Origin of the sequence: Streptomyces sp. YGL11-2 (genome assembly GCF_050054615.1) — a bacterium.
Classification (GTDB): domain Bacteria; phylum Actinomycetota; class Actinomycetes; order Streptomycetales; family Streptomycetaceae; genus Streptomyces.
Genome location: NZ_JBNHIN010000009.1, coordinates 139,380 through 184,033 on the forward strand (window position 1 = coordinate 139,380; position 44,654 = coordinate 184,033).

36 protein-coding genes, 2 tRNA genes and 1 pseudogene are annotated in these 44,654 nt (G+C 71.2%); 30 read left to right on the top strand and 9 right to left on the bottom strand.

The window, feature by feature from the left end; genetic code table 11:
- Positions 1-24: 24 nt before the first annotated feature.
- On the bottom strand, positions 25-1,530 hold the full coding sequence (locus ACO1BR_RS13120) for an amino acid permease (protein WP_426795238.1): 1,506 nt from the start codon (positions 1,528-1,530) through the stop codon (positions 25-27).
- Between the two features lie 217 nt (positions 1,531-1,747).
- On the opposite strand from ACO1BR_RS13120, the gene ACO1BR_RS13125 reads away from it, so the two are divergent.
- Positions 1,748-2,236, top strand: coding sequence for a ribose-5-phosphate isomerase (locus ACO1BR_RS13125; protein ID WP_426795239.1), 489 nt, complete (start codon positions 1,748-1,750; stop codon positions 2,234-2,236).
- A gap of 150 nt (positions 2,237-2,386) precedes the next feature.
- The gene (locus tag ACO1BR_RS13130; RefSeq protein WP_426795240.1) at positions 2,387-3,211 is read left to right on the top strand and encodes an Fpg/Nei family DNA glycosylase; all 825 of its coding nucleotides are present in this window, start codon (positions 2,387-2,389) and stop codon (positions 3,209-3,211) included.
- A gap of 34 nt (positions 3,212-3,245) precedes the next feature.
- Here the strand turns inward: ACO1BR_RS13130 and ACO1BR_RS13135 are convergent, their stop codons facing one another.
- The gene (locus ACO1BR_RS13135; protein ID WP_426795241.1) at positions 3,246-4,475 is read right to left on the bottom strand and encodes a GNAT family N-acetyltransferase; all 1,230 of its coding nucleotides are present in this window, start codon (positions 4,473-4,475) and stop codon (positions 3,246-3,248) included.
- A 127-nt stretch (positions 4,476-4,602) separates the two neighbouring features.
- Here ACO1BR_RS13135 and ACO1BR_RS13140 point away from each other — a divergent pair, with 127 nt between their 5' ends.
- Positions 4,603-5,748, top strand: a complete 1,146-nt coding sequence (locus ACO1BR_RS13140; protein WP_426795242.1) for a PP2C family protein-serine/threonine phosphatase — start codon at positions 4,603-4,605, stop codon at positions 5,746-5,748.
- Here the strand turns inward: ACO1BR_RS13140 and ACO1BR_RS13145 are convergent.
- Positions 5,705-6,922, bottom strand: a complete 1,218-nt coding sequence (locus tag ACO1BR_RS13145; RefSeq protein ID WP_426795243.1) for a cation:proton antiporter — start codon at positions 6,920-6,922, stop codon at positions 5,705-5,707. The two genes, ACO1BR_RS13140 and ACO1BR_RS13145, sit on opposite strands and share 44 nt — an antisense overlap.
- A gap of 366 nt (positions 6,923-7,288) precedes the next feature.
- Between ACO1BR_RS13145 and ACO1BR_RS13150 the strand changes: the two are divergent.
- Together ACO1BR_RS13150 and ACO1BR_RS13155 are read left to right on the top strand one after the other, a co-directional pair.
- Positions 7,289-8,157: pseudogene (locus ACO1BR_RS13150) on the top strand (ABC transporter ATP-binding protein).
- 134 nt (positions 8,158-8,291) lie between these two features.
- Positions 8,292-8,486, top strand: a complete 195-nt coding sequence (locus tag ACO1BR_RS13155; protein WP_159503757.1) for a hypothetical protein — start codon at positions 8,292-8,294, stop codon at positions 8,484-8,486.
- A gap of 50 nt (positions 8,487-8,536) precedes the next feature.
- Here ACO1BR_RS13155 and ACO1BR_RS13160 read toward each other — a convergent pair whose 3' ends face one another.
- Positions 8,537-8,917 (bottom strand): arsenate reductase family protein, encoded by a 381-nt coding sequence (locus ACO1BR_RS13160; RefSeq protein ID WP_426795244.1) that lies wholly within the window; start codon positions 8,915-8,917, stop codon positions 8,537-8,539.
- Between the two features lie 622 nt (positions 8,918-9,539).
- Positions 9,540-9,610, bottom strand: a tRNA-Gly gene (locus tag ACO1BR_RS13165).
- 135 nt (positions 9,611-9,745) lie between these two features.
- Here ACO1BR_RS13165 and ACO1BR_RS13170 point away from each other — a divergent pair.
- The 5 genes from ACO1BR_RS13170 to clpX all read left to right on the top strand — a co-directional run bounded on the left by ACO1BR_RS13170 (position 9,746) and on the right by clpX (position 14,509).
- Positions 9,746-9,822: transfer RNA gene (locus ACO1BR_RS13170), tRNA-Pro, on the top strand.
- 200 nt (positions 9,823-10,022) lie between these two features.
- Positions 10,023-11,420, top strand: coding sequence for a trigger factor (gene tig / locus ACO1BR_RS13175; protein WP_426795245.1), 1,398 nt, complete (start codon positions 10,023-10,025; stop codon positions 11,418-11,420).
- A 301-nt stretch (positions 11,421-11,721) separates the two neighbouring features.
- Positions 11,722-12,324, top strand: coding sequence for an ATP-dependent Clp protease proteolytic subunit (locus ACO1BR_RS13180; protein ID WP_426795311.1), 603 nt, complete (start codon positions 11,722-11,724; stop codon positions 12,322-12,324).
- A gap of 65 nt (positions 12,325-12,389) precedes the next feature.
- The gene (locus tag ACO1BR_RS13185) at positions 12,390-13,064 is read left to right on the top strand and encodes an ATP-dependent Clp protease proteolytic subunit (protein WP_426795246.1); all 675 of its coding nucleotides are present in this window, start codon (positions 12,390-12,392) and stop codon (positions 13,062-13,064) included.
- Positions 13,065-13,225: 161 nt separating this feature from the next.
- A complete protein-coding gene (clpX, locus tag ACO1BR_RS13190) occupies positions 13,226-14,509 on the top strand; it encodes an ATP-dependent Clp protease ATP-binding subunit ClpX (protein ID WP_189298781.1) in 1,284 nt (427 codons plus the stop codon).
- Positions 14,510-14,586: 77 nt separating this feature from the next.
- Here the strand turns inward: clpX and ACO1BR_RS13195 are convergent, their stop codons facing one another.
- On the bottom strand, positions 14,587-15,564 hold the full coding sequence (locus tag ACO1BR_RS13195) for a hypothetical protein (protein ID WP_426795247.1): 978 nt from the start codon (positions 15,562-15,564) through the stop codon (positions 14,587-14,589).
- Between the two features lie 152 nt (positions 15,565-15,716).
- On the opposite strand from ACO1BR_RS13195, the gene ACO1BR_RS13200 reads away from it, so the two are divergent.
- Positions 15,717-18,338, top strand: coding sequence for a valine--tRNA ligase (locus ACO1BR_RS13200; RefSeq protein ID WP_426795248.1), 2,622 nt, complete (start codon positions 15,717-15,719; stop codon positions 18,336-18,338).
- On the opposite strand, the gene ACO1BR_RS13205 is transcribed toward ACO1BR_RS13200, so the two are convergent.
- Positions 18,304-19,575: a hypothetical protein gene (locus ACO1BR_RS13205; protein WP_426795312.1), complete on the bottom strand. Its 1,272-nt coding sequence runs from the start codon at positions 19,573-19,575 to the stop codon at positions 18,304-18,306. The two genes, ACO1BR_RS13200 and ACO1BR_RS13205, sit on opposite strands and share 35 nt — an antisense overlap.
- 253 nt (positions 19,576-19,828) lie before the next feature.
- Between ACO1BR_RS13205 and ACO1BR_RS13210 the strand changes: the two genes are divergently transcribed.
- The 9 genes from ACO1BR_RS13210 to ACO1BR_RS13250 all read left to right on the top strand — a co-directional run bounded on the left by ACO1BR_RS13210 (position 19,829) and on the right by ACO1BR_RS13250 (position 30,364).
- The gene (locus ACO1BR_RS13210) at positions 19,829-21,277 is read left to right on the top strand and encodes a peptidoglycan D,D-transpeptidase FtsI family protein (RefSeq protein ID WP_426795249.1); all 1,449 of its coding nucleotides are present in this window, start codon (positions 19,829-19,831) and stop codon (positions 21,275-21,277) included.
- A 91-nt stretch (positions 21,278-21,368) separates the two neighbouring features.
- Positions 21,369-22,883 (top strand): bifunctional tetrahydrofolate synthase/dihydrofolate synthase, encoded by a 1,515-nt coding sequence (gene folC, locus ACO1BR_RS13215; protein WP_426795250.1) that lies wholly within the window; start codon positions 21,369-21,371, stop codon positions 22,881-22,883.
- Between the two features lie 2 nt (positions 22,884-22,885).
- Positions 22,886-23,230: a DUF4233 domain-containing protein gene (locus tag ACO1BR_RS13220; RefSeq protein ID WP_426795251.1), complete on the top strand. Its 345-nt coding sequence runs from the start codon at positions 22,886-22,888 to the stop codon at positions 23,228-23,230.
- Positions 23,231-23,337: 107 nt separating this feature from the next.
- On the top strand, positions 23,338-23,751 hold the full coding sequence (ndk, locus tag ACO1BR_RS13225) for a nucleoside-diphosphate kinase (RefSeq protein ID WP_426795252.1): 414 nt from the start codon (positions 23,338-23,340) through the stop codon (positions 23,749-23,751).
- A gap of 298 nt (positions 23,752-24,049) precedes the next feature.
- Positions 24,050-25,069: a rod shape-determining protein gene (locus ACO1BR_RS13230; RefSeq protein ID WP_003985182.1), complete on the top strand. Its 1,020-nt coding sequence runs from the start codon at positions 24,050-24,052 to the stop codon at positions 25,067-25,069.
- 243 nt (positions 25,070-25,312) lie between these two features.
- Entirely contained in the window at positions 25,313-26,242 is a 930-nt protein-coding gene (gene mreC / locus ACO1BR_RS13235; protein WP_159503768.1) for a rod shape-determining protein MreC, read from the top strand.
- A gap of 3 nt (positions 26,243-26,245) precedes the next feature.
- Positions 26,246-26,959 (top strand): rod shape-determining protein MreD, encoded by a 714-nt coding sequence (mreD, locus tag ACO1BR_RS13240; RefSeq protein ID WP_426795253.1) that lies wholly within the window; start codon positions 26,246-26,248, stop codon positions 26,957-26,959.
- Between the two features lie 49 nt (positions 26,960-27,008).
- Complete coding sequence (gene mrdA / locus ACO1BR_RS13245) at positions 27,009-29,153, top strand: penicillin-binding protein 2 (protein WP_426795254.1); 2,145 nt, start codon at positions 27,009-27,011, stop codon at positions 29,151-29,153.
- A complete protein-coding gene (locus tag ACO1BR_RS13250; RefSeq protein WP_426795255.1) occupies positions 29,150-30,364 on the top strand; it encodes an FtsW/RodA/SpoVE family cell cycle protein in 1,215 nt (404 codons plus the stop codon). Before mrdA ends, ACO1BR_RS13250 begins: the two co-directional genes overlap by 4 nt.
- A gap of 54 nt (positions 30,365-30,418) precedes the next feature.
- On the opposite strand, the gene ACO1BR_RS13255 is transcribed toward ACO1BR_RS13250, so the two are convergent.
- The gene (locus ACO1BR_RS13255) at positions 30,419-30,913 is read right to left on the bottom strand and encodes an ATP-binding protein (RefSeq protein WP_426795256.1); all 495 of its coding nucleotides are present in this window, start codon (positions 30,911-30,913) and stop codon (positions 30,419-30,421) included.
- Between the two features lie 167 nt (positions 30,914-31,080).
- Here ACO1BR_RS13255 and ACO1BR_RS13260 point away from each other — a divergent pair, with 167 nt between their 5' ends.
- The 4 genes from ACO1BR_RS13260 (at position 31,081) to ACO1BR_RS13275 (ending at position 35,941) form a co-directional block, all read left to right on the top strand.
- A complete protein-coding gene (locus ACO1BR_RS13260) occupies positions 31,081-32,670 on the top strand; it encodes a CHAD domain-containing protein (protein ID WP_426795257.1) in 1,590 nt (529 codons plus the stop codon).
- Between the two features lie 108 nt (positions 32,671-32,778).
- On the top strand, positions 32,779-34,725 hold the full coding sequence (locus ACO1BR_RS13265; protein WP_426795258.1) for a TIGR03960 family B12-binding radical SAM protein: 1,947 nt from the start codon (positions 32,779-32,781) through the stop codon (positions 34,723-34,725).
- 322 nt (positions 34,726-35,047) lie between these two features.
- Positions 35,048-35,440, top strand: a complete 393-nt coding sequence (locus ACO1BR_RS13270) for an AraC family transcriptional regulator (protein ID WP_352292760.1) — start codon at positions 35,048-35,050, stop codon at positions 35,438-35,440.
- Positions 35,441-35,530: 90 nt separating this feature from the next.
- Positions 35,531-35,941: a VOC family protein gene (locus tag ACO1BR_RS13275; protein WP_426795259.1), complete on the top strand. Its 411-nt coding sequence runs from the start codon at positions 35,531-35,533 to the stop codon at positions 35,939-35,941.
- A 449-nt stretch (positions 35,942-36,390) separates the two neighbouring features.
- On the opposite strand, the gene ACO1BR_RS13280 is transcribed toward ACO1BR_RS13275, so the two are convergent.
- On the bottom strand, positions 36,391-36,663 hold the full coding sequence (locus ACO1BR_RS13280; RefSeq protein WP_426795260.1) for a hypothetical protein: 273 nt from the start codon (positions 36,661-36,663) through the stop codon (positions 36,391-36,393).
- A 160-nt stretch (positions 36,664-36,823) separates the two neighbouring features.
- Between ACO1BR_RS13280 and ACO1BR_RS13285 the strand changes: the two genes are divergently transcribed.
- The 6 genes from ACO1BR_RS13285 (at position 36,824) to obgE (ending at position 44,628) form a co-directional block, all read left to right on the top strand.
- Entirely contained in the window at positions 36,824-37,372 is a 549-nt protein-coding gene (locus ACO1BR_RS13285) for a GNAT family N-acetyltransferase (RefSeq protein WP_426795261.1), read from the top strand.
- 245 nt (positions 37,373-37,617) lie between these two features.
- Complete coding sequence (locus ACO1BR_RS13290; RefSeq protein WP_426795262.1) at positions 37,618-38,421, top strand: TIGR03936 family radical SAM-associated protein; 804 nt, start codon at positions 37,618-37,620, stop codon at positions 38,419-38,421.
- Positions 38,422-38,640: 219 nt separating this feature from the next.
- Positions 38,641-42,210, top strand: coding sequence for an Rne/Rng family ribonuclease (locus tag ACO1BR_RS13295; protein ID WP_426795263.1), 3,570 nt, complete (start codon positions 38,641-38,643; stop codon positions 42,208-42,210).
- 230 nt (positions 42,211-42,440) lie between these two features.
- Positions 42,441-42,761 (top strand): 50S ribosomal protein L21, encoded by a 321-nt coding sequence (gene rplU / locus ACO1BR_RS13300; protein ID WP_046928040.1) that lies wholly within the window; start codon positions 42,441-42,443, stop codon positions 42,759-42,761.
- Between the two features lie 14 nt (positions 42,762-42,775).
- On the top strand, positions 42,776-43,033 hold the full coding sequence (gene rpmA / locus ACO1BR_RS13305) for a 50S ribosomal protein L27 (protein WP_066931927.1): 258 nt from the start codon (positions 42,776-42,778) through the stop codon (positions 43,031-43,033).
- A 158-nt stretch (positions 43,034-43,191) separates the two neighbouring features.
- Positions 43,192-44,628, top strand: a complete 1,437-nt coding sequence (gene obgE / locus ACO1BR_RS13310; RefSeq protein WP_426795264.1) for a GTPase ObgE — start codon at positions 43,192-43,194, stop codon at positions 44,626-44,628.
- Positions 44,629-44,654 lie beyond the last annotated feature (26 nt).

Sequence of the window (44,654 nt, forward strand, 5' to 3'; positions counted from 1 at the left end):
CCCCGCCGTCGTTCCGAGGAGCGGTCAGGCTCCCTCGGCCGCCTCCGCCGCCTCGGCCGTCGTCTCCGCCTCGTGCGCACGTGGCCGCCGCCGCTCCAGGGTCAGCCCGACCGCCAGCACCACCACGGCCGCCACCACCGACAGCACCATCTGCTCCCGGCCGTCCTTGTCGTAGAACATGTAGCCCACGACGAAGACGATCAGCGCGATCGTGGCGTAGGTCAGCCACGGGTACAGCCACATCCGCACCGACAGCCGCTCCGGCGCCTCCCGTTCGAGCGTCCGGCGCATCCGCAGCTGCGAGAAGCAGATGACCAGCCAGACGAACAGCGCCACCGCGCCGGACGAGTTGAGCAGGAACTGGAAGACGGTGTCCTTCGACGTGTAGCTGAAGATCGTCGCGATGAAGCCGAAGGCCACCGACGCCCAGATCGCCACCGCCGGCACGCCGCCCTTGTTGACTGTCGCGAACGCCTTGGGCGCGTCCCCGCGCGCACCGAGCGAGTACGCCATCCGGGACGCCGTGTAGAGCCCGGAGTTCAGGCAGGACAGCACCGCGGTCAGCACGACCACGTCCATCACCACGTCCACGTACGGGATGTTCAGCGACTTCAGCACCGCCACGTACGGGCTCTTGGCCACCTCCGGGTCGTCCCACGGCAGCAGCGTCACGATCACCGTGATCGAGCCGATGTAGAACAGCGCGATCCGCCAGATGACGCTGTTGACGGCCTTGCGGACGGCCACCACCGGGTTCGGCGACTCGCTCGCCGCCAGCGTCACGATCTCGCTGCCCATGAAGGAGAAGACCACCAGCAGCATGCCGGAGAGGATCGCGCCCGGCCCCTTCGGCAGGAAGCCGCCGTGCCCGGTCAGGTTGGCCGTGCCCACCGCGTGGTGACCCGGCGGCAGCCCGAAGATCGCCAGCGCGCCGACCACGATGAAGATCACGATCGCCACGACCTTGATCCCGGCGAACCAGAACTCGAACTCGCCGAACGAGCTGACCGACACCAGGTTCGTGCCCGTCAGCACGATCATCACCAGCAGCGCCCAGGCCCACTGCGGGACGGCCGGGACCCAGCCGGTCAGGATCGACGCCGCCGCTGTCGCCTCCACGGCCAGCACCACCGACCAGAAGAACCAGTACAGCCAGCCGATCGTGAAGCCCGCCCAGCGCCCCAGCGCCCGGTCCGCGTACGCCGAGAACGACCCGGACGTCGGCGAGGCCGCGGCCATCTCGCCCAGCATCCGCATCACCAGCACGACCAGCAGGCCGGTCAGTGCGTAGGAGAGGAGGATGCCGGGACCTGCGGCTCTGATCCCGGCGCCGGATCCGACGAACAGACCCGCGCCGATGACCCCGCCGATGGCGATCATCGACAGATGGCGGTTCTTCAGCCCTGCCTGGAGTCCGTCCTGCGACTGGCCCCCGCCGGCTCCGCCGCCGGGTTCACCGGCGGCGGGGACCGCTTTCGCCAGGGGGATGCCCCCTGCTCCTTCGGAGCTCGGGGGAGGGTGCGCGCCCATGTGCACCGTCCTTCTGTGGTTCTGTGTGGGGAACTATGGTTCTGCGTGGAGAACTGTGGTTCTGCGTGGGGAACCCAGGAATTAGACCGTTGTGAACGGCCGTTGGGAAGAGCCGAACCCGGATCGTTGTGGTTACCGCCGAGTTGTGCGGAGTCGCCGGCGGCGGCACAAAGCCCCGGTGACGTCTACCCCCGCAGCGTCGTGCCACACTCGTGCCATGCGCGTGTACATCGGCTCCGATCATGCAGGTTTCGACCTCAAGAACCACCTCGTCGACTGGCTCACGGCCCACGGCCACGAACCCGTCGACTGCGGCCCGCACATCTACGACGCCCAGGACGACTACCCCCCGTTCTGCCTGCGCGCCGCGGAGCGCACCGCCGCCGACCCGGAGAGCCTCGGCATCGTGATCGGCGGCTCCGGCAACGGCGAGCAGATCGCCGCCAACAAGGTCAAGGGCGTACGCGCCGCGCTCGCCTGGAGCGAGCAGACCGCCGCGCTCGGCCGGGAGCACAACAACGCCAACGTCATCTCGGTCGGTGGCCGGATGCACACCGAAGAGGAGGCGACCCGGTTCATCGAGGTCTTCCTCGCCACGCCGTACTCCGACGAGGAGCGGCACACCCGCCGGATCGAGATGCTCGCCGCCTACGAGACCACCGGCGAACTCCCCCCGATCCCGGCCCACCACCCGCAGCAGGACTGACCGCCGCACCCCGCCGCCCTCCGGTGCGGGCACCCCTCCCCGAGCTTCCCGCCTCCGCGTGAGCGGGGGAGGCCCCGCACCGGAGCGGCGGGCGCCGCGCCGCCCGCCGCCCACCGGGGCGGGCGGGCGTGCCCACTGGAGGACCACCCGATGCCCGAGGGGCACACCATCCACCGCCTCGCGCTGGACCACCGGGACCGCTTCGAGGGCGGAGCGGTCCGGGCGAGCAGCCCGCAGGGCAAGTTCGCGGACGGCGCGGCGCTCGTCGACGGCCAGGTCATGGACACCGCCGAGGCGCACGGCAAACACCTCTTCCTCGACTTCGGCCCGGACCGCTGGGTCCACGTCCACCTCGGCCTCTTCGGCAAGCTCGGCTTCGGCGGCACCCCGGCCCCGCCGCCCACCGACACCGTCCGGCTGCGGCTGGTCGGCGCCCGCCACTACGCCGATCTGCGCGGCCCCACCACCTGCGCCCTGATCACCGACGCCGAGAAGCAGGCGATACACGCCCGGCTCGGCCCCGACCCGCTGCGCCCCGGCGACGACGGTGCCCGCGCCTGGCAGCGGATCGCCCGCAGCCGCACCACCATCGCGGCGCTGCTCCTGGACCAGAAGGTGATCGCCGGAGTCGGCAACGTCTACCGCGCCGAGGTCCTCTTCCGGCACGGCATCGACCCCTACCTCCCGGGCCGCGACCTCACCCGCGCCCAGTGGGACGCGATCTGGGCCGACCTGGTGTCCCTGATGCGCGAGGGCGTCCGGCACAACCGGATCGACACCGTCCGCCCCGAGCACCTGCCCGAGGCCATGGGCCGCCCGCCGCGCGTCGACGACCACGGCGGCGAGGTGTACGTCTACCGCCGGGCCGCCGGCCACTGCCACATCTGCGGCGGCGAGATCCGCACCGCCGACCTCGCCGCCCGCAACCTCTTCTGGTGCCCGGGCTGCCAACCGGCCACGGCCCGGCGGGCGTAGGGCCTGTCCGATGCGCGCGGCCGGGGTCGTACGGCTAGAACCCGTGCGGCAGCCAGGGCGCCACGTCCGACCCGAAGGCGGGGGCGGCCGCCGCCAGCGCCCCCGGCCGCAGCTCCCGCACCCGGCCCGCCCCCGCCAGCGTCGCCAGCGAGAAGCCGCCCAGGTAGGCGGAGCCCAACTCCCGTACGGACAGGGCGAGATCGGCCGGGTCGGCGGTCCGCTCGCAGACCGCGCCCTTCTCGTCGCCGGACAGCCGCCAGCGCCCCGCGTTCCACGGGCAGAAGTCGTCCGCGACGTCCAGCACCACCTCCACCGGTGTCCGGTACGTGCGTGCCGCCAGCGCGGCCCCCACGTCCACCGGCCGGATGAACAGCGCCTCCTGCAACCCCAGTTGGCAGCGCCGCTGGTCCGCCACCAGATGAGGCAGCGGGTCGTCGACCGGCCGGCCCCGCACCGCCACCGACGCGGTCAGGTCGATCCCGAACAGATAGCGCCACAGCGCCGCGTAGACCACCGGGTCCAGCGCCTCGATCTGCCGCACGGTCACCTGCCCGCACGGCCCGGAGCGTTCCCACTCCGGCTTGACGGCATACCGGGCGTACCCCCGCACCTCGCCGTCCACCTCGGCCAGCACGCACTGGAGCGTTCCGGCCCCGTTCCGCTCGCTCTCCGGGTCGAGCACCCCCTGCCGCTCCCAGCCGGGCCGCCGGGCGAGCATCCCCGGCCGCTCCGGGACCAGTCGGGCGTAGACCCGCTCGCAGTCCGGCACCGCGGCCACCGGGTCCGCCAGCCGCAGCCGCACACCGTCCACCCCGGGCAGATCCGGGGCAGCCAGCCGCACCGTGTCCACCGTCATCCCCATCCCCTGGGTGGCCACGCCGTAGCCGAAGCGCCCGTAGATCGCCGGCTCCGAGGCGGTCAGCACCGCCAGCGCCTCACCGCGCTCATGAATGTCGGTCAGCTGATGCCGCATCATCGAGCGCAGCACCCCGCGGCGGCGGTGCGTCGGCAGCACACCGACCGCCGTGACCCCGGCGACGGGCAACTCCGCGCCACCCGGCACCGTTAGTCCGAACGAGAAGGCGCCACCCGTGGCGACGGTGTCCGCGCCGTCCCGGACCGCCAGCATCCGGTCGATCTCGGTGACCTCCCGCCACCAGGCACGCCGTTCCGGAGCGTCCGCGACCCCGCCGAAGGCCACGTCCAACGTGTCGAACCAGGCATCCCACTCGGCCCACCGCAACGGCTGCAACTCTGTTGTCATGCGCCATGCCTAGCAGCACGCTCTCCGGCCGCGCGACCGCATTTCGAACGCGATTTCCCGGCAATTCCCCTGGGTGACGTGCGGCGAATCGACGCACCGCCGAACGGGTGGATAAGGTCCCAGAGCAATGACACGCGGCCCGGGAGCGGAACCCCTGACGGCCCGGATGCGCAGAGGTCTGCACCGGGCCCGCATCGGCCTGCGCAAGGCCGGAGTCGACTACTTCCGCGGCGACGGCTCCGACTGGCTCGCCCTGGCCGCCCTGCTCGCCGCCATACCCGCCATCGCCGCCGGCACCCTCTGGCACTCCGAGTGGTTCGCGCCCACCGCGCTGGTCCTCCCGATCATCGCCGGCGGTCTGCTGCTGCGGCCGGCCAACCTCCTTGTCCTGTACGCCGCTTCCGCCACCGCCCTGATTGTCGAGGCCGCGCTGTTCGGCCCGTACGACGAGGGGCCCGACCGGATCAGCCCCGGCACGGTCCTGGTCGTCGCCGCGGTCGGGCTCTTCGGGCTGCTGATCGCGCAGTTCCGCAGCCGGGTCGGGGTGCCCTGGCGGCGCGGCGGCACCATGCTCTTCGACCTGCGCGAGCGGATCCGGGTCCAGAGCGCACTTCCCAAACTGCCCCAGCGCTGGCACCAGGAGATGGCGCTCCGCCCGGCCGGCGGGCAGTCCTTCTCCGGCGACTTCGTGGTGGCCTCCCGCACCCAGGGCGGCAACATCCTCGAAGTCGTGCTCACCGACGTCTCCGGCAAGGGCATGGACGCCGCGTCCCGCGCGCTGCTCCTCTCCGGCGCCTTCGGCGGGCTGCTCGGCTCCCTCCCGCCGCACGGCTTCCTGCCCGCCGCCAACGGCTACCTCCTGCGGCAGGACTGGGACGAGGGGTTCGCCACCTCCATCCACCTCGTCCTCGACCTGGAGTCCGGGGACTACGAACTCCTCTCCGCGGGCCACCTTCCCGCCCTACAGCTCAGTGCGGGCACCGGCCGCTGGGAGGAGAAAGCGGGGGAGGGGCCGTTGCTCGGGGTCTACGACGGCGCCCAGTTCGACCCGGTCAAGGGCACGCTGCGGCCCGGCGACGTGCTGATGATGTTCACCGACGGCCTGGTGGAGGCCGCCGACCGCGATATCGCCGAGGGCATCGACCGGCTGACCGGCGAGGCCGAGCGCTATGTGCACGGCGGTTTCGCCGGCGCCGCCTGGCATCTCATCGAGGCCGTCGCCAAGGACGTCAACGACGACCGGGCGCTGCTGCTGATCTGCCGGGACGCGTAGCCGCCCGCCCCGCCTCCGGTTCCGTACGGCTGCCCGCGCGCCCGCCCGGCAGGGCGCGGGCCAGCAGCCCGGAACGGCCGGCGGCCAGCGGACCGAGGACGGCCAGGATCAGGACGTACCCGGCGATGAACGGGGACAGCCGCTCGTCGAGCCCGGCGCCCGCGGCCATCGTCGCCAGGATGAGCGCGAACTCGCCGCGGGCCAGCAGCGCGGTGGCGATGTTCGCGGCCGGACCGGACCCGAAGCCGTGGATCCGTGCGGCGACCAGCCCCGCCAGCACGTTCATCAGCAGTGTCAGTGCCACCGCGACCAGCACCGGCCCCAGCACGCGGGGCAGGTCACCGGGGTCGACGGAGAGCCCGAAGGCGAAGAAGAAGATCGCCCCGAACGCGTCCCGCAGCGGATGCACCAGCTCCCGGATCCGCGGGCCGGAGCGGGTACTGCCCAGCATCAGGCCCACCATGAACGCGCCGATGGCGTCCGCGACCCCGAACCACTCGGAGACCCCGGCGACCAGCACGGCGGCGCCCAGGAAGGAGATCACCAGCAGTTCGTCGTCCTTGGTGGCGATCAGCCGGCCGACGACCCGGGTCCCCCAGCGGGCGGCCGCCGCGAGCAGCAGCAGGAAGCCGAACGCCTTGCCGGCGTCCAGGGCGGCCGACCCGAGCGAGTCGGCACCGGACAGCACCGGTTGCAGCGCGGCCAGATAGAGCGCCAGGAAGATGTCCTCGACGACGATGATGCCGAGGATCGGCTTGGTCTCCGGGTTGCCCAGCCGCCCGGCGTCGACCAGCACCTTGGTGACGATGGCCGACGAGGAGATGCCCAGCACCCCGGCGAGCACCAGCGCCTCGGCGGTGCCCCAGCCGAGCGCGAAGCCGAAGCCGAGCCCGGCGCCGACGTTCAGCGCCAGGTAGGCGCCGCCGGCCAGCGCCATCCTGCGCCCGCCCGCCTTCAGGTCGTCCACATGGAATTCCAGGCCCAGGTAGAAGAGCAGCAGCACCAGGCCGAGGAGGGAGAGCATCTCCAGGTCGTGCGGGTCGGCGACCAGCACGATGCCGGGGGTGTGCGGGCCGAGCAGGATTCCGGCCAGGATGAACAGGGGGATGGTGGGGAGTCCGATCCGGCCGCCGAGGCGGGCGAGGACGCCGGCGGCGAGAAAGGCGCCGCCCATGGCGATCAGGGTGTCTGCGTGTCCGATGGGCCCGTTCCTCCTGGTCGTCGGGTGCTCCGGCCGGTTGGCGCGTGCGCCGGCGGCCCGGGTCGAGAACGCGAATAGGTCAAGGATGCGTCAAGAGATCGTCAATACTTAGATTACCAAACGATTGGCTCTGTGGGTGCGGACGCGGGTACGGGTGCGGGCGTCGGTGCCCGAGCCCGGTCCGCGATGCCCGCCCCCTCCACACCCCTCGGGGGTGGGGTTTTCCCCGGCGTGACCGGCGGCCCTCCTCATGGCCGGACCAGGCGCCCGATCCCTACGGTGAACGCGGTGACCGGCCGTCGTGGGAGGCCGGTCGACCACACGGAACGGGAGTGCCCGATGAGCGGTGGACACGCCGTGGAACTACGCGGGGTGTGCCGCCGGTACGGTCGCGGCGCCGGCGCCGTACACGCCCTGCGTGACAGGGAACTCGCCCTGCCGAACGGCTCGTTCACCGCCGTCATGGGCCCCTCGGGCTCGGGGAAGTCCACCTTCCTCCAGTGCGCGGCCGGCCTCGGCCGCCCCACCGCCGGCTCCGTCCGCCTGGCCGGCACGGAGATCACCCGGCTCCGCGAGGGCCGTCTGGCCGCGCTGCGCCGCAGCCGGCCGGGCTTCGTCTTCCAGGCGTTCAACCTGCTGCCCGCGCTCACCGTCGAGCAGAACGTCCTGCTGCCGCTGCGGTTGGCCGGTGAGCGCCCGGACCGCGGGCAGGCGGTCGACGTGCTGGCCCGGGTCGGCCTGCGCGATCACGCCCGGCGTCGCCCCGGTCAGCTGTCCGGGGGCCGGCAGGTGGGAGTACCCCCGGTCGAACGAAGGTGAGACCGGGGGAGGGTGGCGATCGCCCGGGCCCTGGTCACCGCGCCGGACGTGATCTTCGCCGACGAGCCGGCCGGCGCCTGGACGCCGCGACCGCGGCCGAGATCCTGGCCGTCCTGCGGCACACCGTCGACGCCCTCGGCGCCACGGACGTCATGGTCACCCACGCCCCGGTCGCCGCCGCCTGGGCCGCGACCAGGTCCTCCTCCTCACCGACGGGGCTCCGGCGGACCGGCTGGAGGGCGCTCCCGCCGACCGGATCGCCGCCCCGGATGGCGGTGCTCACGGACCGCAGTCGCGCCGCGTCCGGCCGGCCGCGCGTCACCTCTTCCGCACCGCCCGGACATCACCCCACAACCCCCCACTCGCCCCACTTCACGCCAACCCCATGAATCGGGCAAAGCGTTGGCCGAAGATTCGTCACCCGCCTGCGATGGGCAAAGAGTTGATGGCACGATGGGTGCCGGGGGTGTGCGCGGCATGCCCCAGGGCCGGTGAGGCGTTCCGACCGAGGGTGTGATCAGTTGTGGCTCTTTCGCTGTCAGTTGTCGTGATGCTGGGGATCATCCTCGTCGTGCTGATCAGACAGAAGTCGATCAAGGCGGGCCCGGCGCTCGTCGCCATACTCTTCGGCTTCTTCCTCGCCTCCACGGGGATGGCGCCGTCGATCAACCGGTTCCTGACCTCCATCGCGCAGACCATCAACCACATCACGTTCTAGGGTCCGACCTGTCGGACAGACCCCAGGCCGGTCCGCGGCGCGGACCGGGCTCAGGGGGCGTCGCCACCCCCGGTCCGCCCCAGCGCGTCCCGTACGGCGTCCTCGCTGCGTCCCACCAGTGCCGATCCGTCGTCGGCGGTGATGATCGGGCGCTGGATCAACCGGGGGTGCGCCGCCAACGCCTCGATCCACCGCTCGCGGTCCTCCGCCGTGCGGCCCCAGTCCTTCAGGCCGAGTTCCTTCGCGTCGGCCTCCTGGGTGCGGGTGATGTCCCACGGCTCCAGCGCCAGCCGCTCCAGCACCTCCCGCAACTCCTGGGCGCTCGGCGGCTCTTCGAGATACCGCCGCACGGTGTACTCCGCCCCCTCCGCGTCGAGGAGCTGCACGGCGGAACGGCACTTGGAACAGGCAGGGTTGATCCAGATCTCCATACGTGCACCCTAGCCAACCGCCCCATCGGCACGAGTGCCCTACCGGCGACGGGGGAAAGCGGATGTCCGGCCGGCCGACGCATTCCGACAGCGGATATCCGCTATCCGCTATCCGCGAGTTGCGGTCCGCGCCGGCGCGTTTTCGCCTCGGTTCCGCCGCGGTTCTGTCCCAGTTTCGCGGAGCGATGAACCATCCGGTCCGCGGTTGCGCGGAAACGCCCGGCTAATGCCGCCGTCCGCCTTCCGGCCCCCGTACGGACCGGAATTCCCGGGGCGTACGGGCGTAGACCCAGGCGTAGACCGGGCGTAGACCCGGGCGTGGACCATCGCCCCGGAGTCCGCCTAGGAGGCCACCATGGCGCGTAGCGGGGTGCCGTGGCGCACGTTCTTCTCCGGGTACGCGGAGATACCGGACACGGGCTCGGCGGCGATCACGCGGATATCGGCCGGCCGGGCAACGTTTTCCGGGAGGGGCGCGCCGCGGCGAATCCGGAATTCCGCCGGTGGGGAATTCGGCGGGGGAAGTGACGGACATCCCGGCGGTCGGCGACGCAAACGGCCCGGGGCCGGATCGGGAAAGTCCACTCGGGAAAGTCCACGATCCGGCCCCGGGCCGTTTCGGAGCGGGCGACGGGAATCGAACCCGCGTAGCCAGTTTGGAAGACTGGGGCTCTACCATTGAGCTACGCCCGCGAGCGCCGACGGTCGCAGGACCTCGGCACGCAGTGCATCGTAGCGGGTGACGGCGGTCCGCCGCACACCGCACCGCGCTCCCGAATAACTGGCAGCCGCAGAGTCCGCGGCCATGTACCCTACGTGTCGCACCGACGGGGTGTGGCGCAGCTTGGTAGCGCGTCCGCTTTGGGAGCGGAAGGTCGTCGGTTCGAATCCGGCCACCCCGACCAGTTGGTACCCGCCCGATGCCGCGGATGCGGCATCAGTGGCCGTTCGAGATCGCGTTGTGGGTGCCCTCGTCCTTGCGGTTACTATGCAAGCTGCGTGCCTGTGTGTCTTTTGTACCGGGCGCGATCGGCCGGGCCGGGATCTGCCGGAACCGGAAGATCTCAGGCATAACCCCAGAAGTCAGCCCCAAGGAGACCGAACCGTGAAGAGCGCCGTGGAGACCCTGAACCCGACTCGGGTTCGGCTCACTGTCGAGGTGCCCTTCGAGGAGCTCAAGGCCAGCCTCGACGCGGCGTACAAGAAGATCAACCAGCAGGTCACGGTGAAGGGCTTCCGTCGGGGCAAGATCCCGGCCCGCGTCATCGACCAGCGGTTCGGTCGCGGCGCCGTGCTGGAAGAGGCCGTCAACGACGCGCTCCCGAAGTTCTACACCGAAGCGGTCAACGAGGCGGAGCTGAACGTCCTCGGCCAGCCCGAGGTCGACATCACCGAGCTCAAGGACAACGAGCTGCTGGCCTTCACCGCCGAGGTCGACATCCGCCCCGCCCTGGAGATCCCGGACTACTCCGGCATCGAGGTCGAGGTCGACGCCGTCGAGGTGTCGGACGAGGACGTCGACAAGTCCGTCGAGCAGCTGCGTGAGCGCTTCGCCACGACCACCCCGGCCGAGCGCGCCGCCCAGGAGGGCGACGTGCTGACCGTCGACCTGGAGGCCAAGGTCGACGGCGAGGTCCTGGAGGACGGCGTCGCCAACGGCGTCACGTACACCGTCGGCTCCGGCGAGCTCCTCGACGGCATCGACGAGGCCGTCAAGGGCCTGGAGGCCGGCGGCAGCGCCACCTTCACCTCCGAGCTCAAGGGCGGCTCCGCCCAGGGCAAGGAGGCCGAGGTCAAGGTCGACGTCACCGAGGTCAAGTCCCGCGAACTGCCCGCGCTGGACGACGACTTCGCGCAGCTGGCCAGCGAGTTCGACACCCTTGAGGAGCTGCGCGCGGACAGCCGCAAGCGCCTTGAGCAGATGAAGAAGTACGACCAGGCCACCCAGGCGCAGGAGAAGGTCCTGGACGAGCTGCTCAAGCTCGTCGAGGTGCCGATGCCGGAGAAGCTGCTCGCGGACGAGATCCAGACCCGCAAGCACAACCTGGAGCACCACCAGCTCGGCCAGATGGGCCTCGACCTCGCGAAGTACCTGGAGATCCAGGGCAAGACCGAGGAGGAGTTCGACGCCGAGACCAAGGAGCAGGCCGAGAAGGGCATCAAGACCCAGTTCATCCTGGACGAGCTGGTCAACAAGGAGAAGCTGAACGTCAGCCAGGAGGAGCTCACCGAGCACCTCATGCGCCGCGCCCAGTCCTCCGGCATGAGCCCCGACCAGTTCGCCCAGGCGGTCGTCGAGGGCGGCCAGGTCCCGATGCTGGTCGGCGAGGTCGCCCGCGGCAAGGCCCTCGCGGTGGTCGTCGAGGCCGCCACGGTCAAGGACTCCAACGGCCAGGTCGTCGACCTGGAGGACGAGGACGAGGTCGAGGTCGCCGAGGCCGTCGTCGCCGAGGCCGAGGGCACCGACGAGAAGGCCGAGGAGGCCGCGAAGACCGAGGGCTGAGCCCCGGCCGTCCGGGGCCTCCCCGGGCACTTCGAGCGCTGAGTACGGGCCCGAACACGCACGTGTGCGTGTTCGGGCCCGTACGTCATACCGGTCGGTGAGCCTGCGCTCACAGCGAACAGTTCTCGCTGCGGGATGGCGTTGTCCGACCTGCGCGTTAGGGTCCGTAGATACGAGGGCAGGGGAGTTTCTGAACGCGCGCCGGGCGCACCACACGGCGCCGGTCCCCGCGCCCCAGAAGACGACGCTGAGACGGTCGCGAGCCGTCCGACAACGAGCAGGTGGACACGTGACGATCCCGATGCCTTCCGCCGCCGCTGAGCCGACCTCCGGTGGCCTCGGCGACCAGGTCTACAACCGGCTGCTCGGCGAGCGGATCATCTTCCTCGGCCAGCCGGTCGACGACGACATCGCCAACAAGATCACGGCGCAGCTGCTGCTCCTCGCCGCTGATCCGGACAAGGACATCTTCCTCTACATCAACTCCCCCGGTGGTTCGGTCACGGCCGGCATGGCGATCTACGACACCATGCAGTACATCAAGAACGACGTGGTCACCATCGCCATGGGCCTCGCCGCTTCGATGGGCCAGTTCCTGCTGAGCGCCGGCACCCCGGGCAAGCGATTCGCGCTGCCGAACGCCGAGATCCTCATCCACCAGCCCTCCGCGGGCCTGGCGGGCTCGGCCTCGGACATCAAGATCCACGCCGAGCAGCTGCTCCGCACGAAGAAGCGCCTGGGCGAGCTCTCCGCCATGCACACCGGCCAGACGCTGGAGCAGTGGACCAAGGACGCCGACCGCGACCGCTGGTTCACCGCCGAGGAGGCCAAGGCGTACGGCCTCATCGACGACGTCATGCCCTCCGCCTCCGGCGTTCCGGGCGGGGGCGGCACCGGGGCCTGAGCCCCGGACACCCGCCGCGCAGTCGACTCCAGCTCCCTTTCGCCACCAGGACGGTGAACCTCCAGATGAACAGCTACCCCGGAAGCGGCCTCTACGAGCGCGCTCAGGCCGAGTTCTCCGGCATGCCCGCCGAGTCCCGCTATATCGTCCCGCGCTTCGTCGAGCGCACCTCGCAGGGCGTCCGTGAGTACGACCCCTACGCCAAGCTCTTCGAGGAGCGGGTGATCTTCCTCGGTGTGCAGATCGACGACGCCTCCGCCAACGACGTCATGGCGCAGCTGCTGTGCCTGGAGTCGATGGACCCGGACCGCGACATCTCGGTCTACATCAACAGCCCCGGCGGCTCCTTCACGGCGCTCACCGCGATCTACGACACGATGCAGTTCGTGAAGCCGGACATCCAGACGGTGTGCATGGGCCAGGCGGCCTCCGCCGCGGCCGTGCTGCTGGCGGCAGGTACCCCGGGCAAGCGCATGGCGCTGCCCAACGCCCGGGTGCTGATCCACCAGCCCTTCAGCGAGACCGGCCGCGGCCAGGTCTCCGACCTGGAGATCGCCGCCCGCGAGATCCAGCGGATGCGTCAGCAGCTGGAGGAGATGCTGGCCAAGCACTCGTCCACGCCGATCGAGAAGATCCGCGAGGACATCGAGCGCGACAAGATCCTGACCGCCGAGGAGTCCCTGGCGTACGGTCTGGTCGACCAGATCGTCTCGACGCGGAAGACCTCCGTCTCGGTCTGATCGCGATCTTCGCGAAATGCGCCGGAGTGTTGCCCCCTTGGACCGAGTGAACCGAGTCGGTCCAAGGGGGGCCCGTACGGGGGGCCCGGCAAGGTACCGTCGATAGGCAAGCACCCGGGTCCGCGGAGCAATGCGGATCCCAGGCGAAGGGGATTCACCTCGTGGCACGCATCGGTGACGGCGGCGACCTGCTCAAGTGCTCGTTCTGCGGAAAGAGCCAGAAGCAGGTGAAGAAGCTCATCGCGGGGCCTGGTGTGTACATCTGCGACGAGTGCATCGACCTCTGCAACGAGATCATCGAGGAGGAGCTCGCCGAGACCTCCGAGGTGCGCTGGGAGGAACTCCCCAAGCCCCGCGAGATCTACGAGTTCCTCAACGGCTACGTCGTCGGCCAGGAGCCTGCCAAGAAGGCGCTCTCGGTGGCCGTCTACAACCACTACAAGCGGGTGCAGGCGGGCGAGAACGGCCCGGGCCGCGGCGACGAGGGCATCGAGCTCGCCAAGTCCAACATCCTGCTGCTCGGCCCCACCGGCTCCGGCAAGACGCTGCTCGCGCAGACCCTGGCCCGGATGCTCAACGTCCCCTTCGCGTTCGCCGACGCGACCGCGCTGACCGAGGCCGGCTATGTCGGCGAGGACGTCGAGAACATCCTCCTCAAGCTGATCCAGGCCGCGGACTTCGACATCAAGAAGGCCGAGACCGGCATCATCTACATCGACGAGATCGACAAGGTCGCCCGGAAGAGCGAAAACCCGTCGATCACCCGCGATGTCTCCGGCGAGGGCGTCCAGCAGGCCCTGCTGAAGATCCTGGAGGGCACCACCGCCTCGGTCCCGCCGCAGGGCGGCCGCAAGCACCCCCACCAGGAATTCATCCAGATCGACACCACCAACGTCCTCTTCATCGTCGGCGGCGCCTTCGCCGGCCTGGAGAAGATCATCGAGGCCCGGTCCGGCGCCAAGGGCATCGGCTTCGGCGCGACGATCCGCTCCAAGCGGGAGATCGAGTCCAAGGACCGGCTCCAGGAGGTCATGCCGGAGGACCTGGTGAAGTTCGGAATGATCCCCGAGTTCATCGGCCGCCTCCCGGTCCTGACCTCGGTCCACAACCTCGACCGCGAGGCGCTCCTGCAGATCCTGGTGGAGCCGCGCAACGCCCTGGTCAAGCAGTACCAGCGGCTCTTCGAACTCGACGGTGTGGAGCTGGACTTCGACCGCCCGGCCCTGGAGGCCATCGCCGACCAGGCCATCCTCCGCGGCACCGGCGCCCGCGGTCTGCGCGCCATCATGGAGGAGGTCCTCCAGGCGGTGATGTACGAGATCCCGTCCCGCAAGGACGTCGCCCGCGTCGTCATCACCGAGGACGTGGTGCACTCCAACGTCAACCCGACCCTGGTCCCGCGCACCCGCGGCGAGTCGGGCGAGCCCCAGGAGAAGAGCGCGTAGCGCCCGGCCCCCCCCCGCGTACAACAGAACCGCCCGGCAGCGGAGTTGCTGCCGGGCGGTCGTCGTGTGTGGACCCGCTACTTGTCCTTGCGGACCTCGTTGCGGAGCTTCGCGGTCTTGTCCGAGAGGTCCTTGGCGCTCGGGGTGGTGGCGGAGCCGGCGCCGCTGGGGTCCGGCATGGCGATCATCTGGACCACGCCCAGGGCGCTGCTGTCGCCCCAGATGCAGGTGGAGGCGTTGAAGGACAGGCTCACGCCGCCCATCGAGGAGCTGAGCTTCTGCGTCCGGCACTTCATGACCGCGCCGTCGAAGCCGCTCGGCGAGAACGCGGTGATGGGCGTGACGTCCTCGACCTTGCCGTGCCGGCGGTCGGTGTCCTGCTTCACGTTCTCGTCGACCTTGGCGAACATCTTGGTCACGGCGCCCTGCGGGTCGGCGATGTTGCCGTAGATGCCGACCACGCTCATCACCAGCCCGCTGCCGTCCTTGTACTGACCGGTGACGCCCTTGCTGTTGGTGATGCCGAGCGCCTGGGCGTCCTTGTTGTTGGTGAAGTCCTGGGCGCCGGCGTCGTTCGTCGGCTGCTTGTGGAACTGCCCGCTCAGCAGGCTGTCGCCCAGCGAGATCGTGTACGGCTTGACATTGCCGCCCGAGCCGAAGACGAAGTACACGCCCACACCGATCGCCGCGACGGCGGCGACGGCGCCGACGATGATGCCGATCTTCTTGCCGTTGCCGCCGCCGGTCTCCGGGGTGTCGGGGATCATCCCGTAGGGGGTCTGCTGGCCGCCGTACGGGGGCTGCTGGCCGAAGTTCGGCTGCTGCGGCGGGGCGTACTGCTGCTGAGGGGCCTGCTGGGGGTAGCCGTAACCCTGCGCCGGAGGGACCTGGCCGCCCTGCTGGGGGTAGCCGTGGCCCTGCTGCGGTGGGACCTGGCCGCCCTGCTGCGGATAGCCGTAGCCGGGCTGCGGGGCGGGCGGCTGCGGCTGGCCGTAGGGGCCCGGCTGCTGGGGCTGCTGGCCGTACGGGCCGGGAGGCGGCTGGTTGAAGCTCATGGAGCGGTTCCCCTCGTGACTGCTGATGCCCCGGAAATTCCGTGCATGGTGGTGATGCGCTGCCGACATCCTGTAGTACGCCGCTGACAACCGGTGCCCCGGGGGCGAAACCGATTCGAAGCCGCTACATTCCCGCCCGTACACTGTCCGTCGTGACCGAGAACACTCAGCAGCCCAAGCACAGCGTCCCCGAACTGCCGACTCAGTACACGCCGGCCGATGTAGAGGGGCCGCTGTACGAGCGCTGGGTAGAGCGGGGCTACTTCGAGGCGGACGAGAAGAGCGACAAGCCGCCGTACACCATCGTCATCCCCCCGCCGAACGTCACCGGCTCGCTCCACCTGGGCCACGCCTTCGAGCACACGCTGATCGACGCCCTCACCCGCCGCAAGCGGATGCAGGGGTACGAGACGCTGTGGCAGCCGGGCATGGACCACGCGGGCATCGCCACCCAGAACGTCGTCGAGCGGGAGCTCGCCAAGGAGGGCGTCTCGCGGCACGACCTGGGCCGGGAGGCGTTCGTCGAGCGGGTCTGGCAGTGGAAGAACGAGTCCGGCGGCCAGATCTCGGGGCAGATGCGGCGCCTGGGCGACGGCGTCGCCTGGTCCCGTGAGCGGTTCACCATGGACGAGGGACTCTCCAAGGCCGTCCAGACGATCTTCAAGCGGCTCTACGACGACGAGCTGATCTACCGCGCCGAGCGCATCATCAACTGGTGCCCGCGCTGCCTGACCGCCATCTCGGACATCGAGGTGGAGTACCAGGACGACGACGGCGAGCTGGTCTCGATCCGGTACGGGGACGGGGACACGTCGATCGTCGTCGCCACCACCCGCGCCGAGACGATGCTGGGCGACACCGCCGTCGCCGTCCACCCGGAGGACGAGCGGTACGCCCACCTCGTCGGCACCGAGATCGAGTTGCCGCTGACCGGCCGCCGCATCCCGGTCGTCGCGGACGAGCACGTCGACCCGGCGTTCGGCACGGGTGCGGTGAAGGTCACGCCGGCGCACGACCCGAACGACTTCGAGATCGGCCGTCGCCACGGTCTGGCGAACCTGGCCGTCCTCGACGAGCGCGGCGTGATCACCGCGCACGGCCCGTTCCAGGGGCTGGACCGCTTCGAGGCCCGGTCGGCGATCGTCGGCGCGCTGCGCGCCGAGGGCCGGATCGTCACCGAGAAGCGCCCGTACACCCACTCCGTCGGGCACTGCTCGCGCTGCAAGACCACCATCGAGCCGCGGCTGTCGATGCAGTGGTGGGTCAAGGTCGGCCCGCTGGCGAAGGCCGCGGGTGACGCGGTCCGCGAGGGCAAGGTCGCGATCCACCCGAAGGAGATGGAGTCCCGGTACTTCGGCTGGGTCGACAACCTCCACGACTGGTGCATCTCCCGGCAGTTGTGGTGGGGCCACCGCATTCCGGTCTGGTACGGCCCGAACGGCGAGGTCGTCTGCGTCGGACCGGACGACGAGGCGCCCACCGGCGAGGGCTGGCACCAGGACACCGACGTCCTCGACACCTGGTTCTCGTCGGGCCTGTGGCCGTTCTCCACGCTGGGCTGGCCCGAGCAGACCCCGAGCGTCGGGAAGTTCTACCCGAACTCGGTCCTGGTCACCGGCTACGACATCCTCTTCTTCTGGGTCGCCCGGATGATGATGTTCGGGCTGTACGCCATGGACGGCACCCCGCCGTTCCACACCATCGCGCTGCACGGCATGGTCCGCGACCAGTTCGGCAAGAAGATGTCCAAGTCCTTCGGCAACGCGGTCAACCCGCTGGACTGGATGGACGCCTACGGCTCGGACGCCGTCCGCTTCACCCTCGCCCGCGGCGCCAACCCCGGTGTCGACGTCCCGATCGGCGAGGACTGGGTCCAGGGGTCCCGCAACTTCGCCAACAAGATCTGGAACGCCACCCGCTTCGCGCTGATGAACGGCGCGACGGTGGAGGGCGAACTCCCGCCCGCCGAGCAGCTGTCGGCGACCGACCGGTGGATCCTCTCCCGGCTCAACGCGGTCGTCGCCGAGGTCGACGCGTACTACGACGACTACCAGTTCGCCAAGCTCTCGGACACCCTCTTCCACTTCGCCTGGGACGAGGTCTTCGACTGGTACGTCGAGCTGTCCAAGACGACGTTCATGGCGGGCGGCCCGGCCGCCGACGCCTCCCGCCGGGTGCTGGGCGAGGTCCTGGACGTCACGCTGCGGCTGCTGCACCCGATCGTGCCGTTCGTCACGGAGACGCTGTGGACGACGCTGACCGGTGGTGAGTCGGTCGTGATCGCCGACTGGCCGAAGGACTCCGGCTTCCGCGACGCGGCGGCCGAGCGGGAGATCGGGACCGTTCAGCAGATCGTCACCGAGGTCCGCCGGTTCCGCTCCGACCAGGGGCTCCAGCCCGGCCAGAAGGTCCCGGCCCAGCTGGACCTGTCCGGCACGGTTCTGGCGGCGCACGAGGCCGCGATGCGGTCGCTGCTGCGGCTCCAGCCGGCCGGGGACGGCTTCAGCGCCACCGCGTCGCTGCCGGTCGCGGGGGCCACCGTCGCCCTGGACCTGTCCGGTGCGATCGACGTCGAGGCGGAGCGGAAGCGGCTCACCAAGGACCTGGCCGCCGCCGAGAAGGAGAAGGCCCAGGCCACCGGGAAGCTCGGCAACGAGGCGTTCCTGGCCAAGGCCCCGGAGCAGGTCGTGGAGAAGATCCGCGGCCGGCTGGCGGCCGCGGAGGCGGACATCGTCCGGATCACCGGGCAGCTGGCGGGCCTGCCCACGGCGTAGCCGGCGGTTGCGTCCAGGCGCCGGGAAGCGGCCTCGTGCCGGGCACCGGCCCCTGGGCCGCAGGGTCCGCAGGCCCCTGGTCCGCAGGCACTGCAGGCCCCTCCTCAGGCTCCACAGGCCCCTCGTCCGCAAGGGCGGGGGGCCTGCGCCGTCCCCGCCGCCCGCCGCGCCCGCCCCGCTCCCGTACGGGCCAGAGCAGCACGTACGCGGTGGAGACCGCCACGAACGCCAGCCGGATCAGCCCGCGGACGGAGTCGTCGGGGACGACGAAGACGCTGCCGTAGAGGACGATCACCGCCAGCCAGCTCCACCACGGGACCAGCCGGCGCTGGCCGATGACGTCCCACAGCAGCGTGCCCAGCAGCACCGAGGCGGTGTAGTACGTGTAGACGCTGGGGTCCAGCACGATCCGGGCGTTGGCGCCCAGCAGGACCACCGCCGCCCACCGGCCGCGCCAGACGGCTATCGCGCCCAGGACGAGCCCCAGGGCGAACTGCGCGGGCCGGTCCCAGCCGGGGGTCTTCGGGTCGGCCACGCCCAGCCAGCGCAGCGCGGACGCCGGGTGGTTGGGGATGGTGAACTTCGCGGCGGCGAAGGACTGGGCGTCGCCGAGGAAGAACGGCAGCCAGGCGAGCGCGACCAGCCCCGCGCACCACAGGCCCGCGCGCAGCCACTTGTCCCGCGGCAGCGCCAGCAGCAGGGGGACGAAGGCCAGCGCGGTCGGCTTGGAGTCCATCGCCAGGGCCAGGCAGGCACCGGTCAGCGCGGGGCTGCCGCGGGTGACACCGCGCACCGCGAGGGCGGTGAAGAACAGCGCCAGCACGTCGTCGAGGTGCCCGAAGCGGACCGCGACCTCGATCCACATGGGGATGAAGGCCAGCCCGGCGATCAGTACCCGCTGCCGCAGCCGCTGGTGGTTGGTGCCGGTGCCCAGGAAGTGGTGGGCGGCGCTGCGGCCGGCCAGCACCACGATGACCAGGCCGAGCGCGGACATCAGGGCCGCGGCCAGGAACTGCCCGGTGGCCTCGGGGAAGGGGTTGAACAGCCCCGCCGTCAGGAAGCTGATCGGCCCCATCTGGAGCTCGGGGTGGTGCGCGTACAGGTTGAGGCCGCCGGTGCCGCTGCCCTGGTAGATCAGCTCACCGCCGGTGCGCAGGTAATGCCACGAGAAGCCGCCGTGCGGCTCCACGACGATGAACCACAGGACGGTCCAGGCGGTGAGCAGTACCAAATGCATCCGCTGACTGATTGCCGGCACGCGTTTTCAGCTCCTGCTTTCCCGACCGCTGCGGTCGTCTGAACTCCGGGGACATACAGACCCCGCCACGGAAGAGGGCCGATCAGGGCGGAAAGGTTGTCCCGTCCGCCGGACTGATGGCTCACATCACGGTTGTACGCCCTTCTCATGGCGCTCTCATGAAGCCGAGGCACCGTGGACCGGAAGCCGGAGTGCCGGCGGAAACGCACGTCCAGCCCGAGGAGCCGCGCCCATGAACAAGCCACTGCGAAGGGTGTCGGTCTTCTGCCTCGCAATGATCCTTGTGCTGATGGGCTGGGCCACCTGGATCCAGGGCGCCAAGGCTAGTGACTACCAGGACGACCCGCACAATCCGCGGGTGGCCATCGCCAAGTACTCCGCACCGCTCGGCAACATCCTCGTCGGCGGGCAGCCGGTCACCGGCTCGGCCGCCACCAACGCCAACCTGAAGTACAAGCGGACCTACAAGAACGGCCCGCTCTACGCCCCGGTCACCGGTTTCTCCTCGCAGATCTTCGGCAGCACCCAGCTGGAGAGCCTCTACAGCGACCTGCTCGGCGGCACCGACAGCCGGCTGCAGACCCCTTCCGACGCGCTGCTGCACGAGCGGCCCAGGGGCGGCGACGTGGCCACCACCATCGACCCCAAGGTCCAGAAGGCCGGCTACGACGCCCTCGGCGGCAAGACCGGCGCCGCCCTCGCGCTCGACCCGGCTACCGGCCGGATCCTGGGCATGGTCAGCACCCCGTCGTACGACCCGGGGACGTTCGCCGGGTCCACCGCCGCCGACCAGAAGGCATGGCAGGCGATGTCGCAGGACAGCCGGCAGCCCAACCTGAACCGCGCGCTGCGCCAGCCGCTGCCGCCCGGCTCCACCTTCAAGCTGGTGGTCGCCGCCGCCGCGCTGGAGAACGGCCTGTACTCCTCCGTGGACCAGCCCACCGCCAGCCCCGACCCCTACACCCTGCCCAACACCAGCACCAAGCTCACCAACGAGAGCTCCTCGGCGCCCTGCGAGAACGCCACCATCCGCACCGCGCTCCAGTACTCCTGCAACACCGTCTTCGCGAAGATGGCGGTGGACCTCGGCAAGGACAAGGTGCGGGCGCAGGCCGAGAAGTTCGGGTTCAACGACGGCAAGATGGACGTCCCGGTCCGCGCGACCAAGAGCGTCTACCCGTCGGACATGGACCAGGCGCAGACCGCGCTCTCCGGGATCGGCCAGTTCGACGACCAGGCGACGCCGCTCCAGATGGCCATGGTCGCCTCGGCGATCGCCAACGGGGGCGACCTGAAGACCCCGCAGCTGGTCGACCAGCTCACCGACGGCGGCGGCAACACCGTCCAGAAGAACAGCCCGAAGACCTACCACCAGGTGATGTCGGCGCGGACCGCGGCGCAGCTGCGGTCGGCGATGCAGACGGTCGTGGACAAGGGCACCGGCTCCAACGCGCAGATCGGCGGACTGACCGTCGGCGGCAAGACGGGCACCGCTCAGCACGGCGTCAACAACAGCGGTACGCCCTACGCCTGGTTCGTCTCGTACGCCGATGACGGCAAGGGGCACCAGGTCGCGGTCGCCGTGATGGTCGAGGACGGGCTGGCGGCCCGCAACGAGGTCTCCGGCAACGGGCTGGCGGCCCCGATCGCCAAGGCGATGATGCAGGCCGCGCTGAAGTAGCCGGGCCGCCGGCCGGGCCGGGTGCGGCGCGGTGCCGGCGGACGGCGGCGCAGCGCGCCCGCTGTCAGAGGTGCCTCGTAGACTTGTCGTCGTGAGCGAGCGCCCCCAGAACGACGACCCTGACCCGACCGAAGCCTTCGACGACCTGGTCGAGGCCGAGACGCAACGCGACCCCGACCTCGCCGTGATCGAGGCCGGCAGCCGGACCCTGCGCGCGCAGGCCGGACCGCCGCAGGGGGACCAGGTCCCGGCCCGCCCCGCCGACCCGGAGGTCGACCGCGCGCTGCGCGCCGTCGAGGAGGAGCTCGCCGGCCGCTGGGGCGAGACCCAGCTCGACCCGTCGATCCAGCGCATCGTCGCCCTGCTGGACATCCTGGGCACGCCGCAGCGCGCCTACCCGTCCATCCACATCACGGGGACGAACGGCAAGACCAGCACGGCCCGCATGATCGAGGCCCTGCTCTCCGCCTTCGAGCTGCGCACCGGCCGGTACACCAGCCCGCACGTCCAGTCGATCACCGAGCGGATCAGCCTGGACGGCAGCCCGATCCCCGCCGAGCGCTTCATCGAGACGTACCGCGACATCGCTCCGTACGTGGAGATGGTCGACGCCCAGCAGGAGTACCGCCTCTCCTTCTTCGAGGTGCTGACGGCGATGGCGTACGCGGCCTTCGCGGACACCCCCGTGGACGTGGCGGTCGTCGAGGTCGGCATGGGCGGCACCTGGGACGCGACCAACGTCATCGACGCCGATGTCGCGGTGATCACCCCGATCGCGCTGGACCACACCGACCGCCTCGGCGAGACGCCCGAGCAGATCGCCGGCGAGAAGTCCGGGATCATCAAGAAGGACGCGACGGTCGTGCTCGCCCAGCAGCCGGTGGACGCCGCCTCGGTGATGCTCAAGCGCGCCGTCGAGGTGGATGCCACGGTCGCCCGCGAGGGCATGGAGTTCGGGGTGCTCTCCCGCGAGGTGGCGGTCGGCGGCCAGATGCTGACGCTGCGCGGACTGGGCGGCGAGTACCCGGAGGTCTTCCTGCCGCTGTACGGCGCCCACCAGGCGCACAACGCCGCGGTCGCGCTCGCCGCCGTCGAGGCGTTCTTCGGCGTCGGCTCCGAGCACGCCCGCCCGCTCGACATCGACACCGTCCGCTCCGCGTTCGCCGCGGTCGTCTCGCCCGGCCGGATGGAGGTGGTCCGACGCAGCCCCACGGTCGTGCTGGACGCCGCGCACAACCCGGCGGGCGCGCAGGCGGCGGCCGAGGCGGTCACCGAGGCGTTCGGTTTCAGCCGGCTGGTGGGGGTCGTCGGGGCCAGCGCCGACAAGGACGTCCGGGGCTTCCTGGAGGCGTTCGAGCCGATCTTCGCCGAGGTCGTGGTCACGCGTAATTCCAGCCAGCGCGCGATGGACCCGGACGAGCTGGCCGCCATCGCCGTCGAGGTCTTCGGCGCCGAGCGGGTCCAGGTCGAGCCGCGCCTGGACGACGCCCTGGAGGCGGCGATCACGCTGGCCGAGGAAGAGGGCGAGTTCTCCGGCGCGGGCGTGCTGGTGACCGGTTCGGTGATCACGGTCGGCGAGGCCCGGCTGCTCCTGGGAAGGAACTGACCATGCGCACGCTGTGTGCCAGCACCCTGATAGGGGAGTTCTTCGTGATCGGCTTCGCCGGTCTGGTCGCGATGCAGCTCACCGATCTGTCGACGGCCACGATCTGGACGGTCAGCGGGATCGCGATGCTGCTGAGCGTCCTGCTGTGCGGCATGCTGAACCGCCCCGGTGGCGTCCAGCTCGGCTGGGTGCTCCAGATCGGCCTGATCGCCAGTGGCCTGGTCATCCCCACGATGTACTTCCTCGGCGGTGTCTTCGCCGCGCTGTGGTGGGCGTCGGTGCACTTCGGACGCAAGATCGACGACGCGAAGGCCCGGTTCGCGGCCGAATCGTCCGCCGCGGGCTGAGCCCGCCCGGCCGCCGGGGCCCGGCACCGTACGGCCGGCGCGCAGCCGGTAGCCTCAAGGCACCGCTGACCGTCGTTCATATACACGCATATACAGGGAGTCCCTTCGTGAGCCAGCGCACCCTCGTCCTTCTCAAGCCCGATGCCGTCCAGCGCGGCCTGATCGGCGAGATCATCGGCCGGATCGAGCGCAAGGCGAACTGGACGATCAGCGCGCTGGAGCTGCGCACGCTCGACCGCGCCCTCCTTGAGCAGCACTACGCCGAGCACGTCGGCCGGGACTTCTACGAGCCGCTGGTGGAGTTCATGTCGTCCGGCCCGGTCGTCTCGCTGGTCGTCGAGGGCGAGCGGGTCATCGAGGGTGTACGGGCACTGGCCGGGCCCACTGACCCGATTGTCGCCCCGAGTGGGTCCATTCGTGGGGACTTCGGAACGATCACCCGGGAAAATCTGATCCACGCCTCGGATTCCGAAGAGTCCGCCGAGCGCGAGATCAAGATTTTCTTCCCCGGGATTTCCTGACACGCCATTAGTGGCCAACCCCCTTGTGACCAGGGGCGACCGGTGAAATCATCGGTCGCCCCTTGGTGTACGCGACACAATCGGGGGAACGCATCCCCGCGACACGACGTCACCATTGAGGGGGGCGGGTACGTGTACGGCTGACAATGGCGGAACGGCCTCCCGCCGTGTTCGGGTGGGGTACCACTACGAACTACGATGGGGGCTTCCGCGCCTCACCGCGCATCACCTCCTGCCGACCTCAAAGTAAGCATTCGCTCCAGTTGGGAAGGCCAGACGTATCCTCATGGGGAACAACATGTCGTTCATCGGCCGTGACATGGCTGTCGACCTCGGGACCGCCAACACGCTGGTGTACGTCAGGGGCCGCGGCATCGTTCTCAACGAACCGTCGGTCGTGGCCATCAACACCAACACCGGCGGCATCCTGGCCGTGGGTGCCGAGGCGAAGAAGATGATCGGCCGGACGCCCGGCAACATCGTCGCCGTACGGCCGCTGAAGGACGGCGTGATCGCCGACTTCGAGATCACCGAGCGGATGCTCCGCTACTTCATCCTGAAGATCCACAAGCGGCGCTATCTCGCCCGCCCGCGGGTGGTCGTCTGCGTTCCCTCCGGAATCACGGGAGTTGAGCGCCGCGCGGTCATCGAGGCGTCGACCCAGGCCGGCGCCCGCCAGGTCCACATCATCGAGGAGCCGATGGCCGCGGCGATCGGCTCCGGCCTGCCGGTCCACGAGGCCACCGGCAACATGGTCGTGGACATCGGCGGCGGGACGACCGAGGTCGCGGTCATCTCGCTCGGCGGCATCGTCACCGCCCAGTCGATCCGGGTGGCCGGCGACGAGCTGGACAACGCGATCATCCAGCACATCAAGAAGGAGTACAGCCTGCTGCTGGGCGAGCGCACCGCCGAGTCCATCAAGATCACCATCGGTTCGGCGTACGACCTGGAGCAGGACGAGCACACCGAGATCCGCGGCCGTGACCTGGTCTCCGGCCTGCCGAAGACCGTCGTCATCTCCGCCGCCGAGGTCCGCAAGGCCATCGAGGAACCGGTCAACTCCATCGTCGACGCGGTCAAGACGACCCTCGACAAGTGCCCGCCGGAGCTGTCCGGTGACGTCATGGACCGCGGCATCGTTCTCACCGGTGGCGGCGCTCTGCTCCGCGGCCTCGACGAGCGGCTGCGCCGCGAGACCGGTATGCCCATCCACATCGCCGAGGACCCGCTCGACTCCGTCGCGCTCGGTTCCGGCAAGTGCGTCGAGGAGTTCGAGGCGCTCCAGCAGGTCCTCGACTCCCAGCCGCGCCGCTGACGAGACGCTTGACCCGACCCGTTGCGCGGCCGTCACACGGCGGTCGCGGGGGTCGGGCACCATACACACAGCAGCCGATCCGCCCGCCGGATCGCTGACATACAGCCGTAACGCTCCCACAGACACGGTGCACGGACGTTCCACCGCCCGCACCGTCACATCAAGGCACAACGCTCAACTCCCGAACGAGACCGGCGGGTCCGCAGCCGGCCGGTCCTACGAGGAAGGACACGGCCGCCGCACGTGAGGGACACACGAGAGAGCCGGCTGCTGCTGGTGCTGCTGGTCGCGATCGCGTTCGCGCTGATCACGGTCGATATCCGAGGCGGCGCACAGTCCCCGCTCGACGGCGCCCGGCAGGCCGCCGCCTCCGCCTTCGGCCCGGTCGAGCGTGGCGTGGCCCGGGTCGTCAACCCGGTGGGCAACGCCGTCGGCGCCGTACGGGATTCCGGCGAGCGCCACAACCGCATCCGGACCCTGGAGCACGAGAACGCGGCCCTGAAGGCCAAGCTCTCCTCGCCCGACCACAACCGCAGCCGCGCCGCCGAGCTGGACAAGATCCTCAAGACCGCCGGCACCGGCCAGTACGCCATCAAGGGCGCCGAGGTCATCGCCATCGGATCGGCGCAGGGCTTCTCCTGGACCGTCACCATCGACGCCGGCAGCCGCGACGGCATCGCCCGCGACATGACCGTCCTCAACGGCGACGGGCTGGTCGGCCGGATCACCACCGTCACCCCGCACACCTCCACCGTGCTGCTGGCCGCCGACCCGGAGTTCACCGTCGGCACCCGCATGGAGAAGACCAACGAGATCGGCTTCGCCAACGGGCAGGGCGTCCGCTCGCTGCGCGTCCAGCTGCTCAACGGCAAGGCCGACGTCAAGAAGGGTGACCGGCTGGTCACCTTCGGCTCCAGCAAGGACAAGCCGTTCGTGCCCGGTGTGCCGGTCGGCACGGTCTCCAAGGTCGAACCGCTCAACGGCGATCTGACCCGCACCCTCCAGGTCACGCCCTTCGTTTCCTTCTCGTCGCTCGACATCGTCGGCGTCGTCGTCCAGCCGCCCCGCGAGGACCCGCGGGACACCGTGCTGCCGCCCCCGGTCAAACCCGAACCGACGCCGACGGTCACCGTCACGGCCACCCCCTCCGCGAGCGCTTCTCCCAGGAGCTGACCGATGCGCATCAACCGGATCCTGCTCGCCACCCCGCTGGTGGTGGTCGCCCTGATCATTCAGGTCAGCATCCTCGGCAGACTCCAACTGCCCGGCGCCGTACCGGATCTGCTGCTGCTGGTGGTCCTCGGGCTGGCCCTCGTCTACGGCCACGTCGGCGGCTCGCTGATCGGCTTCGGCGCCGGACTGCTCGCCGACCTCGCCCCGCCGTCCGACCACGCCATCGGGCGCTACGCCCTGGTCCTGTGCGTCATCGGCTACGCCGCGGGCCTGACCAAGCCGGACGGCGGGCAGCACCGCTCGGCGACCCTGCCGCTGATGGTCGTCCTGGGCGCCGCCCTCGGCTCCACGCTGCTGTACGCGGGCGTCGGCTCGCTCGTCGGCGACACCGCGGCCCGGCACGTCGGCATCGTCGGGCTGCTGCTCAGCTCCACGCTCTACGACCTGCTGCTGGCCCCCTTCACCGTCCCGCTGGTGATGGCGCTGGCCCGCCGGACGGAGCACGATCCGCTGGCCACCGACGGCTCCGGCGGCTCCGCGATTCCGGTGGCCCGCCGGAAGCCGGCGTACGGCTGGCTCAACACCGGTACCGGCCTCAAGGCCAGCCGCGGCGCCATGAAGGCGGTACGGACCGGCCGGGTGCCCAAGCCGGCGCGGGGCGGCAAGTCGGGCCGCATGAAGGGCGTCAAGGGACTCAAGGGGGTCAAGCGGCTGTGAGCGCCCTCCCGTCACCCGACCACCACCCCGCAGGGAGGCGCTGCGCGCCATGAGCAATATTCCGGAAACCGGCCGGACCTCGCGGGTCACCATCCGGCTGGTCGCGATCCAGATCCTGGTCTTCTCGCTGCTGGCCACGCTCGGCGGCCGGCTGTGGTACCTCCAGATCCGCAACGGCCAGGAGTACGCCGCCAAGGCCAGGTCCAACCACGTCCAGCAGGTCATCGACCCGGCCACCCGCGGGTCCATCCTCGACGCCCGCGGGGTGGCGCTGGCCGACAACCAGACCCGGCTCGTGGTCTCCGCCAGCCGCACCGACCTGCTGAAGATGAAGGACGGCGGCAAGGCCGTGCTCACCCGGCTGGCCAAGGTCCTGAACCTGCCCGCGCAGGAGATCCGCGACAAGGTCCGGCTCTGCGACGCCAAGACCCCGCAGCCCTGCTGGAACGGCTCGCCCTACCAGCCGATCCCGATCACCGACGAGGCCACCACCCAGCAGGCCCTCCAGATCCGCGAGCGCTCCGAGGACTTCCCGGGCATCAGCGCCGAGCCCACCGCCGTACGCCGCTACGCCGCCCCCGGCGACGCCAACGCCGCCCAGGTCCTCGGCTATCTGTCGCCGGTCACCGACGAGGAGATCACCAAGGCCAAGAACAGCCCCGCGCCGCTGCTGCGCTCCGACCAGATCGGCCGGTCCGGGCTGGAGCGGCAGTACGACGAGTACCTGCGCGGCAAGGCCGCCGTCACCCGTTACGAGGTCGACAACCTCGGCCGGGTCATCGGCCAGGCCAAGAGCGACAAGGGCCAGGCCGGTTCGAGCGTGGTCACCAGCATCGACGCCCGCGTGCAGGCCATAGCGGAGAAGCAGCTCGACCAGGCGATGAAGGACGCCCGCCAGCAGGTGGACCGGAACACCGGCACCAACTACAAGGCGGACTCGGGCGCCGTGGTCGTCATGGAGGCCAAGACCGGCCGGGTGGTGGCGATGGCCTCCAACCCCACCTACGACCCCAACGCCTGGGTCGGCGGCATTTCCGGCAAGGACTACGCCCACCTCACCGGCAAGGACTCCAACTACCCGCTGCTCAACCGCGCCATCCAGGGGCAGGCCGCCCCCGGCTCGATCTTCAAGGTCATCTCGACCTCCGCCGCGGTCAACGCCGGCTACCCCTTCGACGGCCACTACCCCTGCACCAGCTCGTACAGCATCGGCGGCCAGGTCTTCCGGAACTTCGAGGGCGAATCGCAGGGCGACATCAGCCTGGGGCGTGCGCTGGAGGTCTCCTGCGACACCGTCTTCTACCGGATCGGGCACGAGGAGTGGAAGAAGGACGGCGGCGACAAGCCCAAGGCGAACCCCGGCGACTGGTTCTACAAGACGGCCCACCAGTTCGGCCTCGGCAAGACCACCGGCATCGACCTCCCCAACGAGGTGAAGGGCCGGGTCCCCGACCGCCAGTGGAAGAACGCGTTCTGGAAGGCCAACAAGGACACCTGGTGCTCGCAGGGCAAGAGCGGCGACGACTACGTCTCCAAGCTCGCCCGTGAGGGCTGCCTCGAAGGCATGAAGCTGCACGCCTACGACTCGATCAACTACGCCATCGGACAGGGCGACACCCTCGTCACCCCGATCCAGATGGCGACCATCTACGGCGCGCTCAGCAACGGGGGCACGCTCTACAACCCGACCGTCGGCAAGGCGATCGTCAGCGCCGACGGCAAGCACATCCGGATGATCAAGCCCAAGGCGCACGGCCATCTGCCCGACACGCCCCAGACGCTCCAGCAGATCGGCGCCGCGCTCCAGGGCGTGACGATGCGCGGTACCGCCGCCTGGCGTTTCCAGGGCTGGCCGCAGGACAAGATCCCGATGCACGCCAAGACCGGTACGGCCGAGGTCTACGGCAAGCAGACCACCTCGTGGTTCGCGACGTACACCAAGGACTACACGATCGTCATGACCATCTCCCAGGGTGGTACCGGCTCCGGCGCCTCCGGCCCGGCCGTACGCAAGATCTACGACGCGCTCTACGGCGTCAACGAGAAGGGCGAGATCGACCCCAAGGCCGCCCTCCTCCCGGAGCCGGAGACCTCGCTGCCCAAGATCGAGAGCGATGGCACCATCGAGGCCCAGCCCATCAAACCGCCGCCGGCCGACCCGTCCCCGTCGCCCTCCGGGAGTCCGCCGCAGTGAGCACCCCGCTCTTCTCCCGGGCGTTCGCCGTCCGCCGCTACACCCCCGAGCCGGGCGTCTGGAGCAAGCTGACCGCCCGCGACTCGGTGGCGCGCAGGCTGGACTGGACACTGCTGCTGTCCTGCCTCGCACTGTCCTTCCTCGGCTCGCTGCTGGTCTTCTCCGCCACCCGCCACCGCACCGGGCTCACCAAGGGCGACGAGTACCTCTTCCTCCTGCACCACGTGCTGAACACCGGTATCGGGGTGGCCCTGGCGGCCGGCACCGTCTGGCTCGGCCACCGCACCCTGCGCGGTGCCGTCCCGGTCCTCTTCGGCGCCTCGGTGCTGCTCGCGCTGCTGGTGCTGACCCCGCTGGGTGCCACCATCAACGGCTCGCGCTCCTGGCTGGCGATCCCCGGCGGCTTCTCGCTCCAGCCCGCCGAGTTCACGAAGATCACCATCACGCTCGGCATGGCGATGGTGCTGGCCGCCCGGGTCGACGCCGGCGACCGCCCGCACCCCGACCACCGCACCGTCGTCCAAGCCCTCGGTCTGGCCGCGATCCCGGTGGGCGTCATCCTGCTGATGCCCGACCTCGGCTCGGTGATGGTGCTGGGCGCCATCGTCCTGGGCGTGCTGCTCGCCTCCGGCTGCTCCAACCGCTGGATCCTCGGCCTGCTGGGCACCGGCGTCGTCGGCTGCCTCGCCATCTGGCAGCTCGGGCTGCTGGACGCCTACCAGATCGCCCGCTTCGCCGCGTTCGCCAACCCGAGCCTGGACCCGTCCGGCGTCGGCTACAACACCAACCAGGCGCGGATCGCGATCGGCGGCGGCGGGCTGACCGGCTCCGGCCTCTTCCACGGCAGCCAGACCACCGGCCAGTTCGTCCCCGAGCAGCAGACCGACTTCATCTTCACCGTCGCCGGTGAGGAACTGGGTTTCCTGGGCGCGGGGTTGATCATCCTCCTGCTGGGCGTGGTGCTCTGGCGCGCCTGCCGGATCGCCCGCGGGACCGGCGAGCTCTACGGCACGATCGTGGCCGCCGGCATCGTCGCGTGGTTCGCGTTCCAGTCTTTCGAGAACATCGGGATGACCCTCGGCATCATGCCCGTCACCGGTCTGCCGCTGCCGTTCGTCTCCTACGGCGGCACCTCGATGTTCGCGGTCTGGATCGCCGTCGGGCTGCTCCAGTCGATCCGCGTGCAGCGCCCGGTGTCCGCCGCGCGCTGAGCCCGTAGGCGCCGGGCCGGCCTGCGGCCGGTACGGGGCCGCGCGCCCGGCCGCTCAGCACGGGGTGTGCAGGGCGAACCACAGGGACGCCGAGCGGGGCGGCCCGGCGAACGGGGTCATGCCCCAGTCGTCGGCGAGCCGGCTGATCAGCAGCAGCCCGTGTGCCGGGTCGCGGTCGCCGGGCGGCACCTGCGGTGCCCCCTGGAGCGGAACGTGCCGGGGGTTCTCGGGGGAGGGCGCGGGGAGGCGGACCGCCGCCGGCGGCTCGTCGTGCACGCTGATCCGCAGCCCGTGACCGGCCGTCAGCACCCGCAGCAGGATGTCCGCGGGCGCGGGGGTGCGCAGATGGGAGGTGGTGACCGCCTCCGACGTCAGCAGCACGGCGGTGTCCAGCAGGGGGGCGAGCGGGCCCCGGCGCAGCACCGAGCGGACGAAGTCCCGGGCGGCCTTCGGGGTGGTGGGGCTGCTCGGCGCAGTCAGCAGATAGGGGCGGGCGCCCGCCGAGACGCAGAGCGGGGGCCGGGCGACGGCTGCGGTATGGGGGTGCACGGTTTCTCCCGGTGTCGGTCGAACGCCGGCCGCCACGCTGCGTGGGCGACCTGTCACACACCGTAAGACACCGTGTGCCGGCAGTGCTACCCGCCCACCGGAGCGCGCGACCCCGCCGCGGTGCCGGGTGGGTGGTCGGGCGGGTGGCGGCTGACTAGATTCGATGCATGGCGGACACCGTGCGGGAGATCGAGCGGAAATTCGAGGCCGCAAGCGCCACCGACGACATCCGGCTCCCCGACCTGACCGGGATCGGCCGGGTCGCGACCGTGGCGGAACGGGGCGCCGAAGACCTGGACGCCCTCTACTACGACACCGACGACCAGCGCCTCGCCGCGGACGGCATCACCCTGCGGCGGCGCACCGGCGGCGCCGACGCGGGCTGGCACCTCAAGCTCCCGGTCGCGCTCGCGGGCGTCGCCGGCTGTGTGCGCGACGAGATCCGGGCGCCGCTGTCCGGCGCACCGCCCGCCGAACTGGCCGCGCTGGTCCGCTCTCGGGTGCGCGGCGCGGAGCTGGTCCCCGTCGTACGGCTGCGGACCCGGCGTACCGTCCGGGTGCTCCAGGACGCCGCGGGCGCGCCGCTCGCCGAGGTCGCGGTGGACGAGGTGCGGGCGCGGCGGCTGCACCCGGAGGGGCTGGGCCGGGCCGGCAAGGCCCGCTGGCGCGAGGTCGAGGTGGAACTGGCGCCGGAGCACGGGGACTTGGCTTTGCTGGACGAGGCCGGCCGGCTGCTGGCGGCAGCGGGGCTGCGCCCGGCGCCGGCGCGCTCGAAGCTGGCGCGGGCGCTGGCGCAGACCGCGCCGGAGGGGGCGACAGGGGTGGCGGAGGCGCCGGGGGAGGAGCCGCCGAGGCCGGCCGGGAGGGGCCGCCGCACCGCCGGCGACGTCGTCCTGGACTACGTCCGCGAGCAGGTCCGGGCGATCGTCGCGCTGGACCCCGCCGTCCGCCGCGACCTGCCCGACGCCGTCCACCAGATGCGGGTCGCCACCCGCCGGCTGCGCAGCGCCTTCCGCTCCTACGCCGCGGTGCTCGACCGGGCCGCAACCGACCCGATCGGCGCCGAACTCCAGTGGCTGGCAGTCGAGTTGGGGGTGGGGCGGGACCAGGAGGTGCTGGCCGAACGGCTGGCGGACGCGCTGGCTGAGGTGCCCCGGACGCTGCGGCTGGGCCCGGTCACCGCCCGGCTGCGCACCTGGTCGGGGCGCCGCCGTACAGGAGCGCGCGGCCGGCTGCTCGCCGCGCTCGACGGGCCGCGCTATCTCGCCCTGCTGGAGGCCCTGCACGCCCTGCTCGCCGATCCGCCGCTGCGCGCCCCCGCCGCCCGGCCCGCCCCCGGGGTCGTCGCCGGCGCCGTGCTGAAGGACTACCGGCGGCTGGCCGGCCGGGTCGAGACGGCCCTCGGCACCCCCGCCGGACCGGCCCGCGACGAGGCGCTGCACAGTGCCCGCAAGGCCGCCAAGCGGATCCGGTACGCCGCGGAGGCGGCCCAGCCGGCGCTGGGCCGCCCGGCACGGACGTTCACCCGGCGGGCCAAGCAGGTCCAGCAGCTGCTCGGCGACCACCAGGACAGCGTGGTCGCCCGCGCGGCCCTGCGCGAGCTGGCGACCCAGGCACGCGGGGCCGGTGAGAGCGGTTTCACCTTCGGCCTGCTCTACGGCCGGGAGGAGGCCCGCGCCGCCGACCGCGAACGGGAACTGCCGGGGCTGTGGGCGAAGGTCTCCCGCCGGAAGTACCGGGACGCCCTGCGGCGGTGACCGTACGGGCGCCCGGCCGCCGCGGTGTGGGGCGCTCGCCGTGCCGAGGGGTGACTCCGAGCGGGTTACGCTTGTGAGTCGCCCCTTGTCAGCCCATGAAGGTTCGAGATGTCCGAGTCGGTTTTCCCGCAGCTCGAAGCTCTGCTGCCCCATGTGCAGAAGCCGATCCAGTACGTCGGCGGAGAGCTGAATTCCACCGTTAAGCCCTGGGACAGCTGCGACGTCCGCTGGGCGCTCATGTACCCCGACGCCTACGAGGTCGGGCTGCCCAACCAGGGCGTCATGATCCTCTACGAGGTCCTCAACGAGCGGCAGGGCGTCCTTGCCGAGCGCACGTACAGCGTGTGGCCGGACCTCGAAGAGCTGATGCGCGAGCACGAGGTGCCGCAGTTCACCGTCGACAGCCACCGCCCGGTCGGCGCCTTCGACGTCTTCGGCCTGAGCTTCTCCACCGAACTCGGCTACACCAACATGCTCACCGCCCTGGACCTGGCCGGCATCCCGCTGGAGTCCAAGGACCGCACCGAGGACCACCCGCTGGTGCTGGCCGGCGGTCACGCCGCCTTCAACCCGGAGCCGATCGCGGACTTCCTGGACTGCGCGGTGGTCGGCGACGGCGAGCAGGCGGTGCTGGAGATCACCGAGATCATCCGCGCCTGGAAGAACGAGGGCCGGCCGGGCGGGCGCGACGAGCTGCTCCTCCGCCTCGCCAGGACCGGCAGCGTCTACGTCCCCAAGTTCTACGACGTCGAGTACCTCGCCGACGGCCGCATTGCGCGCGTCGTGCCGAACCGCTCCGGCGTCCCGTGGCGGGTCTCCAAGCACACCGTCATGGACCTCGACGAGTGGCCCTACCCCAAGCAGCCGCTCGTCCCCCTGGCCGAGACCGTCCATGAGCGGATGTCGGTCGAGATCTTCCGTGGCTGCACCCGCGGCTGCCGTTTCTGCCAGGCCGGCATGATCACGCGTCCCGTACGGGAGCGAAGCATCACCGGCATCGGCGAGATGGTGGACAAGGGCCTGAAGGCCACGGGATTCGAGGAGGTCGGCCTGCTGTCGCTGTCCTCCGCGGACCACACCGAGATCGGCGACATCGCGAAGGGCCTCGCCGACCGGTACGAGGAAGACAAGATCGGCCTGTCGCTCCCCTCCACCCGGGTCGACGCCTTCAACATCGACCTCGCCAACGAGCTGACCCGCAACGGCCGCCGCTCCGGGCTGACCTTCGCCCCCGAGGGCGGCAGCGAGCGGATCCGCAAGGTCATCAACAAGATGGTCTCCGAAGAGGACCTGATCAGGACCGTCTCGACCGCCTACGGCAACGGCTGGCGGCAGGTCAAGCTCTACTTCATGTGCGGTCTGCCGACCGAGACCGACGAGGACGTCCTCCAGATCGCGGACATGGCGATCAAGGTCATCGCCAAGGGCCGCGAGGTCTCCCGGTCCAACGACATCCGCTGCACGGTCTCCATCGGCGGGTTCGTGCCCAAGCCGCACACCCCCTTCCAGTGGGCCCCGCAGCTCTCCGCCGAGGAGACCGACGCCCGCCTGGAGAAGCTCCGCGACAAGATCCGCGGCGACAAGAAGTACGGCCGCTCCATCGGCTTCCGCTACCACGACGGCAAGCCCGGCATCGTCGAGGGCCTGCTCTCCCGCGGCGACCGCCGCATCGGTGCGGTCATCCGCGCCGTCTACGAGGACGGCGGCCGGTTCGACGGCTGGCGCGAGCACTTCTCGTACGACCGCTGGATGCAGGCCGCCGAGAAGACCCTCCCGGACTTCGGGGTGGACGTCGCCTGGTACACCACCCGCGAGCGCACCTACGAGGAGGTCCTCCCCTGGGACCACCTCGACTCCGGCTTGGACAAGGACTGGCTCTGGGAGGACTGGCAGGACGCCCTCGACGAGACCGAGGTCGAGGACTGCCGCTGGACCCCGTGCTTCGACTGCGGCGTCTGCCCGCAGATGGACACCCAGATCCAGATCGGCCCGACGGGCAAGAAGCTGCTCCCGCTGACCGTGAAGAAGCCCGTGGCCAGCGCAAACGGCCACTGACGTGAGCGATGCCCTACGACGGATCGCCGACGCTGTGACTGATGTCACAGAAGCTGAGACGGCTGACGTGCTGAGCACGCTCGGCGTCGTCTCGGAGCGTCGGCGATCCGTCGCGTCCGCAGAGGCGCCCAGAACGCCTCTGCCGACGCAGGGAGGCCCCTCGAACGCCCACTCCGAGGTGGAGTGGGTGTGAGGGCCTTCGGGCTGTCTCGCTGTCCGTAGGGCCCGCCCGACGTGGCGTGTGGTGCACCTCGTTCACCGGAGGGGCGGAGCCATCACCGGCGCTGTCTTCGGCGGCGGCGAGCCGTGATGTGATGGCGCCGTGAGTCGCGCCGCAGAAGAGACCAACCGCCGCATGCTCCGGGCGCGGGATGCGATGGACCGCGTCTATGCGCAGCCGCTGGACGTGCCGGCCCTGGCCCGGATCGCCCATGTGTCGCCGGCGCACTTCTCCCGCACCTTCCGGGCCACGTTCGGCGAGACGCCGCATCGCTACCTGCAGCGCCGCCGTGTCGAGCGGGCCATGTTCCTGCTGCGGGAGACCGACCGCAGTGTGACGGACATCTGCTTCGAGGTCGGCTTCGGCAGCCCGGGAACCTTCAGCCGCACGTTCCGCGACATCGTCGGGCGGTCGCCGAGGACGTACCGCAAGGAAGCGGTGGCCACGGGCGTGCCCACGTGCTTCACGATGGCGTGGACACGACCGAGCGGCTGATCGTCCATCCTGCCTGTGCTGCCCGTGCTACCCGTCGACAGAGCAGTTCTGGATAAGTTTTCGTCCCGCCGGCTCAGTAGCGTGGTGCACATGTTCAACGCCATCACGCACTCGCAGATATACGTCCTGGACCAGGACGAGGCCCTCGACTTCTACGTCGGCAAGCTCGGCCTGGAGGTCGCCGCCGACGTCGACCTGGGCTTCATGCGCTGGCTGGCCGTCAGCGTTCCCGGTCATCCCGAGCGCCAGATCCTGCTGGAGAAGCCGGGCGCTCCGGCGATGTCCGAGGAGACGGCGGAGCAGGTCCGGGAGTTGGTGACCAAGGGGGCGATGGGCGGGTGGCTCATCTTCACCACGGACGACTGCCGCAAGACGTACGAGACGCTGCTGGGCCGAGGCGTGGAGTTCACCGAGGAACCCACGGACCGCCCCTACGGTACCGACTGCGGACTTCGCGACCCCTTCGGCAACCGGATCCGCTTCACCGAGCCGAGGGCCTAGCGGTGACGAGGCGTCAGGGCCTGGAGCGGCCCCGGCTTCGACAGTCACCGCGCTGCGTTCGCACACGGCGCGCTGTGTTCACCCGCTCACGCATGCGGGGTCAGCCCATCAGGTGGAGGGGAAGGCCACAGGTCGGACGGACGAGCTGCGTCAGCACCGCCGTTGACCAGCCGATCTCACCCCTGTGGGACAGGATGGAAGCGGCTCACTGATCCAAACGGAAAACCGCAAAACGTTGCAGCCGTGCTTGCCATCCGACGTCTGCCCGCAGATGGACACCCAGATCCAGATCGGCCCGACGGGCAAGAAGCTGCTACCGCTGACCGTCGTCAAGTAGCGCCCCCGCGCCCCGGGCCCGGCCTCCGCCTCGCGCGGGGCCGGGCCGGGCTCTCTCCAGCCGGCGCCACGCTCAGGCTCGACACCTCATCAGAGGCGTTGCTCCCACCGCGTCAGGGGCATCCCTTGTCCGCCCACATCAGGGAAACCTTGCGCCACCCCGGCGTGTTCGCCGGGTGGTGGTCCAGCCAGTTCTTGAGCGTGGAGCATTCGTACGCCGGAACGGTGTGGTGCGCGGTGACGGCCGTGACCGTCTTCGGGGCGGTCGACGCGCTCGCGGGCTGCGATATCGCACCGACCGAGGTCAGCAGCAGCGGTGTGACGACGGCGGTGATCAAAGCCCGACGCCGGGGGTTCCCACGCCGAGCGCCGGCGGAAGTCGACATGACGCGCCTCCTAGCAGGAAGACTGCTCCCCAGCGTTCAACGCGGGGTCCGCGGCCGATAGGGCCGAACGGTCCAGCACCCGGACAGGCCCCGTTGCGGTGCGGTCACGGCCCGCAGGCCCCGCCTCCCGGGCTTCCGGGTGCCCCGCACAATGAGGCGCATGCCACCGCAGTTGATCACCCCCACCGTCCGCGTCCACGCCTCCTTCCTCGCCGCCACGGACGAGTTCCGCGCCGAGGGCGTGGACCGCTCCCGCCACTCCGGGCTGGGCCGTGAGCTGCGGACCTGGCGCACCCGCTGGCCGTCCGCCGAGGGGTTCGCCGCGTACGTCGCGCTGGTCGGCGCCCCCTCCCCGGACGAGCGGGCCGACGGCACGGTCCCGATGACCACCCTGTGGTGGGTGGACGGCGACACCTTCCTGGGCCGGCTCACCATCCGGCACCGGCTCACTGCGTCCCTGCACGAGTACGGCGGCCACATCGGCTACGCGGTACGCCCCACCGGCCGCCGCCGGGGCCATGCCACCGCGATGCTGCGTGCCGCGCTGCCGTACGCCCACCGCGAGTTGGGCATCGATCCGGTGCTGCTCACCTGCGACGACACCAACGCCGCCTCCCGCCGGGTGATCGAGGAGTGCGGCGGGGTCTTCGAGGACCGCCGGGCGGAGAAGCTGCGCTTCTGGATCCACGGCGGGGGAGAGCGCGGCTGACCGGGGGCGGCGCACTCGTCCGATGGATTTTGCCGGGCCGGGGGGCGCGGGCGGGCCGAGGTCCGGCCGCCCCGGCGGGAACTGGGCGGCGTCCGGGCACGTACTCTAGGTAAAGACGTCCGGGCGCGAAGTGCCCTCGCCCACGCGGGGGCGGTCCGGACCGGGCGACGCCAGCCGCGCCCCTAGACCAAGGAGAAGTAACACTGGGCAAGCGACAGCCCGAAGGCCCGCCGCCCGCACCGGCGGTGCAGCGCATCCGACTGCGCTACACCAAGCGCGGCCGCCTCCGGTTCACCAGCCACCGCGACTTCCAGCGCGCTTTCGAGCGGGCGTTGCGCCGCGCCGAGGTTCCCATGGCCTATTCGGCGGGCTTCACCCCGCACCCCAAGGTGTCGTACGCCAACGCCGCCCCGACGGGCACCGGCAGCGAGGCCGAGTATCTGGAGATCCAGCTCACCGAGCGCCGTGACCCGGAGGAGCTGCGCGAGCTGCTCGACGAGTCCCTGCCGGGCGGCCTCGACGTGATCGACGCCGTGGAGGCGCACACCAGCGGCCTCGCCGACCGGCTGCAGGCGTCGGTGTGGGAGATCCGGCTCGACGGCGTCGCCGCCGAGGAGGCCGGGCGCGCCGTCGAGGCGTTCCTCGCCGCCGAGGAAGTACAGGTCGAGCGCCGCACCAAAAACGGCATGCGGTCCTTCGACGCGCGGGGTGCGGTGGCGCGCCTGGAGGCAGCGGCTGCCGAGGGCGATAGGCCCGACGGCAATGCCTGTGCGATACTGCGGCTGGTTGTTCGGCATCTGACACCTGCCGTTCGACCCGACGACGTCCTGTCCGGCCTCCGAGCTACGGCCGACCTGGCGCCGCCGGTCCCCGCAGCGGTGACCAGGCTGGCGCAGGGGCTGCTCGATGAGGAGACCGGCGCGGTGACCGACCCGCTAGCGCCCGACCGCGACGCTGCCATGGCCGCCCCATCCACGGCCGCCGGGCTGAGTGCCGCGAAGGCGCCGAGTGGGGCCTCCCCGGCGATTTCCGGGGAAGGTACTGCGTAGGACGCGCGTCGTCGCGTCGCCGATCAGCCAGGGAGCCACCCCGGTCCGGCAGACGCACTGACCAGGAGACTTTCGCCGGTACCCGGCCAACGGGCCCGGCGAGCGAGACGACAGCTCCCGTGCGGCGCCCGCGCCCCGGACAGCGGAACCGCGCTCATCACGCGGACCGCGGCCGGAATCAGGCGCGGCGCCCGGGAGCGTGACGGGAGAACCGCCCGCATGCTCGAATCTATTGAGCCCAACGCATCCACGCCGTCCGCGGACCGTGGTGCCGACGACAATCACTCGCCCAGCGACACGCTGCCGCCGCGCCGCCGGCGCCGCGCAGCCTCCCGCCCGGCCGGCCCGCCGGCCGCCGCCGACGCCGGGGCCACGGCCGTGAGCGCCGAGGCGCCCGCGCCGCAGCCCGCCGCCGAGGAGCCGGCCGCCGCCGCGGTCACCACCGGCGACGAGGCCAAGCCGGCCCGCACCCGCCGCCGCGCCACCCGCAAGGCGACCGCGCCGGCCGGGCCCCCGCAGCCCGAGGCCGCCGAGCCCGCCGAGACGCCCGCGGCCGCCGCCGAGGAAGCGCCGGCCGCCGCCGAAGAGGAGCCGCGTCCGGCGCGTACCCGCCGCCGGGCGACCCGCAAGGTGAGCGCCCCGGTCGCGGCGCCGGAGCCTGCTGCCGTGGAAGCGGACGAGGAAGAGGAGGCGGCTGAGGCCGCTGCGGTTGCCGAGGAGGCGCCGGCCGCTGCCGCGGAGGAGAGCACGCGTCCGGCGCGCAGCCGCCGCCGGGCCACCCGCAAGGCCACCGCTCCGGCCGGGGCGCCGCAGGCCGCCGCCGAGGAGAGTGCCGCCCCCGCCGCCGAGGAGGCCGAGGAGACGCCGGTCGCCGAGGCCGAGGCCCCGCGCCGCCGGGCGCGCCGCCGTGGTGAGCGGACCCCGGAGCCGGCCGCCGCCGAGGCGCCCGCGCCGCGTGCCGCGGAGGAGCCCGCGCAGGAGGCGCCGGCACGTGGCCGTCGCCGGGCGCAGAAGCCGCCGACGGCGGTCTTCCAGGCGCCGGTGTTCACCGAGCCGATGTTCCAGACCCCGGAGAGCGCGGCTGCCGCGCACGCCGCCGCGGCCCGTCAGGACGAGGAGGCCGTGCAGGAGCCGGCCGAGGCGCCCGCGCCGCGCCGGCGCCGCCGCCGTGGTGCTGCCGAGGCCGAGCCGGTGGCCGCCGCGCCCGTCGCGGAGCCGGTCGCCGAGGAGGCCCCCGAGGCCGCCGAGGCGGAGGAGGAGCACGCCGAGGCTGGGTACGGCGAAGAGGGCGAGCGTCCCTCGCGCCGTCGCCGCCGGGGTGGCCGCCGCCGTCGCCGCGGTGAGGCCGCCGAGGGTGCCGAGGAGCATGCCGCGGAGGGCGAGGAGCATCCGGCCGCCGAGGCGGAGGAGGCCGAGGAAGCCGAGGAGGCCGAGGAAGCTGAGGAGCGGGCCGCCGAGGCCGGGGAGCCCGGCGGCAGCACGAGCAGCAGCCGCCGTCGCCGTCGCCGCCGTCGCCGCAGCGGTGAGCCCGCCGAGGTCGAGGCCGCGCACGCCGACGACCCGGAGCGTACGGTCGTCAAGGTCCGCGAGCCCCGCAAGAAGGACGAGGGCACCGGCGCGGACGAGGTGCAGTCGATCAAGGGGTCGACGCGCCTGGAGGCCAAGAAGCAGCGCCGCCGCGAGGGGCGCGAGCAGGGCCGCCGCCGGGTGCCGATCATCACCGAGGCGGAGTTCCTGGCGCGCCGGGAGGCCGTCGAGCGGGTGATGGTGGTCCGCCAGAGCGGCGAGCGCACCCAGATCGGCGTCCTTGAGGACAACGTGCTCGTGGAGCACTTCGTCAACAAGGAGCAGGCCACCTCGTACGTCGGCAACGTCTACCTGGGCAAGGTGCAGAACGTCCTGCCCTCCATGGAGGCCGCCTTCGTCGACATCGGCAAGGGCCGCAACGCCGTGCTGTACGCGGGCGAGGTCAACTTCGAGGCGCTGGGCATGGCCAACGGGCCGCGCCGTATCGAGACCGCGCTGAAGTCCGGCCAGTCCGTCCTGGTCCAGGTCACCAAGGACCCGATCGGCCACAAGGGCGCCCGGCTGACCAGCCAGGTGTCGCTGCCCGGCCGCTACCTGGTCTACGTGCCCGAGGGCTCGATGACCGGTATCAGCCGCAAGCTCCCGGACACCGAGCGGGCCCGGCTGAAGCAGATCCTCAAGAAGATCGTCCCCGAGGACGCGGGCGTCATCGTGCGCACCGCCGCGGAGGGCGCGAGCGAGGACGAGCTGCGCCGGGACGTGGAGCGGCTGCAGGCGCAGTGGGAGGAGATCCAGAAGAAGGCGAAGGCGTCCTCGACCAGCTCGCCGAGCCTGCTCTACGGCGAGCCGGACATGACCGTCCGGGTCGTCCGCGACATCTTCAACGAGGACTTCTCCAAGGTCATCGTCAGCGGTGACGACGCCTGGGAGACCATCCACGGCTATGTCTCGCACGTCGCGCCCGACCTCGTCGACCGGCTCCAGAAGTGGACGTCGGAGGTCGACGTCTTCGCGACGTACCGGATCGACGAGCAGCTGATGAAGGCGCTGGACCGCAAGGTCTGGCTGCCCAGCGGCGGTTCGCTGGTGATCGACAAGACCGAGGCGATGGTCGTGGTCGACGTCAACACCGGGAAGTTCACCGGCCAGGGCGGCAACCTCGAAGAGACCGTCACCCGGAACAACCTGGAGGCGGCCGAGGAGATCGTGCGCCAGCTGCGGCTGCGCGACCTCGGCGGCATCGTCGTCATCGACTTCATCGACATGGTCCTGGAGTCCAACCGGGACCTGGTGCTGCGGCGGCTGCTGGAGTGCCTGGGCCGGGATCGCACCAAGCACCAGGTGGCCGAGGTCACCTCGCTCGGGCTGGTCCAGATGACCCGCAAGCGGGTCGGCCAGGGGCTGCTGGAGTCGTTCTCCGAGCAGTGCGTGCACTGCAACGGCCGGGGCGTCATCGTCCACATGGACCAGCCGACGGCTGCCGGCGGTGGCGGCAAGCGCAAGAAGAAGGGCAAGGCCGGCGCCAACGGCGCGCAGCCGGAGCAGGCGGTCGAGGCCGAGGTGGCCGCGGAGGAGGCGGCGCCGGAGCTGGAGCCCGTGGCGGTGACGGAGGCCGAGCTGCAGCCCTCGGTGGACGGCACCGACGAGTGGTACGGCAGCCCGGCCGAGGCCGAGGCCGCCGCTGCCGGGCGGGGCCGTGGCCGCCGCCGGGCGAGCCGCAAGGTGTCCGCTCCGGCGGGTGCGCCCAAGGCCGCGGAGGAGGCCGCCGCCATCGTGCTGCCGGCCGAGCCGGCGGCCCCGGCCGCCGAGCCGGAGCCCGCTGCGGAGCCGGTGGCCGAGGCGCCGGCGGCGGAGCCCGCTCCGGTCCGGCCGCGCCGCCGGGCGACCCGCAAGGTGACCGCCCCGGCGGGTGCGCCGGAGGCGGTCGGTGAGCCGGCGGGCACGATCGTGATCACCGCTCCGGCGGCCGAGCCGGTCGCCGAGGCGCCGGCCGAGGTCCCGGAGCAGCCCGCCGAGGCGGCGCCCGCGGCCAAGAAGACCGTGAAGAAGGCGGCGGCGAAGAAGACCACCACCGCCAAGAAGACCGCGGCGAAGAAGACCACGGCCAAGAAGGCGGCGGCGAAGAAGACCACCACCGCCAAGAAGACCGTGGCCAAGAAGACCACCGCGAAGAAGACCACCGCCAAGAAGGCGGCGGCGAAGAAGACGGCAGCGGCCGAGCAGTCCTCGGCCGGGTCGGTGTCGGCTTCCGCGGAGGACTGAGCAGTACCCGGTACCCCGGGCCGTCACGGCGGCCCGGGGCCGGTTTGACCCCCTGGTCGAGGCCCCGTAACCTTGACCGTCGGTGTCTGTGTGGCACCACCCTCCTGAGCAACTACCTCTCGGCTCCGCCGAGGGAGGCCGCTCGTCCACTCGGATTCCACGGGCCGTATCCCGAGCCCGTGTGAGCGGCTGGCATCAGAGGATCCGAACCTAGCGAAAGAGAGTTCCGCGTGTACGCGATCGTGCGCACCGGCGGACGCCAGCAGAAGGTTGCTGTTGGCGACGTCATCGAGGTTGACCGCATTTCCACCAGCAAGGTCGGCGACGCCGTCGAGCTCTCCACGCTGCTGGTCGTCGACGGTGACGCGGTAACCAGCGACCCGTGGGTCCTGGCCGGCGTGAAGGTCCAGGCCGAGGTCGTGGACCACCACAAGGGCGACAAGATCCGGATCCAGAAGTACAAGAACAAGACCGGTTACAAGAAGCGGATCGGCCACCGCCAGCTCCACACGGCGCTGAAGATCACCGGCATCGACGCTCCGGCGAAGTAAGGGACTGAGGAGACATGGCACACAAGAAGGGCGCATCGTCCACTCGGAACGGTCGCGATTCCAACGCTCAGCGGCTCGGCGTGAAGCGCTTCGGCGGTCAGGCCGTCCTCGCCGGTGAGATTCTGGTCCGCCAGCGTGGCACCCACTTCCACCCGGGCACGGGCGTCGGCCGCGGCGGCGACGACACCCTGTTCGCCCTGCAGCCCGGCGCGGTGCAGTTCGGCACCCACCGTGGCCGCAAGGTCGTGAACATCGTCCCGGTCGCCGAGTAATTCCGGCCCGGACGTAGTACAGCAGCACGCCAAGGGCGGACCGCCTTTTCTCGCGGGAGCGGGAAGGCTGGTCCGCCCTTGGCGCGTTACGAAGAAGACATCCCATCTGAATCACAGCAGTACGCAGACAATCCCGCTGATCTGGAGGCATCCCCACCATGACCACCTTCGTGGACCGCGTCGAGCTGCATGTCGCCGCGGGTAACGGAGGCCACGGCTGCGCCTCCGTTCACCGGGAGAAGTTCAAGCCGCTCGGCGGCCCCGACGGCGGCAACGGCGGCCGCGGCGGCGATGTGATCCTGGTCGTCGACCAGGACGTCACCACCCTCCTCGACTACCACCACCACCCGCACCGCAAGGCCACCAACGGCCAGCCCGGCGCGGGCGACAACCGCGAGGGCAAGAACGGCAAGGACCTGGTCCTGCCGGTCCCGGACGGCACGGTCGTGCTGGACGGGCACGGCGAGGTGCTGGCCGACCTGGTGGGCCAGGGCACCACCTTCGTCGCGGGCCAGGGCGGTCGCGGCGGCCTCGGCAACGCCGCGCTCGCCTCCGCCCGCCGCAAGGCCCCCGGCTTCGCGCTGCTCGGCGAGCCCGGCGAGGCGCGGGACATCGTGCTGGAGCTGAAGACCGTCGCCGACGTCGCGCTGGTCGGCTATCCCAGCGCCGGCAAGTCCTCGCTGATCTCGGTGCTCTCCGCGGCCAAGCCGAAGATCGCGGACTACCCCTTCACCACGCTCGTGCCCAACCTCGGTGTGGTGACGGCCGGCGCCACGGTCTACACCATCGCCGACGTCCCGGGCCTGATCCCGGGCGCCAGCCAGGGCAAGGGGCTGGGCCTGGAGTTCCTGCGGCACGTCGAGCGCTGCGAGGTGCTGGTCCACGTCCTGGACACCGCCACCCTGGAGTCGGACCGCGACCCGGTCTCCGACCTCGACGTCATCGAGGCGGAGCTGGCGCAGTACGGCGGTCTCGGCGACCGGCCGCGGGTGGTCGTCCTCAACAAGGTCGACATCCCCGACGGCAAGGACCTCGCCGACATGATCCGCCCGGACCTGGAGGCGCGCGGCTACCGCGTCTTCGAGGTCTCCGCGGTCGCCCACCAGGGCCTCAAGGAGCTGTCGTACGCCCTCGCCGACATCGTCGCCAAGGCGCGGGCCGCCAAGCCGGTGCAGGAGGCCACCCGCATCGTGATCCGCCCCAAGGCGGTCGACGACGCGGGCTTCACGGTCACGCAGGAGGACGAGGGATTCTTCCGGGTCCGCGGCGAGAAGCCCGAGCGCTGGGTCCGCCAGACCGACTTCAACAACGACGAGGCGGTCGGTTATCTGGCCGACCGGCTCAGCCGCCTCGGCGTGGAGGACGCGCTCCTCAAGGCGGGCGCCCGCGCCCTGGACGGGGTGGCGATCGGCCCCGAGGACAACGCCGTGGTCTTCGACTGGGAGCCGTCGATGTCGGCCGGTGCGGAGATGCTGGGCCGGCGTGGTGAGGACCACCGCCTCGAGGCGCCCCGGCCGGCCGCGCAGCGGCGCCGCGACCGCGACGCGGAGCGGGACGAGGCGCAGAGCGACTACGACGGCTTCAACCCGTTCTGAGGGCGGGAGCCGTACGGGACAGGGCC

Coding starts and splice junctions, on each gene's coding strand:
- ACO1BR_RS13120 (WP_426795238.1), bottom strand. CDS start 1,530: ATGGGCGCGCACCCTCCCCCGAGCTCCGAAGGAGCAGGGGGCATCCCC.
- ACO1BR_RS13125 (WP_426795239.1), top strand. CDS start 1,748: ATGCGCGTGTACATCGGCTCCGATCATGCAGGTTTCGACCTCAAGAAC.
- ACO1BR_RS13130 (WP_426795240.1), top strand. CDS start 2,387: ATGCCCGAGGGGCACACCATCCACCGCCTCGCGCTGGACCACCGGGAC.
- ACO1BR_RS13135 (WP_426795241.1), bottom strand. CDS start 4,475: ATGACAACAGAGTTGCAGCCGTTGCGGTGGGCCGAGTGGGATGCCTGG.
- ACO1BR_RS13140 (WP_426795242.1), top strand. CDS start 4,603: ATGACACGCGGCCCGGGAGCGGAACCCCTGACGGCCCGGATGCGCAGA.
- ACO1BR_RS13145 (WP_426795243.1), bottom strand. CDS start 6,922: ATGGGCGGCGCCTTTCTCGCCGCCGGCGTCCTCGCCCGCCTCGGCGGC.
- ACO1BR_RS13160 (WP_426795244.1), bottom strand. CDS start 8,917: ATGGAGATCTGGATCAACCCTGCCTGTTCCAAGTGCCGTTCCGCCGTG.
- ACO1BR_RS13180 (WP_426795311.1), top strand. CDS start 11,722: ATGCCTTCCGCCGCCGCTGAGCCGACCTCCGGTGGCCTCGGCGACCAG.
- ACO1BR_RS13185 (WP_426795246.1), top strand. CDS start 12,390: ATGAACAGCTACCCCGGAAGCGGCCTCTACGAGCGCGCTCAGGCCGAG.
- ACO1BR_RS13195 (WP_426795247.1), bottom strand. CDS start 15,564: ATGAGCTTCAACCAGCCGCCTCCCGGCCCGTACGGCCAGCAGCCCCAG.
- ACO1BR_RS13205 (WP_426795312.1), bottom strand. CDS start 19,575: ATGCATTTGGTACTGCTCACCGCCTGGACCGTCCTGTGGTTCATCGTC.
- ACO1BR_RS13210 (WP_426795249.1), top strand. CDS start 19,829: ATGAACAAGCCACTGCGAAGGGTGTCGGTCTTCTGCCTCGCAATGATC.
- ACO1BR_RS13220 (WP_426795251.1), top strand. CDS start 22,886: ATGCGCACGCTGTGTGCCAGCACCCTGATAGGGGAGTTCTTCGTGATC.
- ACO1BR_RS13230 (WP_003985182.1), top strand. CDS start 24,050: ATGTCGTTCATCGGCCGTGACATGGCTGTCGACCTCGGGACCGCCAAC.
- mreD (WP_426795253.1), top strand. CDS start 26,246: ATGCGCATCAACCGGATCCTGCTCGCCACCCCGCTGGTGGTGGTCGCC.
- mrdA (WP_426795254.1), top strand. CDS start 27,009: ATGAGCAATATTCCGGAAACCGGCCGGACCTCGCGGGTCACCATCCGG.
- ACO1BR_RS13260 (WP_426795257.1), top strand. CDS start 31,081: ATGGCGGACACCGTGCGGGAGATCGAGCGGAAATTCGAGGCCGCAAGC.
- ACO1BR_RS13265 (WP_426795258.1), top strand. CDS start 32,779: ATGTCCGAGTCGGTTTTCCCGCAGCTCGAAGCTCTGCTGCCCCATGTG.
- ACO1BR_RS13275 (WP_426795259.1), top strand. CDS start 35,531: ATGTTCAACGCCATCACGCACTCGCAGATATACGTCCTGGACCAGGAC.
- ACO1BR_RS13280 (WP_426795260.1), bottom strand. CDS start 36,663: ATGTCGACTTCCGCCGGCGCTCGGCGTGGGAACCCCCGGCGTCGGGCT.
- ACO1BR_RS13285 (WP_426795261.1), top strand. CDS start 36,824: ATGCCACCGCAGTTGATCACCCCCACCGTCCGCGTCCACGCCTCCTTC.
- ACO1BR_RS13295 (WP_426795263.1), top strand. CDS start 38,641: ATGCTCGAATCTATTGAGCCCAACGCATCCACGCCGTCCGCGGACCGT.
- rpmA (WP_066931927.1), top strand. CDS start 42,776: ATGGCACACAAGAAGGGCGCATCGTCCACTCGGAACGGTCGCGATTCC.
- obgE (WP_426795264.1), top strand. CDS start 43,192: ATGACCACCTTCGTGGACCGCGTCGAGCTGCATGTCGCCGCGGGTAAC.